Source organism: Escherichia sp. KTE159, from assembly GCF_000408805.1.
GTDB classification, from domain to species: Bacteria; Pseudomonadota; Gammaproteobacteria; order Enterobacterales; family Enterobacteriaceae; genus Escherichia; species Escherichia marmotae.
Genome location: NZ_KE137295.1, coordinates 131,870 through 189,540, shown reverse-complemented (window position 1 = coordinate 189,540; position 57,671 = coordinate 131,870). Strand labels below are relative to the sequence as shown.

Here is a 57,671-nt window from a genome sequence, read left to right as displayed (position 1 = left end):
TAAAGCGCGAAATCAGACGCTCCTGAATGACATTGTACTGATCAGCGTCACGCGGAATAATGCCGCTGCGCCGGGCATCTTCCAGCCACAACCACTGAAAATAAGCCGATTCATACAGCGAGGTCGGCGTATCGGCGTTGTACTCCAGCAACTTCACCGGCGCATTACCACACCAGGCAAAATCCATACGGCCATACAGCGAAGGATCGCGCACGCGCCAGCTTTCAGCAATTACATCCCAGTACAGCGGGGGGATCGCCAGTTGCGTCAGGATCTCTTCATTTTTAACCGCACGATCCACCACCTCAAGGCACATCTGATGCAGTTCCGCAGTCGGTTTTTCGATCTGCTCTTCAATCTGCCGCAGGGTAAAGCGATAAGCACGACTCTCATCCCAATAGATTTCATTGTCGATGATATGAAAGTCAAATCCGTTATCGGCAGCGATCTGATCCAGATCCCGCCGCACAGGAACGTTGTGTCTCAGCATGATTAGCCTCCCCAATGCCCACGGGCGCTGGAAGAACGACCATAGCCGCCGCGAGAAACGGTTGATGCTTTTCTGGTGGTAAAGCCGCCCGAAGAGTAAGACTCTTTTTTGCCAGAACCGGAGCGCCAGGAGTAATCACCGGAAGTGTTGCGCCAGACGGGGCGCGAAGCATAAGAGGAGCCGCTACTGTTATAAACAAACTGCTCATCGCGATCTTTACGAATAACCCGACTTAATAAAAATCCAGAAATGACCGGGAGCCAACTCTGTTCGACGTTGTCGTAATAGCAATTTTCGTACTTAGACTGACAATTCTGCTGAGTCATATTCTTCGGAACATCGGCATAAAATGCCGCTTTGGCGTTGTTCCAGCCATGAGCACAGATATCTGAATTATTACCGTCATCAATGCAATCCTGCACTGTCGAGTAAAACGTTCCGTCGCCGTCGTTATCGACATCGCCACTATCGCCACAACTTTTCAATACGAAAAAAGCGGCTCCCCCCATTAGCGCCAACGTTAAGTATTTATGTGCGTAGCGATTTCGCTGCGGTGCGAAGGGATTATTCGGTCGATTAATACGGCTGATGGCTCCGTGAGCTGGTTTACTGCTATTTCTTGATTTGCGTTTTCTGGCCATGATCGTCCATTACCATGTCATACAAGCTGCGTTAAAAATACCACCAGCCAGCGCGGCGGTTCCCATAAACATTCCTGCGGCGGTATTGTGATTAATAATTTTGTCGCTTAATGCGGGTATATAAAGTCTGACGCCAGAAAAAACGAGTAATTGAATCACCAGTGCGATCCCACCCCAGGCAAAATAATCAGGAATACTCACCGCATTGATTGCCGCACTGGATAATGGAATAACATAACCCAGCAATGTCCCGCTGAACGCCAATGACGCCGCGATATTATTGTTTTTGATTAACTGCCATTCATTATGCGGAGTAATTTTGGAATAGATAAACAGAAAGATAATCACCATAGCCACGCCAATAAAAAAATAGGCGCTAAAAGCAAGGAGTGAATCAAGAATATGCATTATAAACTTCCCTGTAATTAACCAATAATATGAAGTGATGTTAGTGGGATATCGACACCCAGCGCACGCGAAAATAACCACTCCGGTTCACCGAGTTCGTTAAAGGATTCCTCACCATTTAACAGCAAATATTCGTAAGTATCTTCGGTCACCTGTCGCTGGTAACCCATCATAAAGTTATGCACTTCCCATTTGGTATGGTTTTGATTTTCTATTTTTTCCAGCATGTAGACCGGCTCAATATTACCTGGTTCTTCGCTATTAAAAAATCGCTGCCAGCGTTTTTCCTGCCAGTTTAAGGTCATCATCCCCATTGCTTTGGCATTAATTGCCTCGCGCCAGTGGCTCTCTTTGCTGATACCGTAACTCTCTTCATAGACAAAGAGCTTGATATCATCAATGTCATCAATGTCTTCGCCGCCAGTGGTATTGATTTGCAGGAATTCATCACCGGAAGTGTAGTAACGGAATATCTGACTACCGCCCCCCAGATCGATGCGACTGGCTGCAGCTACAGTGTATTCTTCCCCCGGTAACGCAATCAGTAATTCATCTTCCAGTAAACGAAACGCTAACGTATCGAGCGTAAAACCATTATGGAGATGCAACCCCAGCGGACCACGAGCGACAGCAGGCTTATCATCATTGCCAAACAGGCGCTGGAAAAAACCAGACATATTTTACCCTTAAAATAGCTGCCAGCCTTTTAGTGAGGCTGGCAAAAAAATTACTCACCCTGTTGGCGTTGCAGCCTTGCCAGCACATCCTGAGCACTGCTTTTGTTAACTCCACCAATCCCCGCTTCCGCCAGTTTTTCGTCGAGATCGCGGCCGTCTGCCACTTTCTCCAGTTGTGCAGCGGCATCCAGCCGTGCCTGACGTTCGGCCTGACGCGCTTGCAGGCGTTTTAAGGATTCAGCCGCTGTAGAGACGCTGGAAGATGCTCCAACGGTAGAGGTCGTTACTGCCTGTTGCGCACGCTGCATGGCTTCAGTGGCCTTAACGACTTCCATCTGTTGCTCAAATTGAGCAATACGCTGTGCCGTTGCCGTTACCGCTTTTTCCACACCATCACGGGAGACTTCAAGATTCGACAACACTTGCTCTTCAGCGGTAATGAGATTCTCAAGGCGCGCGATTTCTTCAGCGACTTCGTTAATCAACGACGGGTTGACGTTCTTACTTAATGCTTCCAGCGCACGGGCTTCCAGAGTGGCTTTACGCTCACGTAAATCTTTCAGTTTATCGTTACTTAATTTCACTCGCGCCAGCAGATCGACGCGTGATTTTCCGGCTTTATCCAGTTCAGCTTTGGCGTCGCGAATATGTTGTTCCAGCATCCGCACACCCTGGTTTTCTTCAATGGATTCTTCCGCCTGTGAAATAAAAGACTTACCTAATGTAAATAAACTTTTTAAAATCCCCATAAATACCTGTCTTCGTGATTAATATGAATATTCTTCAGTAATTTCAGCTAAATCCAATGCATTATCTACCAGCGTGGTTATCTCCAGCAGGAGATCATCAAGGGAAGAGTTAAGCGATAATGCACCAAAAACAATGTAATACTCTTCCTGCTCCACACTGGAGATCCCTACCGATGACAGTGGCATAATCTTCTGATTTCTTAATAAGAAGGTATTAAATTCATCTGGATTACTGATACAACTTACCGGGCAAATAAATGTTTCGATAATCATCTGGCGGGAAGTAAAAAGAATATTGATTTGCAAATCGCCATAATCATTCATTTTAATAATTAATGCGTTTTCATTATTTGTTATATCAATATTTTGTTCAGGTACAGTTTGCAGCGCCGTCGCCAGCGCCAACGGATTCCATGTCATATATTATTCCATAGTGATTAAGTTAAAATATTAATAATATGAATATTTGTAGCACGTAATTATCTTACCAGCTCCAGGTAAAAAAAAACCATCCAAATATGGATGGTTTTTCATAATTCAGAGGAATTAGCTACGCTGGCGTACTGCTTCAAATAAACAAATGCCGGTCGCTACCGAAACGTTCAGGGAAGAAACGCTTCCTGCCATCGGGATGCTGATCAACTCATCGCAATGTTCACGGGTCAGGCGACGCATGCCTTCACCTTCCGCGCCCATCACCAGTGCCAGACGCCCGGTCATTTTGCTCTGATAGAGAGTATGATCCGCTTCACCCGCCGTACCGACGATCCAGATATTCTCTTCCTGCAACATACGCATGGTGCGCGCCAGGTTAGTCACCCGAATCAGAGGAACGCTTTCTGCCGCGCCACAGGCCACTTTTTTCGCCGTTGCATTGAGTTGAGCGGAACGATCTTTCGGTACAATCACCGCATGAACGCCAGCGGCGTCTGCGCTACGCAGGCACGCACCGAGGTTGTGTGGATCGGTAACGCCGTCGAGGATCAGCAGGAACGGTTGTTCGAGCGAAGCGATCAGATCCGGCAGATCGCTTTCCTGATACTGACGTCCAGGCTTCACGCGGGCGATAATGCCCTGATGCACGGCACCGTCGCTTTTCTCGTCGAGATATTGACGATTTGCCAACTGGATAACCACGCCATGAGACTCGAGGGCGTGAATCAGCGGTAACAGACGTTTATCTTCACGGCCTTTTAAAATAAAGACTTCCTGAAAACGTTCAGGGGCGCGCTCCAGCAGGGCCTGCACTGCGTGGATGCCGTAAATCATTTCGCTCATTAATGTACTCGTTGTTAACGTTTTGCCTGATACGCTACGCTTATCAGGCCTACATGATTCTGCAATATATTGAATTTGCGTGATTATGTAGGCCTGATAAGGCGTTCACGCCGCATCCGGCATGAACAAAGCGCACTTTGTCAGCAATCTGACCCTCTTCTTTTTGAAGAGGGTTTTGATCACTCAGCTACTTTTTTCTTCGCTGCACGCTTCGCTTTGGTCGCTGCAGCTATTTTCTGCGTTTTAGCCGATGGCTTTTTCGCTTTTCTCGCGTCTTTTTTCGCCGCTTTCGGCTTCGCTTTTTTCTCACCACGGAAAGCACTGTCTGGCTCAAAGTTTACCTTTTTGCCCACCTGACGACGCTTACCGGCTTTTTTACCTGCATCACCTTTTTTCGCTTTCTCGCGCGCCGTTTTACCGACGTTGCGTGGCGCGCGTTCGCTGGAGATCAGGCTAAAGTCGATCTTGCGCTCGTCCATATTAACCGCTTCGACGCGAACTTCCACGCGGTCGCCCAGGCGATAAGTCTGGCCGCTGGATTCCCCCATCAGACGTTGACCAACCTGATCAAAGCGATAGTAGTCGTTATCCAGCGAAGAAACGTGGACCAGGCCATCAATAAACAGATCATCCAGGCGAACAAAGAAACCGAATCCAGTGACGCTGGAAATTACGCCTTTAAAGACGTTGCCCACCTGGTCGAGCATAAAGTCACACTTCAGCCAGTCTGCCACATCACGCGTTGCTTCATCGGCACGACGTTCCGCCATCGAACAGTGCTGACCCAGTTGCAGCATCTCTTCCATTGAATAATGGTAGCCACCGGTTTCAGTCGTGTTCCCCTGAAGCCCCTGCTCTTTCGCCAACAGATACTTAATGGCACGATGCAGCGTCAGGTCAGGATAACGACGAATCGGTGAGGTAAAGTGGGCATAAGACTGCAATGCCAGACCAAAGTGACCGCGGTTTTCCGGATCGTAAATCGCCTGTTTCATTGAGCGCAGCAGCATGGTTTGTAGCATTTCTGCGTCAGGACGGTCGGCAACCGACTCCAGCAATTCTGCGTAGTCGCGCGGTTCTGGCTTGTTACCACCCGGCAATTCCAGCCCCAGTTCCGCCAGCACTGAACGGAAAGAGGTAATCGCTTCGGTGCTCGGCTTGTCGTGAATACGGAACAGTGCCGGTTCTTTGGCTTTCTCAACGAAACGCGCCGCCGAGATATTCGCCAGAATCATACACTCTTCAATTAATTTGTGCGCGTCGTTACGCTGAGTCTGTTCGATACGTTCAATACGACGTTCAGCGTTGAAAATAAACTTCGCTTCTTCACTCTCAAACGAGATCCCACCGCGCTCTTCGCGGGCTTTATCCAGCACTTTATAGAGGTTATGCAGCTCTTCGAGATGCTTAACCAGCGGCGCGTATTGTTCACGCAGTTCCTGATCGCCCTGCAGAATATGCCAAACTTTGGTGTAAGTCAGACGCGCATGAGAGCTCATCACCGCTTCGTAGAATTTATAGCCGGTCAGGCGACCTTTCGACGAAATGGTCATCTCGCACACCATACACAGGCGGTCTACCTGCGGATTGAGCGAGCACAGGCCGTTAGAGAGTACTTCCGGCAGCATCGGGATAACCTGCGACGGGAAGTAGACCGACGTACCGCGGTTACGTGCTTCTCTGTCCAGCGGTGTTGGTGGACGCACATAGTAACTGACGTCGGCAATTGCGACCCATAAACGCCAGCCACCGCCGCGTTTCTTCTCGCAGTAAACCGCATCGTCAAAGTCACGGGCGTCTTCGCCATCAATGGTGACCAACGGTAAATCACGCAGATCGACACGGCCTGCTTTTGCCTCTTCCGGCACTTCTTCTTTCAGCCCGGCAACCTGTTGCTCAACAGCCTGCGGCCAGATGTACGGAATTTCATGGGTGCGCAGGGCGATATCAACCGCCATGCCGGTGCCCATATTGTCGCCAAGTACTTCGACGATTTTACCCACCGCTTTGGTACGACGTGTCGGGCGTTGAGTCAGTTCGACAACAACGACAAAGCCCATGCGTGCGCCCATGATCTGATCAGGTGGGATTAAGATATCGAAGCTCAAACGGCTGTCGTCAGGAACCACAAAGCCGACGCCCGCTTCGGTAAAGTAACGACCCACAATCTGGCTCGTTTTTGGCACCAGTACGCGGACAATACGCGCTTCACGGCGGCCTTTACGGTCAGCACCAAGCGGTTGCGCCAGAACCTGATCGCCATGAATGCAGGTTTTCATCTGCTCGCTGGAAAGATACAAATCATCTTTACGCCCTTCAACCCGCAGAAAGCCGTAGCCATCACGGTGGCCAATAACAGTACCTTTCACCAGATCGAGACGTTCCGGCAGCGCATAGCACTGACGGCGAGTGAAGACCAGTTGACCGTCGCGCTCCATCGCGCGCAGGCGACGACGCAGGCCTTCAAGCTGCTCTTCGCCTTCAATGTGCAGCTCTACCGCCAGCTCATCACGGCTGGCCGGTTTTTCACGTTTGGTTAAATGTTCGAGGATAAATTCCCGACTAGGGATGGGATTCGCGTATTTTTCAGCTTCGCGTTCCTGGAAAGGATCTTGTGACATCTCGGTTCCTCCGTTGTCATCTCTGATGAAGATTTTCGTCACTCCACCAGCAATAATTTATAAAGCGGTTGATTCTCTTCAACCAAATCGGCAAGCGTGTAGTTATCCAGTTCCGTAAGAAAACTTTGCACGGCCTTTGAAAGTGCCTGTTTCAACCGACAGGCAGGTGTGATGTGGCAAAACTCACTGCTGCAATTCACCAACGATAAGGGTTCCAGCTCGCGCACCACATCACCAATACGTATAGCACTCGCCGGTTTACCCAGGCGAATGCCGCCATTTTTTCCACGAACAGCAGTCACGTAGCCGGCACGACTAAGTTGATTGATTATTTTGACCATATGATTACGGGAAACGCCGTAGACGTCAGTCACTTCAGAAATGCTGGTCATCCGCCCTTCTGGCAATGATGCCATGTAGATCAGCGCGCGTAATCCGTAATCAGTGAAACTCGTTAACTGCACATCAACCTCAAAAAAGGGAAAGCGGGAAAAAATACATTTACATTGATGATAAACCAGCCACAAGCTGTGTCGCTAATTTATTTCAGTTTGGGGAAGGAAAAAAGCGAGGATTTAACACTGTGTCGGATAGCGTAATGGCTTACCCGACACAGTAATGTATCACACTGCTAGCCCGGCAGGCAAAAGATCTGCCGGGCGTACCAGAATTACGCGTCGAACGGGTCGCGCAGAATCATGGTTTCAGTACGATCCGGACCAGTAGAGATGATATCGATCGGCACACCGGTCAGCTCTTCAATACGCTTGATGTAGTTCAGCGCTGCCTGCGGCAGACCGCTACGATCTTTCACGCCAAAGGTGGATTCAGACCAACCCGGCATGGTTTCGTAAATCGGCTCAACGCCTTTCCAGTCATCTGCTGCCAGCGGAGTGGTGGTCACTTCGCGACCATCCGGCATACGGTAGGCCACGCAGAGTTTCACCTCTTTCAGGCCGTCCAGAACGTCCAGTTTGGTCAGGCAGAAGCCAGACAGAGAGTTCAACTGTACCGCACGACGAACAGCAACGGTGTCCAACCAGCCGGTACGACGGCGACGACCCGTTGTCGCGCCAAATTCGTTACCCTGCTTGCAGAGGAACTCGCCGGTTTCATCAAACAGTTCAGTCGGGAACGGACCTGCGCCAACGCGAGTGGAGTAAGCTTTGAGGATACCCAGAACGTAATCAACATAACGCGGCCCCAGGCCGGAACCGGTCGCCACGCCACCCGCAGTGGTGTTGGAAGAAGTTACGTACGGATAAGTACCGTGGTCGATATCCAGCAGCGTACCCTGCGCACCTTCGAACATGACGAAATCGCCACGTTGACGCGCCTGGTCGAGCAGGTCAGAAACGTCAACCACCATAGAAGTCAGGATGTCAGCAACCGCCATCACATCATCCAGAACTTTCTGGTAATCAACCGCTTCAACTTTGTAGTAGTTAACCAACTGGAAGTTGTGATATTCCATCACTTCTTTCAGTTTTTCAGCGAAGGTTTCTTTGTCGAAAAGGTCGCCAACACGCAAACCGCGACGTGCTACTTTATCTTCGTAGGCCGGCCCGATACCACGACCCGTGGTGCCGATCGCTTTCGCACCACGCGCTTTCTCACGTGCGTTATCCAGCGCCACGTGATAATCAAGGATCAGCGGACATGCTTCAGACAACAGCAGACGCTCACGAACGGGGATGCCACGGTCTTCCAGTTCTTTCATCTCTTTCATCAGCGCAGCCGGAGACAGCACAACACCGTTACCGATGATGCTGGTTACATTCTCGCGAAGAATACCTGATGGAATAAGATGGAGAACGGTTTTTTCACCGTTGATTACGAGAGTATGGCCTGCGTTGTGACCGCCCTGGTAGCGTACAACATATTTAGCCCGTTCAGTCAGAAGATCGACGATCTTACCTTTACCTTCGTCACCCCATTGGGTGCCCAGTACGACGACGTTGTTACCCATTTTTCAAAATCACCGTTTGCTTAAAAATGGATTCTACCATCGCTTTTTCAGAGTTACAGCACTTTTTGCATCCAAAAATGACCTTAGTCAGTCTATTTTTTGCTCAGCCAATCGTTTTCCTCAACATGTAGTAGACCACAACGCCCGCAACCACAAGTCCACCGCCAAAACGGCGTAAAATATTATCGGGTAAATTGGTCATCGCGGAGATCATCTTCTTCCACGCCTGTGGGTAAAGCATCGGCCCTAAACCTTCCAGCACCAAAACCAGAGCAAGCGCCAGCCAGATTGTCGAATTCATTCATTGTCCTTATAGAAAAAGAAAACCACCGGCATCCCTGAGGATGCGGTGGCTTTATTTACCTGTACCGCGGTCGTTATCTTAACGCGTCGCGGAGCTCGGCGTCTTCATATAGCGGAAGAAATCGCTGTCCGGGCTCATGACCATCACGTCCTGATTACCGGAGAAGCTATTCTCGTAGGCACGCAGGCTACGGATGAACGCGTAGAAGTCTGGGTCCTTGCTGAATGCATCAGCAAACAGTTTAGCCGCTTCGGCATCACCTTCACCGCGCATGATACGACCCTGACGCTCTGCTTCTGCCAGCGTTCTGGTCACTTCATAGTCGGCAGTCGCGCGCAGTTTTTCCGCTTCTTCCTGACCTTGTGAACGGTGACGACGCGCTACCGCTTCACGCTCGGCGCGCATACGGTTGTAAATCGCTTCAGACACTTCGGTCGGCAGGTTGATCTGCTTGATACGCACATCGACAACTTCAATACCCAGCGCAGCCATACTGTTCGGGTTGATGACCGGAACCTTGCCCTTAGTCTCTGCCGTTACACGTTCAGCGGCTTCTGCGATAGCGTTATCTGCCGCAGGCGTAGACACTTCATCTTCCGTCCCCGCAGAACCAGAGTTCAGCGCGTCACGCACTTCAAGGGTCAGACGACCACGAGAATCAGTGACGATGTCTTTCACATCCAGACGACCAATTTCAGAACGCAGACGGTCAGAGAACTTACGTTTCAGCAGCACTTCTGCTTGCGAAATATCGCCGCCGCCCGTTGCCAGGTAGTAACGGCTGAAATCGCTGATGCGCCATTTGATGTAAGAGTCGACGATCAGGTCTTTCTTCTCTTTGGTCACAAAGCGGTCTGCCTGGTTGTCCATGGTCTGAATACGCGCGTCGAGCATTTTCACCGTTTCAATGAACGGTATCTTGAAATGCAGACCCGGTTCATAAACCAGAGGTTTGTTGTCATCGTCACGCAGTACCTTACCAAAACGCAGCGTAATACCGCGCTCACCTTCTTTGACGACAAAGACAGACATGTAAAGCACTACCAGCACGATGATGATAATCGCGATAACTGACTTACGCATCGTTATTCCCCCTGACGCTGGTAGTCGTTACGCTGCGCGTTGGCGCGGCGTTGGTCCATAATATCGCCCTGACTGGTGGACGACGTGTTGCTTGCTCCACTGGTTGTGGAGGAAGAGGCTGGCGGCAGACGCAGCAAGTTGCTGGCACCGTTGTCGCTCTTCGCCGCAGGCGCGTTGCCGCCTTTCAGCATCTGGTCTAACGGCAGAACCATCAGGTTGCCACCTTTATCGTTAACCAGCACTTTGCGGGTGTTACCCAACACTTTTTCCATCGTCTCGATATACAGACGCTCGCGAGTAATTTCCGGCGCGGCTTTATATTCCGGCAGAAGTTTAGCAAAGCGCGCCACTTCACCCTGGGCTTCCAGGATAGTCTGAGCCTTGTACGCACGCGCCTCTTCGAGGATACGTTGCGCCTGACCGTTCGCACGCGGCTGAACTTCGTTGGTATACGCCTCTGCTTCACGAATGTATTGCTGTTCGTTTTCACGCGCAGCAATCGCATCGTCAAACGCGGCTTTTACTTCTTCCGGCGGACGAGCGGCCTGGAAGTTGACGTCCAGCAGCGTGATACCCATGTCATACGGACGAATCGTCTCTTCCAGTTCGCGCTGGGTATCGCTACGAATCACAGTACGACCTTCCGTCAGAATGCGGTCCATGGTGTATTTACCGATAACTCCACGCAGGGCGCTGTCGGTAGCCTGACGCAGACTGTCATCCGGGCTGGTCACGCTATACAGGTATTTTTCCGGATTGGTTACGCGGTACTGCACGTTCATCTCAACGCGCACCACGTTTTCGTCCGACGTCAGCATCACACCGGAAGCAGCCAGTTCACGCACGGCTTCTACGTTCACCGGTTTGACTTCGTCGATAAACGTCGGTTTCCAGTTCAGACCCGGCTCAACCAGATGGCTGAATTTACCAAAGCGTGTTACCACGCCACGTTCGGCTTCTTTAATGGTGTAGAAACCACTGGCCGCCCAGATAATGACAATCGCTGCCGCTGCGATGGTAACGACACGACCGCCAAGCTGCGGGCGCGGACCTTGCGATGAACTACCACCGCCAGACCCAGTGCCTTTGCCGCCGCCCAGTCCACCGAGCTTTTTGCTCAGTTTGCGGAAGATATCATCTAAATCAGGTGGCCCTTGATCACGACCGCCTTTGTTTCCATTTCCCTCAGAGTTGCCGCCAGGTTTGCTGCTTCCCCACGGGTCGCGGTCTTGTCCGTTATTACCGGGCTGATTCCACGCCATGTTTGTGCTCCATATTTGTTATGCGGTGATCCCTGTTGTCTTTCGACGCCAGAGGATATGACTCCACGCTTCAGACGCTTTGCCGGTTAGATCAGGTAATCGATCAACGCCGGTTCTTGTTTACAGAGGCGACGCCAGTCAATGATCGGCATACGAACTTGCAGACTTACGCTGCCGTCCTCCTCCATCCACTCTTTTTCTATTGCCTGAAGCTGATAAAAACGGCTTCTCAGACGCCCTTCCTGCGGCGGCAAACGCAATGTATGCTGCGCCACCTCACCGGAAAGCCGCTCCGTCAAAGCCTGAAAAAGCTGTGGTATCCCCGCTCCGGTCTGCGCGGAAAGCCAGACACGAATCGGTTTGTTCTCTTCATCTCGATCAATACGCGGTTCGAAATCGTCCAGCATATCGATCTTGTTCATCACCAGCAGGGTTGGGATCTCGTGAGCATCGATCTCTTCAAGAACCGTATTCACCGCTTCGATGTTCTCCTGTACGCGCACATCTGCCGCATCAATGACGTGCAGCAGCAATGTGGCTTGCCGCGTCTCTTGCAACGTGGCTTTAAACGCCGCCACCAGATCGTGCGGCAAGTGGCGAATGAACCCTACGGTATCCGCCAGTACGGTTTCACCGACATCCGCGACGTCAATACGCCGCAACGTAGGGTCGAGGGTGGCAAACAACTGGTCTGCCGCATAAACCCGTGCTTCGGTGATGCGATTGAAAAGGGTAGATTTACCGGCGTTGGTATATCCCACCAGCGAAACTGTAGGAACGTCGGCTTTGATGCGCGATTGCCGCCCCTGCTCACGCTGCTTTTCAACTTTTTCCAGGCGCGACTGTATCTGCACAATGCGATTACGCAACAAACGACGGTCGGTTTCGAGCTGGGTTTCGCCCGGCCCACGCAAACCGATCCCGCCTTTCTGTCTTTCAAGGTGGGTCCAACCACGCACCAGGCGCGTGGCCAGATGGCGCAACTGCGCCAGCTCAACCTGCAACTTACCCTCATGAGTACGTGCACGTTGGGCGAAAATATCTAAAATAAGACCAGTGCGGTCGATAACACGACATTCGCACAAACGCTCCAGGTTACGCTCCTGCGCCGGACTCAGTGCATGGTCAAAAAGAACGACCGAAGCACCCGTCGCTTTTACGGCTTCCGCAATTTCAACGGCTTTACCTTCACCAACAAAATACTTTGGGTGCGGCGCTTTACGGCTACCGGTAATCACCTGCAATGCTTCGACACCGGCGGAAGAGACCAGAGATTCAAACTCCTGGAGGTCTTCCATATCTTTGTCTTGCGTAAAATAGATGTGTACCAGCACCGCCTGCTCACCAGCATCATAACGGTCAAACAAGCGTATAACCCTCTAAATAGATCAGCGGGGAACGCAGGATCGCTGGCTCCCCGTGTAAAAAAACAGCCCAAAACCTTATTCGGTTTCTTCGCTGTCCTGTTGCGCGGAAGTATTCTGCGCGCTGCTACCATGATGGTAGTTACTGCTGGTACTGCCACCGGCGTTGTTACTGTGATGAGAAACCGGGCGAGACGGGACAACAGTAGAAATCGCGTGCTTATAAACCATCTGGCTGACCGTGTTTTTCAACAGGATCACGAACTGATCAAAAGACTCGATTTGTCCTTGCAGCTTAATACCATTCACCAAATAAATAGAAACTGGAACACGTTCCCGACGCAGTGCGTTCAGGAACGGATCTTGTAAAGATTGCCCCTTAGCCATTCTCTCTTTTCCTTATATGCTTATTTGTACTTTGAACCTTTCGATTCTGAAAAAATTGCGCACGATACGTCTCAATTGTACACATTCAGCCTGCGATAGCACCAACAACCTGTAATACTTCGTCACGCGCCTGTTCTGGTTTTTCACTGTCAAGCCAGTGAACCCCTTCCCAACCACGTAGCCAGGTTATTTGCCGCTTCGCCAACTGTCTCGTGGCGCAAACACCTCGATAAACCATTTCATCGTATGAGATTTCGCCTTCAAGGTAAGACCACATCTGGCGATAACCCACGCAACGAATGGAAGGCAAATCCGTATGCAAATCTCCTCGGGCAAAAAGCGCCCGGACTTCTGCTTCAAAACCTGAAGCCAACATCTGATGAAAACGCTGCTCAATTCGTTGATGGAGCAGTTCACGGCTCGCCGGGGCGATGGCGAACTGATGCACCTGATACGGTAGAGCGTCTCCTGACGTTTGCGTCAGTTCCGTTAAAGTTTTACCCGAAATGAAAAAAACTTCCAGTGCCCGGGAAAGCCTTTGTGGATCATTTGGATGAATCCTTGCTGCCGCAACCGGATCGATCTCCTGAAGTTGACGGTGCCATGACTCCCAACCTTGCTCTGCCGCCTGTTGCTCAATTCTGGCCCGTACTTCCGGGTCCGCCGACGGTAGCGGCGACAACCCTTCCAGTAACGCCTTGAAATACAACATCGTACCGCCTACCAACAGCGGGATCCGCCCCGCCGCGGTGATATCGGCCATTTCCGCCAGCGCATCGCGGCGAAAATCAGCAGCCGAATAAGCCTGCGACGGATCGCGAATATCCAGCAATCGGTGCGGCGCGGCGAGTAACTCTTCAGCGTTCGGCTTCGCCGTCCCGATATCCATCCCTTTGTAAATAAGGGCAGAATCAACGCTTATCAACTCTACTGGTAAAATTTTACGCAGCTCAATAGCCAGCGCCGTTTTACCGGAGGCCGTTGGCCCCATCAAAAAAATTGCCTTAGGCAGGCTCGCCTTACTGATATCACTCATCTTTCAGGGCTTTTATCGCCGGATGTAAATCAACAGATTGTAACAGACCACCCGGCGGCGTTTTCACAAGCTGAGGACATAACCGTTCTACGTCCGCCAGTAGGGTAATGGCTTGTGCCATTGACCACTGTGCATGTTCGCTCGTCAGATTTCGTGCAATCCACTGCGCAATATTGCCATGTTCGAATACGGACTGCTTTGCCAGGTAGCCTATCAGTTCAGGAATCAAGATTTGTAAATTTTGTTGGCGTAAGGGTAAAGGCACGGCCCTGATGGTCACATGCTGCGCATCGGACTGATATTCAATGCCTAACTCTGCCAGTGCAGACTGCGCTTTTTCTAATGCCGATTTTTCTTCGCCAGAGACTTTTAGCCGCAACGGAATAAGCAACGGCTGGGCGCAAACTGGCGATTCACCCGGTGTCAGTTGCACCTGACGCAACCAGCGTTCCGCTACCGGCAGGGCTAAAAGTGAAATTTTGCCGTCGCGTTCCAGCAGCGCACAGTCAGAATGGACGATAGTCAGCACCCGACCAAAGCTTTGACCATTCGCTGCCAGCGTAAGTTCCTGCGGTTCTGACGCTTTTGGTTTGTGCATTGGCGCAGGCGTTTGCAAAAGCTGGCGATACACTTCGCCTTGCTGTTTCTGGTAGCCTGGCTGTGCGTTCGGCCACGGAGCGGCCTGGCGGCTGCCTGTTGCTGGAGCAGGAGAGTAGCGCTGGGCTGCTGGCTCACGAACTGCCGGTTCAGCGAAATGATTACGCCCTGCTGCCACGCGGTTTTCTGGTACAGGACGCGGTGCTGGCTGAGCGTTACCCTCCAACGGCAAAGGCGTTTCCAGTTGCTGTTGCAGCACGCTTAACACGCCCTGATAGATAAAATCATGCACCAGGCGCGACTGATGAAAACGCACTTCGTTTTTGGCAGGGTGCACGTTAACATCCACCTGATGCGGGTCGATCTCAAGATACAACACAAACGCCGGTTGTTGGTCGGCCCCCAGTTTATCTTCGCAGGCCTGGCGAATCGCGTGATTGATCAGGCGATCGCGCATCATGCGCCCATTCACGTAGCAATACTGAATTTCTGCCAGCGCGGGCGTGGTATGAGTCGGATCTACGACCCAGCCGTGCAGCGTGAGGTCACCGTGCTGCCATTCAATCGCCAGCGCATGTTCGAGAAAAGCGGTGCCACAAATCGCCCCTAAACGGCGCTCTTTTTGCCCGCCTTCCGGCACCGCGCGGTACTGGCGCATGATTTTGCCGTTATGTGACAGGTTGATGGTCACATCGAAACGCGCCAGTGCAATACGCCGGATAATCTCATCAATATGGTTAAATTCCGTTTTCTCGGTGCGCATGAATTTGCGCCGCGCCGGGGTGTTGTAGAACAGATCCAACACTTCCAGCGTCGTTCCCACCGGATGGGCAGCAGGTTTAACCGTCACATCCATATCACGCCCTTCGGCATAAGCCTGCCAGGCTTCCTGCTGTTCCGCGGTGCGCGAAGTGAGTGTCAGGCGGGAAACCGAACTGATACTCGCCAACGCCTCACCGCGAAAGCCCAGGCTGATAATGGCTTCGAGATCGTCCAGAGAGGCGATTTTACTGGTGGCATGACGCGCCAGCGCCAGCGCCAGTTCATCTTTTTTGATACCGCAGCCGTTATCACGAATGCGGATAAGTTTCGCCCCGCCACGTTCGATATCAATATCAATGCGCGTCGCCCCCGCATCGAGGCTGTTTTCCACCAGTTCTTTGACTACCGACGCAGGTCGCTCGACCACCTCACCTGCGGCAATCTGGTTCGCCAGTTGTGGCGGTAAGACCTGAATTGGCATCAATAATCCTTAGTTTGGCAGCGTGCGATCTGACGTCGTGGCAGTACTGGCTGTCTGCGCAGTTGCGCCCTGCGGCGCAGACTGCATCGGATGCGCAAGGAAATAATTGCGCAGGCCGTTGTAAATGGCTTCTGCCAACTGCTGTTGATAATCGTCGCTCGCCAGCAAACGCTCTTCGCTGTTATTGCTGATAAAACCGGTTTCGACCAGTACTGACGGGATATCCGGCGAACGCAGAACGCCAAGGCTGGCGTGTTCTGGTCGACGTTTATGAATTTCGCCAATGCGTTGTAACTGGCTGATCATACTGGTCGCCACATCATACCCTACCCGCTGGGAATGACCGAACTGTAAATCCAGCACTGCCTGGCTTAAGTACGGATCCGACTGGCTGTTTGCCAGCACATCACCAGCACCGCCCAGCAACTCTGACTGTTTCTCGTGCTGTTCCAGCCAGCTTGCCATTTCACTGTTTGCGCGACGGTTCGAGAGCACCCATACAGAAGCGCCGGTGGCACTGCGGTTCGGTGCGGCATCGGCGTGAATCGACACGAGGAAATTGGCGTTTTGCTTACGTGCGACGTCACTACGCCCCATCACCGAAATAAAGTAATCCCCGTCACGGGTTAAAACCCCCTTAAACATCGGATCGGCATTGAGCAAAGTACGCAATTTACGCGCGATGGCGATGGTGACATTTTTCTCCCGCGTACCGCCAGGGCCGATAGCGCCAGGGTCCTGACCGCCGTGCCCGGCATCAATGGCGATGACAATTTTATCGCCAGTGTTAGCCGTCGCGCGCGCTGCCGGACGCGTTACCGTATTGCTGCTGATGACACCTGTTGTGCGGTTGCTTTCAGTTTTAAACGGATTGCGCGCAGGTTCACTTACGCGCGGTGCGACAACCGTAGGTGTTTCAACGCGTTTAGCAACCACAGGCGGCGGAGGAGGTGGTGGCGGTGCATCGGCGTTAATCGTAAAGACGACTGTGTAATTGCTACCATTCTGCCGCTTCATCGCTTCGGTTTTACCGTTTTCGGTAAGATCGACCACCAACCGCAGCGTTTGCGCATCTTTTGGCGTGCCAGAGCGAATAGCTTTTACCAAATTATTGCCACTGAACAACAACGGTAGCCCCTGAATTACACCGGTTTGTTTAATATCCAGCGCCACAGTGCGTTTGCTTTGATGGCTAAAGGCATAATCAGGCTCGCCAATAAAACTCAACGTTATCCGCGCCTGCTCACTGCCATTAGAAACCTGAATATCAGAGAGCGTAGCGGCACCAGCCTGTGCGCACAACAGCACCAATGCCGCCACCAACCAATTTTTGATGCGATACATCATCCCGCCACCTTTTAAAGGTTAACCGGCTAAACGCGCCAGCAACAATTCACCCGCAGAGGAAACAGCACTCACGCGCGCCTCACGGCCTTGTGCCTGATAATCAATGTGTATTTCGACATCCGGGTCAGGAAGAACACCTGTACCTTGTTGTGGCCATTCCACCAGGCAGATGGCATCGTGGGCAAAATAATCGCGGATCCCCATAAACTCCAGCTCCTCGGGATCGGCAAGGCGGTACAAATCAAAGTGATAAACCATTAATTTGTCGAGCGTATAGGGTTCGACCAGCGTATAGGTGGGGCTTTTGACATTACCCTGATGGCCCAGAGCTTGTAAAAAACCCCGGCTGAAGGTGGTTTTACCTGCACCTAAATCGCCATACAGATAGATTACGGTAGCGCCATCGCAGGCTTTAGCTACCCGTTCGCCCAGGTCTAATGTTGCCTGCTCGTCAGGGAGCGGAATTACTCGATTCATCATGGTTTTTATCAGTCACTTCCGGGTTAACAATACGCTGTAGCGTGGAAAAGAGATCGGTTGCCAGCATCCCGCGCGTACCAAAACGCGCTGCCAGCACATCGGCCGCCGCACCGTGCGCAACACAACCGGCACAGGCAGCATCATACGGCGTCAGTTTCTGCCCTAACAATGCGCCAATAATACCAGAGAGCACATCGCCCATGCCGCCACTGGCCATACCTGCATTTCCGGCGTCAACAATACCTAACGCATCAGGATGTGCAGCGACCACGGTTCCGGCACCTTTCAGCACCGCTACACCACCATAACGTTGTACCAGACGTTGTGCGTAATGTAAGCGGTCACTTTCAATTTCAGCCACGGAACAGCCCAACAACCGTGCAGCCTCGCCAGGATGCGGCGTGATCACGCGATTGTGACGCTTATCGGGATTGATTGCCAGCAGGTTCAATGCATCGGCATCCCACAACATCGGTTTGCGAAAATTCTCGACTTTTTGTAGGGCTTTTTTCCCCCACTCTTGCTGACCCAGACCAGGGCCAATCACCACCACATCGGCCCATTCCAGGCTATCAGCTAAGGATTCCGCAGTCAGTTCGTATACCATCAATTCCGGGCGCGCGGTCAGCAACGGCGCAATGTTTTCACTGCGCGTCAGCACTCTGACCAAACCAGCGCCAGCACGCAGCGCCGCTTCGCCCGCCATACGGATCGCGCCCGCCGTGCCGTGATCGCCACCGATAATCACCAGTCGCCCGTGATCGCCTTTATGTGATGTCGGGCGACGCGGTTTCAGCCAGTGAGAAAGTTGCGATGCGGAAAAGCGCTGAATTTTCGCCTCCTGAGTTGCCAGCCACCTATCCAGCCCCAGCGAGTCAAAATGCAGATCCCCGGTTACATCCCGCGCTTTCCCGGTTAGCAAGCCTGGTTTCAGGGCAATAAAGGTCACGGTGTGAGAGGCGTTGATCACCGCACCTGGCGTGGCTCCGGTTTGTGCTAACAGGCCGGAAGGAATATCAACTGCCACAATCGGCGCAGGATGAGTATTGGCATGATCGATTAATTTACTGATGGGTTCACGGGGCGCTTGCTGCAATCCGGTGCCGAGCAGCGCATCAACTATCAGATCCACCGACTCAGGCCAGACAATATTCGAAACATGAATCTCGCCTCCCGCGTTTAACCATGCATCGCGCGCTTGTGCGGCCTCTTCTGGCAACGGTTTGTCGCTCTCCTGAGCCAGCAGCGTGACCTCAATGCCGATGGCTTTTGCCCGCCGCGCGACCACATACCCATCGCCACCGTTATTGCCATGACCGCACAGCACCAGCCAATGACGGGCGTCAGGATAAGCTGTACGACACACCTGAAACGCGGCTTCCCCCGCACGAAGCATCAGTTCATAGAGCGTTAGCCCCAGCACATCCGCCGCCTCGCGTTCTCCACGGCGGATATCGTCGGCGTGCCAGACGGTGTGTGGTATACTTACGGGGTTTTTCTTCATTGTATGGTCCGTCATGTCAGAGCCCCTCGATCTCAATCAGTTAGCGCAAAAAATTAAACAGTGGGGGCTGGAACTGGGCTTTCAGCAAGTAGGTATTACCGATACCGATCTCAGCGAGTCCGAGCCAAAACTGCAAGCATGGCTGGACAAACAATACCATGGCGAAATGGACTGGATGGCGCGTCACGGTATGCTGCGCGCCCGCCCCCACGAGTTATTGCCCGGTACACTGCGCGTGATCAGCGTGCGGATGAATTATCTTCCTGCCAACGCCGCATTTGCCAGCACGCTGAAAAATCCCAAACTCGGCTATGTTAGCCGTTATGCGCTGGGCCGTGACTATCACAAACTTCTGCGCAACCGACTCAAAAAGCTGGGCGAGATGATTCAGCAACATTGTGTTTCGCTGAATTTTAGACCGTTTGTCGACTCTGCGCCTATTCTTGAGCGTCCGTTAGCTGAAAAAGCAGGTCTTGGCTGGACAGGTAAGCACTCACTTATTCTTAATCGCGAAGCTGGTTCGTTCTTCTTTTTAGGCGAACTGCTGGTTGATATTCCGCTACCTGTGGATCAACCGGTTGAGGAAGGATGTGGTAAATGCGTTGCCTGCATGACGATTTGCCCGACCGGAGCCATCGTGGAACCATATACCGTCGATGCTCGCCGCTGTATCTCTTATCTCACCATTGAACTGGAAGGAGCAATCCCGGAAGAACTACGGCCATTAATGGGAAACCGTATTTACGGTTGCGATGATTGTCAGCTTATCTGCCCGTGGAATCGCTATTCACAACTGACAACTGAAGATGATTTCAGCCCGCGTAAACCGTTACATGCGCCGGAGCTCATTGAGCTTTTTGCCTGGAGCGAAGAGAAGTTTTTAAAAGTCACGGAAGGATCAGCGATTAGGCGGATTGGTCACTTACGCTGGCTGCGAAATATCGCCGTAGCACTAGGAAATGCGCCCTGGGATGAAGCGATTCTGGCGGCACTGAACAGTCGGAAAGGTGAACACCCACTTCTCGATGAACACATAGAGTGGGCGATTGCGCAGCAAATCGAGCGACGAAATGCCTGCGTGGTCGAGGTGCAACTACCGAAAAAACAGCGTCTGGTTCGCGTGATAGAAAAAGGCCTACCACGTGACGCCTGATTCATCCACAGCTTGTGAATAAAATTAAAAACACATTGCAATTCAAGCCAGAAAAAATCGTCAAGTGATCAATACGACAAATCAAAACCTTATTTTTCAACTTAAATATCAACACGTTAAAAAATTACTATTCACCGTGCGAAGTTTTCCTGAAATTAAGATTACAGCCCGACACTGTGGATAACTCTGTTTACAAGAGTTTGTCAGAGATAACAAAAACCAGCAATAACGCATCGCGTCGCTGTGGATATTTTATTGAGAGGAGAATTTGGAGCGGGAAACGAGACTCGAACTCGCGACCCCGACCTTGGCAAGGTCGTGCTCTACCAACTGAGCTATTCCCGCTTAATCTTCGTCTTTCAAATCGCTACTGCCTTGGCTGCCTTCACTCACCTTAATCACTTACTTTTGTAAGCTCCGAAGGATTCGTTCAGTTGCCGCCTTGTCGCAATTCGAAATACTGCGATTGGGTGGTCTGTGCCTTTCAGCACTTTTCAAATTTTGGAGCGGGAAACGAGACTCGAACTCGCGACCCCGACCTTGGCAAGGTCGTGCTCTACCAACTGAGCTATTCCCGCGTACTACTTAATTTTTGCTTTCGTAATTTCGCATTTCTGCGTCGTTACGGGAGGCGCATTATACGAGAAATCTTTCCCTCTGCAACCCCCCTAAAAAATTTTTTTTGAGTTTTTATCTCAAGTGCTGAAATTATCGGCAAGACGTTCAATTTAGCGTCAAAATCACGCCGCCGCAAGTGGATTTCGGCGGTTACGTGACCAGGAAAAATTTTACATCTTGATGAAGTGCTCGCGGTAGTAAGCCAGTTCCGCCACCGATTCACGGATATCATCCATCGCCTGATGCGTCCCCTGTTTGGTAAAACCATCAAGAATTTCCGGCTTCCAACGGCGCGCCAGCTCTTTCAGCGTGCTGACATCGAGATAGCGGTAGTGGAAGTACGACTCCAGTTCCGGCATGTATTTGAACAGGAAGCGACGATCCTGACCAATACTGTTACCGCAGATCGGTGATTTTCCTGCTGGCACCCACTGTTTTAAGAACTCGAGCGTCGCCAGTTCCGCTTCCCGATCGCCCATCGTGCTCGCCTTCACACGCTCCACCAGCCCACTGGCGGTATGAGTGCGCACGTTCCAGTCATCCATCAACGCTAACTGTTCATCAGACTGGTGTACTGCAATGGTCGGCCCTTCTGCCAGAATATTCAGGTTGGCATCGGTCACCAGCGTGGCAATCTCAATAATGCGATCGCGCTCGGGATCCAGACCGGTCATCTCAAGATCGATCCAAATCAGGTTGTTTTCATTGGCACTCATGCTATTTTCCACCCATTCACAGTGACTATATTGATTCGCAATTGCGTGTATCATAGATGTTTTGCCCATCAGGGGCGACCAGGAGTCAGTACGATTGAGTAAAAATAAACTCTCCAAAGGCCAGCAGCGCCGTGTGAACGCCAATCACCAGCGTCGTCTTAAAACGTCTAAGGAGAAGCCCGACTACGACGACAATCTGTTTGGCGAGCCTGATGAAGGTATCGTCATCAGCCGTTTTGGCATGCATGCTGATGTGGAATCCGCCGATGGCGAAGTTCACCGCTGCAATATTCGCCGCACCATCCGTTCGCTGGTGACTGGCGATCGCGTTGTCTGGCGTCCGGGCAAACCGGCGGCGGAAGGTATTAATGTCAAAGGGATCGTTGAAGCGGTGCATGAGCGCACCTCGGTGTTGACGCGCCCGGATTTTTACGACGGCGTGAAGCCCATTGCCGCCAACATCGACCAGATCGTCATTGTCTCCGCCATTTTGCCGGAGCTGTCGCTCAATATTATCGACCGTTACCTGGTGGCCTGCGAAACCTTGCAGATTGAGCCGATTATTGTGCTCAACAAGATCGACCTGCTGGACGATGACGGTATGGCATTTGTCAACGAGCAGATGGATATTTACCGCAACATTGGTTATCGCGTATTAATGGTTTCCAGCCATACTCAGGATGGCCTGAAACCGCTGGAAGAGGCGTTGACCGGGCGGATCAGCATCTTTGCCGGGCAGTCTGGCGTCGGTAAATCCAGTCTGCTGAACGCGTTGCTGGGGCTGCAAAAAGAGATCCTGACCAACGATGTTTCGGACAACTCTGGTCTGGGTCAGCACACCACCACCGCCGCACGGCTGTATCACTTCCCGCACGGCGGTGATGTGATTGATTCCCCTGGCGTGCGTGAATTTGGTCTCTGGCACCTGGCACCGGAACAAATCACTCAAGGCTTTGTCGAATTTCATGATTACTTAGGCCTGTGTAAGTATCGCGATTGCAAACACGATACCGATCCGGGCTGCGCTATCCGTGAAGCGGTTGAAGATGGGAAAATCGCGGAAACTCGTTTCGAAAACTATCACCGTATTCTGGAAAGCATGGCGCAGGTAAAAACGCGTAAAAACTTTTCTGATACGGATGACTGACAATTAAGCTAACCGTCGTTAGAATCGTCCCCTTTTTTTCAGGATCCGGCATGTACGCCGGATCAGGAACGACAAAACAATGGCCTGGAGGCTACCTTGTTAAATTCATTCAAACTTTCGCTACAGTATATTCTGCCGAAACTATGGCTTACTCGCCTGGCGGGTTGGGGTGCAAGCAAGCGGGCAGGATGGCTGACAAAACTGGTTATCGATCTGTTCGTTAAATACTACAAGGTCGACATGAAAGAGGCGCAGAAACCGGACACCGCCAGCTACCGTACCTTTAACGAATTTTTTGTCCGTCCGCTGCGTGACGATGTACGCCCGATCGATACCGACCCGAATGTTCTGGTCATGCCTGCCGATGGTGTTATCAGCCAGTTAGGTAAAATCGAAGAAGATAAAATCCTGCAAGCCAAAGGCCACAACTACAGTCTTGAAGCCCTGCTGGCGGGTAACTACCTGATGGCGGATCTCTTCCGCAACGGTACGTTTGTGACCACTTACCTCTCCCCGCGTGACTACCACCGCGTACATATGCCGTGCAACGGTATCCTGCGTGAGATGATCTACGTGCCGGGCGATCTCTTCTCGGTGAATCATCTCACAGCCCAGAACGTGCCAAATCTGTTTGCCCGTAACGAACGCGTAATCTGTCTCTTCGATACCGAATTCGGCCCGATGGCACAGATTCTGGTCGGTGCGACAATTGTTGGCAGCATTGAAACTGTCTGGGCAGGCACCATTACGCCACCGCGCGAAGGCATCATCAAACGCTGGACCTGGCCTGCCGGGGAAAACGACGATTCTGTGGCGCTACTGAAAGGCCAGGAAATGGGGCGCTTTAAACTCGGATCTACTGTTATCAACCTGTTTGCGCCGGGTAAAGTGAATCTGGTTGAGCAACTGGCAAGCCTTTCTGTCACTAAGATTGGTCAGCCGCTGGCTGTATCTACCGAAACCTTTGTTACGCCAGAAACTGAACCGGCCCCGCTTCCTGCTGAAGAGATCGAGGCAGAACACGACGCCAGCCCATTGGTTGACGACAAAAAAGACCAGGTCTAATCCATCAAAGGAAACGCTGACGTGCGCCTGATTATCACTTTTCTGATGGCCTGGTGCCTCAGTTGGGGGGCGTACGCCGCGACGGCCCCCGATAGTAAACAAATCACCCAGGAACTGGAGCAGGCAAAAGCGGCGAAACCCGCGCAGCCGGAAGTCGTAGAGGCGCTCCAGTCTGCCTTAAATGCGCTTGAGGAACGTAAAGGTTCCCTTGAGCGCATCAAGCAATATCAAGAAATCATTGATAACTACCCGAAACTCTCCGCTACTCTGCGCGCACAGTTAAACAATATGCGTGATGAGCCGCGCAGCGTGTCGCCGGGGATGTCTACCGACGCGCTGAATCAGGAAATACTCCAGGTCAGCAGTCAGTTGCTGGATAAAAGCCGTCAGGCCCAGCAAGAGCAGGAACGCGCCCGCGAGATTGCGGATTCGCTTAATCAATTACCACAACAGCAAACTGACGCCCGCCGCCAGTTGAATGAAATTGAGCGCCGACTGGGGACACTCACGGGAAATAGTCCGCTTAATCAGGCACAAAATTTCGCGTTGCAGGCCGACTCCGCACGTTTGAAATCATTGGTCGATGAACTCGAGCTGGCGCAACTTTCTGCCAATAACCGTCAGGAACTGGCTCGTCTGCGCTCGGCACTGGCAGAAAAAGAGAGTCAGCAACTGGATGCGTATTTGCAGGCTCTGCGCAACCAGTTGAACAGCCAACGCCAGCTTGAGGCAGAGCGGGCGCTGGAAAGCACTGAATTACTGGCAGAAAGCAGTGCCGATTTGCCGGAAGATATCGTTGCTCAATTCAAAATTAACCGTGAACTATCGGCGGCGTTGAATCAGCAAGCGCAGCGGATGGATCTCGTCGCCTCACAGCAGCGTCAGGCTGCCAGCCAGACGTTGCAAGTCCGGCAGGCGCTGAATACGCTGCGTGAACAGTCGCAATGGCTGGGTTCATCAAACTTGCTCGGTGAAGCACTGCGGGCGCAGGTGGCACGCCTGCCGGAAATGCCGAAACCGCAACAGCTTGATACCGAAATGGCTCAGTTGCGCGTGCAACGGTTGCATTATGAAGATCTCCTCAATAAACAGCCACAACTGCGACAGATCCTTCAGGCCGACGGCCAGCCGCTGACTGCCGAGCAAAACCGGATACTCGAAGCTCAATTGCGTACTCAGCGCGAGTTGCTTAACTCATTACTCCAGGGCGGCGACACGCTACTGCTTGAACTAACCAAGCTGAAAGTTTCCAACGGGCAACTGGAAGATGCGCTGAAAGAGGTCAACGAAGCGACACACCGCTATCTGTTCTGGACCTCTGATGTGCGCCCGATGACCATCGCCTGGCCGTTGGAAATCGCCCAGGATCTGCGTCGTCTGATCTCGCTGGACACCTTCAGTCAGTTAGGTAAAGCCACCATGATGATGCTGACCAGCAAAGAGACTATTTTACCGCTGTTTGGCGCGTTGATTCTGGTCGGTTGCAGCATTTACTCGCGCCGCTATTTCACCCGTTTTCTTGAACGTTCGGCGGCTAAAGTCGGCAAAGTCACTCAGGATCATTTCTGGCTGACGTTACGGACGCTTTTCTGGTCGATCCTCGTCGCTTCGCCGCTACCAGTGCTGTGGATGACGCTGGGTTACGGCTTGCGCGAGGCGTGGCCTTATCCGCTGGCGGTAGCGATTGGCGATGGTGTAACGGCCACCGTGCCACTGCTGTGGGTGGTGATGATTTGCGCCACCTTTGCTCGCCCGAACGGCTTGTTTATCGCCCATTTCGGCTGGCCGCGCGAACGTGTTTCCCGTGGTATGCGCTACTACCTGATGAGCATTGGGCTTATCGTGCCACTGATTATGGCGCTGATGATGTTTGATAATCTCGACGACCGCGAGTTTTCCGGCTCACTGGGACGTCTTTGCTTTATCCTCATTTGCGGTGCACTGGCAGTGGTCACGCTCAGCCTGAAAAAAGCCGGGATCCCACTGTATCTTAACAAAGAAGGCAGTGGTGACAACATTGCCAACCATATGCTGTGGAACATGATGATTGGCGCGCCACTGGTCGCTATTCTCGCCGCAGCCGTGGGTTATCTGGCAACAGCGCAGGCTCTGCTGGCAAGGCTGGAAACATCGGTCGCCATCTGGTTCCTGTTACTGGTGATTTATCACGTTATCCGCCGCTGGATGCTGATCCAACGCCGCAGGTTGGCGTTTGACCGGGCGAAGCATCGCCGTGCTGAAATGCTGGCACAACGCGCGCGTGGCGAAGAAGAAGCGCATCATCACAGTAGCCCGGAAGGGGCGATTGAAGTGGATGAAAGCGAAGTCGATCTCGATGCTATCAGTGCACAATCCTTGCGGCTGGTGCGTTCAATCCTGATGCTGATCGCCCTTCTTTCAGTCATCGTGCTGTGGTCAGAAATTCATTCCGCTTTTGGCTTCCTCGAAAATATTTCGCTGTGGGATGTCACCTCCACAGTGCAGGGCGTGGAAAGTCTGGAACCGATTACTCTCGGTGCAGTGCTGATTGCCATTCTGGTGTTTATCATCACCACGCAACTAGTGCGCAACCTGCCCGCGCTGCTGGAACTGGCGATTTTGCAGCACCTTGATTTAACGCCAGGTACAGGTTACGCCATCACCACCATCACCAAATATCTGCTGATGCTGATTGGCGGGCTGGTCGGCTTCTCGATGATTGGTATTGAGTGGTCGAAATTGCAGTGGCTGGTCGCTGCACTCGGTGTTGGTCTCGGTTTTGGTTTGCAGGAGATTTTCGCCAACTTTATCTCTGGTCTGATTATCCTGTTCGAAAAACCGATTCGCATTGGCGATACGGTGACAATTCGCGATCTTACTGGCAGTGTGACGAAAATTAACACCCGCGCCACCACTATCAGCGACTGGGATCGCAAAGAGATTATTGTGCCGAACAAAGCGTTCATTACTGAGCAGTTTATCAACTGGTCGCTTTCTGACTCGGTCACGCGCGTGGTGTTGACGATTCCGGCTCCTGCCGATGCCAACAGTGAAGAAGTGACGGAAATCTTGCTAACCGCAGCGCGTCGCTGCTCGTTGGTCATCGACAACCCGGCACCGGAAGTCTTCCTGGTCGATCTACAACAGGGGATTCAGATTTTCGAGTTGCGTATTTACGCCGCGGAAATGGGTCACCGTATGCCGCTGCGCCACGAGATCCACCAGTTAATTCTGGCGGGCTTCCACGCCCACGGTATCGATATGCCATTCCCGCCGTTCCAGATGCGTCTGGAAAGTCTTAACGGTAAACAAACGGGCAGAACATTAACGTCTGCGGGTAAAGGGCGTCAGGCAGGAAGCTTGTAACGTGAGAAACTGCCGGAGGCGACTCTGGCAGTTTCAATCACCAACAAAACTGATAGCGCAGGAAAAACTGCCATAGCCAGTAGCCGAAGATCGCCAGTGCGGTGGCGTACATAAACCAGCCGCGTTTTTTTCGCCACTGCGTGAACCAAAGAAAAGGGAAAAACAGCGGCAACGTCATTATCACACCGACATCGCGAGTATCGTCATTTTCCAGATGCTCCAACACATCGCAGATGTTGTTAATCCCACGTCCATCAATCATCCATTCTTTGTCCAGCGTGGACAGTATCAGAATCCAGAGAACAGATACGAAGAACCAAATGCAGCATAAAATAAACTGATGCGCACTCATGACGTTTCAACCGACAGTTTCATTTCGCTAAAACGCATTCTGAACAAATCACCGTATCCAACCAATTCGCCACGAAAAACCAGGAACCTGATAAGGTAAGCGCAATAAATATCCGACAGGTTTCGCCACCGATTCCGGTCTCGATCTTTGAGGGTATTAATGGTATTGCCGACCACCATCGCTATTTTACGGGTGTGGCAGGCATCGAAAAAAGAGAGAATAGTCTGCTCTATTTCCGCTACATCCCCAGCAGAAAATTGCAGTGCTCTGACTTGATCTTCGGTTATCAGCGGACCCCGCCCCGTGCCATCCATGACATCTTCCTTTTCAGACAACTCATCGCCGGGCTGGCGATGAGTTGTTATTGCATACAATCAATCTAAGGTTAACTCAGGCCTATTCGCCATGCGGCCGCAATAGTTCTGGTAAATCGCCATTGCTAACAGCGAGAAGAAGACAGGGCCGCCAATCATCCACAATGTGCTATCCCAGTCTCCGGCTTCGACTACTGGCTGGATGATGGTAAAGACGTTAGCAAACGTCACCACCAATACGACAACCACTGTGGCAATCATTGCTGACATGTGCGTTTTGAAAATAACAAACGGTCTGTCGAGATCCTGACGCGCTTTAAAGAACGGGAATGCCAGGGCAAGGAACAGATACGGAATGGTCATGGAGACATTCGCCATCAGCGTCAGCTTGTTAAAGAACGCCGATGCGGTGCCGCCGCCAAACGAAACCAGCAGGATGAAGACAGTAACCAACCCACACTGCATCCACATCGCAATAGACGGCATTCCCATCGCGTTCAGACGCGTCATTGGTTCCGGCCACAATGCTTTCGGCGTCCCCTGGATGATTGCTTTCAACGGCGAGTAGCAAAGCGTAAAGAACGCCCCCGTGTAAGCGAGGAACATCGAAAGTCCGGTAATACGCGCAAACCATACCCCCAGCGACAATGATGCTTCGGGCGACAAATGCAGTGCATTACCCAGCGTCATCCCAAGGCTCTTCATCAATACATAAGTAATATTGCCAAGGTTAACCGAACCATTACTTAATACCTGCTGCCAGTTAGTGCTGACGCCCCATAAGAATATTGCCAGGGAATAACCAATCGAAATAACAATAGCGGCAAAAACAATACCTTTAGCAAAATTCTTTTCAGGATTTTCCGTTTTATCAACCAGACCGCCAACAGCTTCAATTCCACCGTAAGCGAAAATAGCAAATACGACAAAAGATAACATCGCCAGACCGGACTGATATCCCGGATTTGGAGATACCACAAAATTAATATCCTGTGCGAAATGACCACCATTTAATAACAAAATAGCAACGCTCACTAACAGTAATACTAAATTAAGACACATTACTGCTATACCACCTACCGCAGTAATACGGGCTATTTTATTAATCCCTTTTGAGGCGACGACGGTAACCAGAACCATCCATGCGACAGCCAACAGACCAACAACCTGCGTAGGCCCCAGCCCGGCAATACTCCAGTGCTGAGTCATGTCGCTACCATAGAGGAATGTTGAGAACGGCACCCAAACTTTAGCGGAAGTACTCACCATCCAGATGATATAAGAGGAAAACCACATAAAGGTGCCGATGAAAGCAAAACGTGGCCCAACGCTATTATTCATCCAGGAATAGATACCGCCCTCTTCTTTGCGATAGGCCGCCCCCATTTCAGCCATCATTAAGGCGAATGGAATAAAGAATAATAATGCAGAAAATATATAAAATGGAATCGCACTATAACCCATTAAATAATAAGCCGATGGGCTATTCGCAAAACCGAATACTGAAGTAAAGATCATCAATATGAGCCCAATTAGACTCATCTTTTTTATCGTGTGAGGCATGGAATCATCCTTCATTTCAGCGCATATATTAAACGCGCCAATTAACTGCACTACCCACCGATTGGCAGGCAACAATAAAACTAATACAGAATTGATACCTGGATGATAGCAAACATCCAGTCTTAAATTGTGCGCTTTAGCGGAAAAATGAAAACATCTGCTACAGAATGGCGTCAGCTACGCCATTCTGTGTTGCGATTGAGCTGGCTTTTCAGAATTATGCCCGGTCGACACTAAAGGCAATGACTTCCGCCAGTGTCTCAGCGCCCAATGCCAGCATCACCAGGCGGTCAACACCTAACGCCACGCCGGAACAGTCAGGCATACCAACTTCCAGGGCGTCAATCAGGTTCTGGTCGATAGGATGTTGTGGTAAACCACGCGCCGCACGTTTACGGTTATCCTGCTCAAAGCGTTGTTGCTGTTCACGAGCGTCCGTCAATTCATGGAAACCATTCGCCAGCTCAATACCTTTGTAGTAGACCTCGAAGCGTTCCGCGACCCGATGATCTTCCGTACTAATTTGTGCCAGTGATGCCTGGCTGGCCGGGAAATGGTACACAAACGTTGGTTTTTCTTTACCAATGTTCGGTTCCACGCCAAAGGTAAACAGCAGTTGCAGCAACGTGTCGCGGTCTTCTTCGGTGTCTGCAACGTTACTCAAGTCCAGTTTCGCCGCGACTTCTCGCAGTTGCGTTTTGTCAGCAGAAAGCGGGTCTATTTCCAGATAACGCAAGAAAGCTTGTTGATAAGAAAGGCTTTCTGCCGCCGGGCAGTCCAGCACCTGTTGCAAGAGGTCGTCCACCTCATTCATCAACCGATACATATCATAATGCGGTCGATACCACTCCAGCATAGTGAACTCAGGGTTGTGATAACGTCCCATCTCTTCATTACGGAAGCTGCGGCACAACTGGAATACCGGACCACAACCGGCAACCAGCAGGCGTTTCATGTGGTATTCCGGGCTGGTCATTAACCAGAGATTCATCCCCTGCGAGTGCCCGGGGCCTACGAAACGTGTCTCAAACGGGACCAAATGAATATCGGTTACCGTCGCCTGGCTCATACAAGGCGTCTCCACCTCCAGCACTCCACGATCGGCAAAGAAACGACGGATCTCCGCCATAATCGCCGCGCGTTTTAATAAGTTAGGAATGGATGCGCTCGGCTGCCAGGATGCCGTTTCGCTCATAGTAAAATCTCCAGTTTTTGACAAGGGCACGAAGTCTACTCGCAACGCGACGGCGAGACAAATTTTACGCAGAAATCAATCAACGGTGGGCAGTGACTAAAAAAACCGCAATATGATGGTTTAGTAATTAAATTAATCATCTTCAGTGATAATTTAGCCTCCCGGCACGCTAAAAAAATCGATCTCGTCAAATTTCAGACTTATCCATCAGACTATACTGTTGTACCTATAAAGGAGCAGTGGAATAGCGTTCGCAGACCGTAGCTTTCAGACACTTACCCTGAAGTACGGTGCTGCGGGATAAAAACAATCTGGAGGAATGTCGTGCAAACCTTTCAAGCCGATCTTGCCATTGTAGGTGCCGGTGGCGCGGGATTACGTGCTGCAATTGCTGCCGCGCAGGCAAATCCAAATGCAAAAATCGCACTAATCTCAAAAGTATACCCGATGCGCAGCCATACCGTTGCCGCAGAAGGGGGCTCCGCCGCTGTCGCGCAGGATCATGACAGCTTCGAATATCACTTTCACGATACAGTAGCGGGTGGCGACTGGTTGTGTGAGCAGGATGTCGTGGATTATTTCGTCCACCACTGCCCAACTGAAATGACTCAACTGGAACTGTGGGGATGCCCATGGAGCCGTCGCCCGGATGGTAGCGTCAACGTACGTCGCTTCGGCGGTATGAAAATCGAGCGTACCTGGTTCGCCGCCGATAAGACAGGCTTCCATATGCTGCACACGCTGTTCCAGACCTCTCTGCAATTCCCGCAGATCCAGCGTTTTGATGAACACTTCGTGCTGGATATTCTGGTCGATGATGGTCACGTTCGCGGCCTGGTGGCAATGAACATGATGGAAGGTACGCTGGTGCAAATCCGTGCTAATGCGGTGGTTATGGCTACCGGCGGCGCGGGTCGCGTATATCGCTACAACACTAACGGCGGCATTGTTACTGGCGACGGTATGGGCATGGCACTGAGCCACGGCGTTCCGCTGCGTGACATGGAATTCGTTCAATATCACCCGACCGGTCTGCCGGGTTCCGGTATCCTGATGACCGAAGGTTGCCGCGGTGAAGGCGGTATTCTGGTCAACAAAAATGGCTACCGTTATCTGCAAGATTACGGCATGGGCCCGGAAACTCCGCTGGGCGAGCCGAAAAACAAATATATGGAACTGGGTCCGCGCGACAAAGTTTCTCAGGCCTTCTGGCACGAATGGCGTAAAGGCAACACCATCTCCACACCACGCGGCGATGTGGTATACCTCGACCTGCGTCACCTGGGTGAGAAAAAACTGCACGAACGTCTGCCGTTTATCTGCGAACTGGCAAAAGCATACGTTGGCGTCGATCCGGTTAAAGAACCGATTCCGGTACGTCCGACCGCGCACTACACCATGGGCGGTATCGAAACCGATCAGAACTGCGAAACCCGTATTAAGGGTCTGTTCGCCGTCGGTGAATGTTCCTCTGTAGGTCTGCACGGTGCAAACCGTCTGGGATCCAACTCACTGGCAGAACTGGTGGTCTTCGGTCGTCTGGCCGGTGAGCAAGCTATGGAGCGCGCATCTACCGCTGGTAATGGCAACGATGCGGCAATCAATGCACAGGCTACTGCCGTTGAACAGCGTCTGAAAGATCTGGTTAACCAGGACGGCGGCGAAAACTGGGCGAAGATCCGCGACGAAATGGGCATGGCCATGGAAGAAGGCTGCGGTATCTACCGTACGCCGGAACTGATGCAGAAAACCATCGACAAACTGGCGGAGCTGCAAGAACGCTTCAAGCGCGTGCGCATCACCGACACCTCCAGCGTGTTCAACACCGACCTGCTCTACACCATCGAGCTGGGCCACGGTCTGAACGTTGCCGAATGTATGGCGCACTCCGCAATGGCGCGTAAAGAGTCTCGCGGCGCGCACCAGCGTCTGGACGAAGGTTGCACCGAGCGTGACGACGTCAACTTCCTCAAACACACCCTCGCCTTCCGCGATGCTGATGGCACTACTCGCCTGGAGTACAGCGACGTGAAGATTACTACGCTGCCGCCAGCTAAACGCGTTTACGGTGGCGAAGCGGATGCAGCCGATAAGGCGGAAGCAGCCAATAAGAAGGAGAAGGCGAATGGCTGAGATGAAGAACCTGAAAATCGAGGTGGTGCGCTATAACCCGGAAGTCGATACCGCACCGCATAGCGCATTTTATGAAGTACCTTATGACGCAACCACCTCATTACTGGATGCGCTGGGCTATATCAAAGACAACCTGGCACCGGATCTGAGCTACCGCTGGTCCTGTCGTATGGCGATTTGTGGTTCCTGCGGCATGATGGTCAACAACGTGCCGAAGCTGGCATGTAAAACCTTCCTGCGTGACTACACCGACGGTATGAAGGTTGAAGCGCTAGCTAACTTCCCGATCGAACGCGATCTGGTCGTCGATATGACCCACTTCATCGAAAGTCTGGAAGCGATCAAACCATACATCATTGGCAACTCCCGCACCGCGGATCAGGGTACTAATATCCAGACCCCGGCGCAGATGGCGAAGTATCATCAGTTCTCCGGTTGCATCAACTGTGGTCTGTGCTACGCCGCGTGCCCGCAGTTTGGCCTGAACCCAGAGTTCATCGGTCCGGCTGCCATTACGCTGGCGCATCGTTATAACGAAGATAGCCGCGACCACGGTAAGAAGGAGCGTATGGCGCAGTTGAACAGCCAGAACGGCGTATGGAGCTGTACTTTCGTGGGCTACTGCTCCGAAGTCTGCCCGAAACACGTCGATCCGGCTGCGGCCATTCAGCAGGGCAAAGTAGAAAGTTCGAAAGACTTTCTTATCGCGACCCTGAAACCACGCTAAGGAGTGCAACATGACGACTAAACGTAAACCGTATGTACGGCCAATGACGTCCACCTGGTGGAAAAAATTGCCGTTTTATCGCTTTTACATGCTGCGCGAAGGCACGGCGGTTCCGGCTGTGTGGTTCAGCATTGAACTGATTTTCGGGCTGTTTGCCCTGAAAAATGGCCCGGAAGCCTGGGCGGGATTCGTCGACTTTTTACAAAACCCGGTTATCGTGATCATTAACCTGATCACTCTGGCGGCAGCTCTGCTGCACACCAAAACCTGGTTTGAACTGGCACCGAAAGCGGCCAATATCATTGTAAAAGACGAAAAAATGGGACCAGAGCCAATTATCAAAAGTCTCTGGGCGGTAACCGTGGTTGCCACCATCGTAATCCTGTTTGTAGCCCTGTACTGGTAAGGAGCCTGAGATGATTAATCCAAATCCAAAGCGTTCTGACGAACCGGTATTCTGGGGCCTTTTCGGGGCCGGTGGTATGTGGAGCGCAATCATTGCACCGGTAATGATCCTGCTGGTCGGCATTATGCTGCCGCTGGGACTGTTTCCGGGTGATGCTCTGAGCTACGAACGCGTTCTGGCGTTCGCGCAGAGCTTCATTGGTCGCGTATTCCTGTTCCTGATGATCGTTCTGCCGCTGTGGTGTGGTTTACACCGTATGCACCACGCGATGCACGATCTGAAAATCCACGTGCCTGCGGGCAAATGGGTTTTCTACGGTCTGGCTGCTATCCTGACAGTTGTCACGCTGATTGGTGTCGTTACAATCTAACGCATCGCCAATGTAAATCCGGCCCGCCTATGGCGGGCCGTTTTGTATGGGAACCAGACCTTATGCTCAAAATGACGCTCTGCGCCTTACTGATTACCGCCTCTTGCTCCGCACTTGCCGCCCCCCAACAGCTCAACGATATTGTGCATCGCACAATGACTCCGCTTATAGAACAACAAAAAATCCCGGGCATGGCCGTTGCAGTGATTTATCAGGGCAAACCTTATTACTTTACCTGGGGCTATGCGGACGTAGATAAAAAGCAGCCCGTCACGCAGCAAACGTTGTTTGAGTTAGGCTCGGTCAGCAAAACATTTACGGGCGTACTTGGTGGCGACACTATTGCTCGAGGGGAAATAAATCTAAGCGATCCCGTCACAAAATACTGGCCTGAACTTACCGCTAAACAGTGGAACGGGATCACGCTATTACATCTCGCAACCTACACCGCTGGCGGCCTGCCATTGCAAGTGCCGGATGACGTTAAATCCTCAAGCGACTTGCTGCGCTTCTATCAAAACTGGCAGCCTGACTGGACGCCAGGAACACAACGTCTGTATGCCAACTCCAGTATCGGTTTATTCGGCTCGCTAGCTGTGAAGCCGTCTGGTTTGAGCTTTGAACAGGCAATGGATACCCGTGTCTTCCAGCCACTCAAACTCACCCATACGTGGATTAATGTGCCGCCTGCAGAAGAAAAGAATTACGCCTGGGGATATCGCGAAGGTAAGGCGGTGCATGTTTCGCCAGGGGCGTTAGATGCTGAAGCTTACGGTGTGAAATCGACGATTGAAGACATGGCCCGCTGGCTACAAAGCAATATAGATCCTCGTAATATCAACGACAAAACACTTCAGCAAGGTATCCAACTGGCGCAATCTCGCTACTGGAAAATTGGCGATATGTATCAAGGCCTGGGCTGGGAAATGCTGGACTGGCCGGTAAATCCTGACAGCATCATTAATGGCAGCGACAATAAAATTGCACTGGCAGCACGACCAGTAAAAGCGATTACGCCCCCTGCTCCTGCTGTGCGCGCATCATGGGTACATAAAACAGGGGCGACCGGCGGATTTGGTAGCTATGTCGCATTTATCCCAGAAAAAGAGTTGGGTATTGTGATGCTGGCTAACAAAAACTATCCAAACCCGGTGAGAGTCGCCGCCGCCTGGCAGATCCTCAACGCTTTGCAATAACAACGAAGATGGCCCGAATTTACGGGCCTTTTCTCCGCTTTTCCTTGCTGTCATCTACACTTAGAAAAAAACCAGTAAGGAAACATCTATGCGCCTGCTCCCTCTTGTTGCCGCAGCGACAGCGGCATTTCTTGTCGTTGCCTGTAGTTCACCTACGCCGCCGCGTGGCGTGACCGTAGTGAATAATTTCGACGCTAAGCGCTATCTTGGCACCTGGTATGAGATTGCCCGTTTTGATCACCGCTTTGAACGCGGACTGGAGAAAGTCACCGCGACATATAGCCTGCGGGATGATGGTGGATTGAATGTCATCAACAAAGGCTATAATCCGGACAGGGAGATGTGGCAACAGAGCGAAGGGAAAGCGTACTTTACCGGAGATCCGCATCGCGCAGCGCTGAAAGTGTCATTCTTTGGCCCTTTCTATGGCGGCTATAACGTCATTGCGCTCGACCGGGAGTATCGCCACGCGCTGGTTTGCGGCCCGGATCGCGACTACCTGTGGATACTCTCCCGCACGCCAACTATTTCTAGCGAAGTTAAACAGGAGATGCTGGCGGTCGCAACCCGGGAAGGATTTGATGTCAGTAAGTTTATCTGGGTACAGCAACCCGGCAGTTAATGGGTGCTGAGTTTCAGACCAACTATCCCCAGTACGATTAACGCCAGACTCGCCAGGCGCATCGGACTAGCAGACTCACCGAGCAGCACAATACCGGTGATCGCCGCCCCGACTGCGCCAATCCCCGTCCAGACAGCATAAGCTGTACCTACCGGTAGCGATTTCATTGCCCAGGCGAGCAACGCCATACTGACAATCATCGCCGTCACGGTAATTACGCTTGGCGTCAGACGACTAAAACCGTGGGTGTATTTCAGGCCTACCGCCCAGACAACTTCCAGCAAACCAGCAATAAACAGGATAATCCAGGACATATAATACTCCGGAGAAATGGGGCCGTCCCCGGTGAAACGATGCGTTTGCGGGTCGTCCCGCAAAGCTGATAGTGAAAGAAGTATTTTGCCGATTTAAGAGGAAATTTCAACGGTTACAGCAGTGATTACCGCCAGGAAAAACAAACGGCACGACAAACCTGTCGTACCGTTATTGCTTATTGCTGCGCTTTCGTCGCTGCGCCAGAAATCGCGTTACCGCCATCAGAGATGTCTTCACCAACGCCACGCGTGGTGTTGCAGGCAGTTAATACTGTTGAAAGCACCAGAACAGAAAAGATCGCTGCAATTGTCTTCTTCACCATAATATCTTCCTTTTAGGTAATGTTATTTGTGTTTGCCTATAGCAAATTAATAATAGACAACATCACCAAAAATGACGGGAATCTGATGATTTTTCGGAAGTGAAGAGGAAATTAGCTGGCAGCGCGGGAAATGGAATTGCCGAGATGTTTGATATCTTCACCGAAACCGCGAGCGGTGTTACAGCCCGTGAGCAGCGTACTGGCAAGCAAAACAAGAAGGATAAGGCGTTTCATCATCTCTGACCTGAAAAGTGATGGTGCAGCCAGCAGGCCGCACCACAACCGTATTACTTCACGCGAGATACGTATTCACCAGAGCGGGTATCCACTTTGATAACTTCGCCAATCTGTACGAACAGCGGAACTTTAACCACAGCGCCAGTGGACAGGGTAGCTGGTTTGCCGCCAGTACCTGCGGTATCACCTTTCAGACCTGGATCGGTATCAACGATTTCCAGTTCAACGAAGTTCGGCGGAGTAACGGAAATCGGCTGGCCGTTCCACAGAGTCACGATGCACTCTGCCTGATCCAGCAGCCATTTCGCGTTGTCGCCAATTGCTTTTGCATCAGCAGACAGTTGTTCGAAGGTTTCGTTGTTCATGAAGTGCCAGAACTCACCATCGTTGTACAGGTAAGTCAGGTTCATATCGACAACATCAGCGCCTTCAGCGGAATCCGTAGATTTAAAGGTTTTTTCTACACGAGTACCGGTCAGCAGACGACGCAGTTTAACGCGAGCAAATGCCTGGCCTTTACCCGGCTTCACAAATTCACTTGCTTCAACCGCGTAAGGTTCGCCGTCCAACATGATTTTAAGACCAGCACGAAAATCGTTGCTATAGTACGTTGCCATAAGGCCCTCTGAAATTTGTTAATTGGTAGCTAAGCCACAAAATGGCGCATATTGTAACCCTAAACACCCCATCCAGAGAAGATTGGTTAGCGCAACTTGCCGATGTTGTGACCGATCCTGATGAACTTCTGCGTCTTTTGAATATAGACGCGGACGAAAAACTGTTGGCCGGACGCAGCGCCAAAAATCTGTTTGCCCTGCGCGTGCCCCGCTCATTTATCGATCGCATGGAAAAAGGCAATCCTGACGATCCACTTTTGCGTCAGGTACTTACCTCGCAAGATGAGTATATCACTGCACCCGGTTTTTCCACCGACCCGCTGGAAGAACAGCACAGCGTGGTGCCTGGTTTGTTGCATAAATACCACAACCGGGCATTACTGTTGGTGAAAGGTGGCTGTGCGGTAAATTGTCGCTATTGCTTCCGTCGCCACTTCCCGTATGCCGAAAATCAGGGCAACAAGCGTAACTGGCAGACTGCACTTGAGTATGTTGCCGCAAATCCAGAACTGGACGAGATCATTTTCTCCGGCGGCGATCCGCTGATGGCGAAAGATCGCGAACTGGACTGGTTGCTCACGCAACTGGAAGCCATCCCGCACATCAAACGTCTGCGTATTCACAGCCGTCTGCCGATTGTGATCCCGGCGCGCATCACTGAGGCGCTGGTTGAACGCTTTGCCCGTTCTACGCTGCAAATCCTGCTGGTGAATCACATCAACCATGCCAATGAAGTGGATGAAACATTCCGTCAGGCGATGGCTAAGTTAAAACGCGTGGGCGTCACCCTGCTTAACCAGAGTGTTCTGTTACGTGGCGTGAACGACAACGCGCAAACGCTGGCAAACCTGAGTAATGCGTTGTTTGACGCGGGCGTGATGCCCTATTACCTGCATGTGCTCGATAAAGTGCAGGGCGCGGCGCATTTCATGGTGAGCGATGATGAAGCACGGCAGATTATGCGTGAGTTGCTGACGCTGGTGTCGGGATATCTGGTGCCAAAACTGGCGCGTGAGATAGGCGGAGAACCCAGCAAAACACCGCTGGATTTGCAGCTACGTCAGCAATAACTGATTCAACAGGGAAGTTGAAGCTGATGATAAATGTGAAATTGCCTGATGTGCTGCGCTTATCAGGCCTACATGATGCATTGCAACTGATTGAATTTTCAATGAACTGTAGGCCTGATAAGGCGTTTACGTCGCATCCGGCAAGAGCAACGAACACGCGTACAGCGACCTGTCATTAAATAGGGAAGTTTAATCTTTTCCGTTGCATAACCATTAATTATTCATATGCTTTGCTATTTTTATTATTTATATAACTGATATCAATAATTAACCTTTCTTTTCTGTTTATATAGAGCGAGCGCCGCTATTTATGTTATTTTAACAACTATTACTACCAAGCCCATTTATCTGGCTTATAAATTAATATTATTTATTTTATTGAGAAATGGTTAGGGAGAACCTACATGGCCATAAGCATCAAGGGTGTTAACACTGGTGTTATTCGCAAGAGTAATAACTTCATTGCACTGGCACTGAAAATAAAAGAGCCTCGCAATAAAGAATCGTTGTTCTTCATGTCTGTGATGGAACTGCGCGACCTGCTGATAGCGCTGGAAAGCCGTCTGCATCAAAAGCATAAACTGGAGGCTGATCACCGTCTTCAGTATGAGCAAGCGCGCGATAAGGCCATGAAAAAGATGGCAGAAAATATTCCTCAAATTCAGATTGAAGAACTTAAAAATGCTGATATTAATCGCCGTGTAAATACACTGGAACTTACCGATAATCAGGGTGAAAATCTCACATTCCTATTAACTCTGCATGACGGCAGCAAATCTGAATTAGTTGTCAATGAACTGCAAATTGAAATGCTGGCGCGAGCAATCATTCACGCAATTAATAATGCGGAAATGCGTGAACTGGCATTACGTATTACATCGCTGTTAGATTTCCTGCCATTATATGACGTCGACTGCCAGGATAATGGTAATCTGGAATATGACACCTATTCACAGCCAGAATGGAAACAAAACTTGTTTAGCCATTATCTGGCGGTGCTTTATCGCTTTAAAGATGAAAGTGGCAAAGAACAATTTAGCGGTGCAGTGGTGAAAACACGTGAAGCGACAGCAAGTAAAGAAGTGGAGGCCATCACCCGCCGGATGCTTGATTTCAGCCCTCGACTGAAAAAGCTCGCTGGAGTGCCGTGTCAGGTCTACGTTCGCACCGTAGCGGCAAATAACGCCCAACCGCTGACCCAGGATCAATGCTTACGCGTACTGCATCACCTACGCGTTCAGTCCATCAGCAAAGCCGCGCCACAAGCGAAATAATCCCATCTTTGCTAATGCGAGGCTGGAGCCATCCAGCCTGAAATGACTGATAACGTGATCGTTGATCATGTCGGATGCGGCGTAAACGCCTTATCCGGCCTATAAATTCTCAAGCATTCAATCAGTTGCAATGCCTGATGTAGGCCTGATAAGCGAAGCGCATCAGGCAATTATACGTTTGTCACCCAGCCTCGGAATCACATCAGTTCGGGCACTTATAAACCTGGCCGATAATCTGGCTATCAGTCGGAACGAAGCTGGACAACATCCCCTGCGACGGGCTGCTAATACCATAAATCACGTTACCGCCCATTGCGGCAGCCTGATTGCGCAGATCGTTTGCCGCACCACGCATAGAACCGCCTTCTTCGCCGTGTTGTCCGGAAAGCCAGTTACTTTGCTTACCTGTCGCAGTACCAATAAGTTGGCACTCTGCGCCTGGTTGCTCGTCCACAATGCGAACACTCTGACCGGCAGCACTCAATTCGTTACTGGAGCTACAACCCGCCATCAGTAGCGCGGCACCGACAATCCCTGCTAAGTATTTTACGTGCATGTTATTCCCCATAATCAATGAGCTGGACGCCCCTCGCGTCGTCCGTGTTTGAATCTTATACTAGAAAGATGACTAAAAGAAAAACCCCCAGACATTTCTGCCTGAGGGTTTCTTTATTTCTGCGAGGTGCAGGGCAATTACATCATGCCGCCCATGCCACCCATGCCGCCCATACCGCCAGCAGCGCCTAAGTCAGCCGCATCGTTTTTCGGCAGGTCGGTAACCATGCACTCGGTGGTGATCATCAGGCCAGCCACAGAAGCTGCGTACTGCAGAGCAGAACGAGTTACTTTGGTTGGATCCAGGATACCCATGTCGATCATGTTGCCGTATTCTTCGGTTGCAGCGTTGTAGCCGTAGTTGCCGTCGCCAGCTTTAACAGTGTTAGCAACAACTGACGGCTCTTCACCGCAGTTCAGTACGATCTGACGCAGCGGAGCTTCCATTGCACGCAGTGCAACTTTGATACCCACGTTCTGCTCTTCGTTCTGACCACGCAGGTCAGCCAGTTTAGACGCTACGCGGATCAGCGCAACACCACCACCAGCAACCACGCCTTCTTCTACCGCAGCACGGGTCGCGTGCAGGGCGTCTTCAACGCGTGCTTTTTTCTCTTTCATTTCAACTTCGGTAGCAGCACCCACTTTGATAACTGCAACGCCGCCTGCCAGTTTCGCTACGCGCTCCTGCAGTTTTTCACGGTCGTAGTCAGAAGTTGCTTCTTCAATCTGCTGACGGATCTGAGCAACACGGCCCTGGATTGCAGCTTCTTCACCCACGCCATCGATGATGGTGGTGGTGTCTTTGTTGATCACAACACGTTTAGCCTGGCCCAGGTCTTCCAGGGTTGCTTTTTCCAGTTCCATACCAATCTCTTCAGAGATTACAGTACCACCGGTCAGAGTAGCGATATCCTGGAGCATTGCTTTACGACGATCGCCGAAGCCCGGTGCTTTAACCGCAGCCACTTTCACGATGCCGCGCATGGTGTTAACAACCAGAGTTGCCAGAGCTTCGCCTTCAACATCTTCAGCGATGATCAGCAGCGGTTTGCCTGCTTTTGCAACAGCTTCCAGAACTGGCAGCATTTCGCGGATGTTGGAGATTTTCTTGTCAGCCAGCAGGATGAACGGGCTTTCCAGTTCTACTGCGCCAGTTTCCGGCTTGTTGATGAAGTAAGGAGACAGGTAGCCACGGTCGAACTGCATACCTTCAACCACGTCCAGTTCGTCCTGCAGACCAGTACCGTCCTCAACGGTGATAACGCCTTCTTTACCGACTTTGTCCATCGCTTCAGCGATCAGTTTACCTACGGTTTCGTCGGAGTTAGCGGAGATAGTACCAACCTGAGCAATAGCTTTAGAGTCAGAGCACGGTACAGACAGCGCTTTCAGTTCTTCAACTGCAGCGGTAACAGCTTTGTCGATACCACGCTTCAGGTCCATCGGGTTCATGCCCGCAGCAACAGCTTTCAGACCTTCAGTGATGATGGCCTGAGCCAGTACGGTTGCGGTGGTAGTACCGTCGCCTGCAGTGTCATTCGCTTTAGAGGCAACTTCTTTCACCATCTGCGCACCCATATTTTCGAACTTGTCTTCCAGTTCGATTTCACGAGCAACGGAAACACCATCTTTGGTGATGGTCGGTGCACCGAAAGATTTATCCAGAACTACGTTACGGCCTTTCGGACCGAGGGTAACTTTCACTGCATCTGCCAGTACGTTTACGCCGCGCAGCATTTTCACACGAGCGTCGTTACCGAATTTTACGTCTTTAGCTGCCATTATCTTTATTCCTTAAATTCGTATGTTCAGTGTCGTGCGCGGATTACGCTTCAACAATTGCCAGAATGTCGCTTTCGGACATGATCAACACTTCTTCATTGTCGATCTTCTCAGATTTCACACCGTAGCCATCGTTGAAAATAACGATGTCGCCAACTTTCACGTCCAGCGGCTTCACTTCGCCATTTTCAAGGATACGGCCATTGCCTACAGCCAGCACTTCGCCACGGGTAGATTTAGCCGCTGCAGAGCCGGTCAGAACGATGCCGCCAGCAGATTTAGTTTCAACTTCTTTACGCTTGACGATCACGCGATCATGCAATGGACGAATATTCATTGATAACTCTCCTTTGAGAAAGTCCGTATCTGTTATGGGTGACGCCGGACCTTACGTGGTTTCCCGGCTGGTGACCAGAGAAATGGGGATGAGGCCTCTCCCCTTCAAGGGGGAAAATGAAAAAAAATTCTGATCAGCACAAAATCGGGTAAAAATCCTGATTCACCTCACGTTTCATCGCAATTTCGACATCGTCGTCATAAGCGAATCTGATTGTGCTACCATCAAAAACCTGCGCAGTTGCCCAAAATTTGGGCGCAATCGGACATCAACCCATGAGTGGACTCAAACAAGAACTGGGGCTGGCCCAGGGCATCGGCCTGTTATCGACTTCATTGTTAGGCACCGGCGTGTTTGCCGTTCCTGCCTTAGCCGCCCTGGTGGCAGGCAATAATAGCCTGTGGGCCTGGCCTGTTCTGATAATCTTAGTTTTCCCGATTGCGATCGTGTTTGCGATTCTGGGTCGCCACTACCCCAGCGCGGGCGGTGTGGCGCATTTTGTCGGCATGGCGTTCGGTTCGCGGCTTGAGCGAGTCACAGGCTGGTTATTTTTATCAGTTATTCCCGTTGGCTTGCCCGCTGCGCTGCAAATTGCCGCCGGATTCGGCCAGGCGATGTTTGGCTGGCATGGCTGGCAACTGTTGATGGCTGAACTCGGTACGCTGGCGCTGGTGTGGTATATCGGTACTCGCGGTGCCAGTTCCAGTGCGAATCTACAAACGGTTATTGCCGGACTTATCGTCGCGCTGATTGTCGCCGTCTGGTGGGCGGCCGATATTAAACCTGCGAATATCCCCTTCCCTGCGCCAGGTGATATCGAACTTTCCGGGCTATTTGCTGCGTTATCGGTAATGTTCTGGTGCTTTGTCGGTCTGGAGGCGTTTGCTCACCTTGCCTCAGAATTTAAAAATCCGGAGCGTGATTTCCCCCGCGCTCTGATGATTGGTCTGGTGCTGGCAGGTTTAGTCTACTGGGGGTGTACGGTTGTCGTCTTACACTTCGACGCCTACGGTGAAAAAATGGCGGCGGCAGCATCGCTTCCGGAAATTGTGGTGCAACTGTTCGGTGTAGGGGCGCTGTGGATTGCCTGCGTGATTGGCTATCTGGCCTGCTTTGCCAGCCTCAATATTTATATACAGAGTTTCGCCCGCCTGGTCTGGTCGCAGGCGCAAGATAAACCCAACCACTACCTGGCGCGCCTCTCTTCTCGCCATATCCCGAACAATGCCCTCAATGCAGTGCTCGGCTGTTGCGTGGTGAGCACGTTGGTGATTCACACTTTAGAGATCAATCTGGACGCACTCATCATTTATGCCAACGGCATCTTTATTATGATCTATCTGCTGTGCATGCTGGCTGGCTGTAAATTATTGAAGGGACGTTATCGGCTACTGGCGGTGATTGGCGGACTGCTATGCATCCTGTTGCTGGCGATGGTCGGCTGGAAAAGCGTGTATGCATTGATCATGCTGGCGGGGCTGTGGTTGTTCCTGCCGAAACGAAAAACGCCGGAAAATGGCATAACCACATAATCCGGCGTTTCAACATTAATCCTGACGATCGTCTTTATGATCAAGGCGATCGCGGTTGTCATCCTTACGCTGATATTCACCATCAAAAGTATTGCCGCCACCGGCTCCGGCACTAAATCCACCGCCCGGCATACGGGAAAAACGCAAATGCGGCATCAACTTCACGGTCAGATGTTTCTGCACTGGTGGCAATAAAAGAAGAAGACCGAGGAAATCGGTGAAAAAGCCCGGTAATAAAAGCAGCAAACCGGCAATGATCAACGAAACACTTTTAATCATTTCCGCCGCCGGATTTTCTCCCGCCGCCATTTTTTGTTGCATCAGCACAAAATTCTTAAATCCCTGGTTACGTACCAGCGACATACCAATAACTGACGTGAATATAACCAACACAAGAGTGAGTAATACCCCCAATACGTGGGCAACCTGAATAAAGATTGAAATCTCAATATAGACATAAAGGAAAATGGCAATAAAAGGTAACCAGCGCAAAGGTTTCTCCTGTAATAGCAACCGGTTAAATCCGGCCGCCTGAATGGTTTGCGAATCGCGTTCAGCTTATATTGTGGTCATTAGCAAAATTTCAAGACGTTTGCGCAACTATTTTTGGTAGTAATCCCAAAGCGGTGATCTATTTCACAAATTAATAATTAAGGGGTAAAAACCGACACTTAAAGTGATCCAGATTACGGTAGAAATCCTCAAGCAACATATGATCCCGAGTATTCGACTGATGCAGGGGATAATCGTCGGTCGAAAAACATTCGAAACCACATATATTCTGTGTGTTTAAAGCAAATCATTGGCAGCTTGAAAAAGAAGGTTCACATGTCAAACAACATTCGTATCGAAGAAGATCTGTTGGGTACCAGGGAAGTTCCAGCTGATGCCTACTATGGTGTTCACACTCTGAGAGCGATTGAAAACTTCTATATCAGCAACAACAAAATCAGCGATATTCCTGAATTTGTTCGCGGTATGGTAATGGTTAAAAAAGCCGCAGCTATGGCAAACAAAGAGCTGCAAACCATTCCTAAAAGTGTAGCGAATGCAATCATTGCTGCATGTGATGAAGTCCTGAATAACGGAAAATGCATGGATCAGTTCCCGGTAGACGTCTACCAGGGCGGCGCAGGTACTTCCGTAAACATGAACACCAACGAAGTGCTGGCCAATATCGGTCTGGAACTGATGGGACACCAGAAAGGTGAATATCAGTACCTGAATCCGAACGACCATGTTAACAAATGTCAGTCCACCAACGACGCCTACCCGACCGGTTTCCGCATCGCAGTTTACTCTTCCCTGATTAAACTGGTAGATGCTATTAACCAACTGCGCGAAGGTTTTGAGCGTAAAGCTGTCGAATTCCAGGACATCCTGAAAATGGGTCGCACCCAACTGCAGGACGCAGTACCAATGACCCTTGGTCAGGAATTCCGCGCTTTCAGCATCCTGCTGAAAGAGGAAGTGAAAAACATCCAACGTACCTCTGAACTGCTGCTGGAAGTTAACCTTGGCGCAACTGCCATCGGTACTGGCCTGAACACGCCGAAAGAGTACTCTCCGCTGGCAGTGAAAAAACTGGCTGAAGTCACTGGCTTCCCATGCGTTCCGGCTGAAGACCTCATCGAAGCGACCTCTGACTGCGGCGCTTACGTTATGGTTCACGGCGCGCTGAAACGCCTGGCTGTGAAGATGTCCAAAATCTGTAACGACCTGCGCTTGCTCTCTTCTGGCCCACGTGCCGGCCTGAATGAGATCAACCTGCCGGAACTGCAGGCAGGCTCTTCTATCATGCCAGCAAAAGTAAACCCGGTAGTTCCGGAAGTAGTTAACCAGGTATGCTTCAAAGTCATCGGTAACGACACCACTGTTACCATGGCAGCAGAAGCAGGTCAGCTTCAGTTGAACGTTATGGAGCCGGTCATTGGCCAGGCGATGTTTGAATCCGTTCACATTCTGACCAATGCTTGCTACAACCTGCTGGAAAAATGCATTAACGGCATCACTGCTAACAAAGAAGTGTGCGAAGGTTACGTTTACAACTCTATCGGTATCGTCACTTACCTGAACCCGTTCATCGGTCACCACAACGGTGACATCGTGGGTAAAATCTGTGCCGAAACAGGTAAGAGCGTGCGCGAAGTCGTTCTGGAGCGCGGTCTGTTGACTGAAGCGGAACTAGACGATATTTTCTCCGTACAGAACCTGATGCATCCGGCTTACAAAGCAAAACGCTATACTGATGAAAGCGAACAGTAATCGTACAGGGTAGTACAAATAAAAGAGGCACGTCAGATGGCGTGCCTTTTTTCTTGTGAGCAGTAACTTAAAAACAACAACCTGATATCAACTTGTTAAAAAACAAGGAAGGCTAATATGCTAGTTGTAGAACTCATCATCGTTTTGCTGGCGATCTTTTTGGGCGCCAGATTAGGGGGAATTGGTATTGGTTTTGCAGGTGGATTGGGAGTGCTGGTTCTTGCCGCTATCGGCGTCAAGCCTGGTAACATTCCGTTCGATGTAATTTCCATTATCATGGCGGTTATCGCTGCTATTTCTGCCATGCAGGTTGCTGGCGGTCTGGACTATCTGGTTCACCAGACAGAAAAGCTGCTGCGCCGTAACCCGAAATACATCACGATCCTCGCACCGATCGTGACCTATTTCCTGACCATCTTTGCGGGCACTGGCAACATCTCTCTGGCAACGCTGCCAGTTATCGCTGAAGTAGCGAAGGAACAAGGCGTTAAACCTTGCCGTCCACTGTCTACTGCGGTAGTTTCCGCGCAGATTGCGATCACCGCATCGCCAATCTCTGCGGCAGTGGTTTACATGTCTTCCGTAATGGAAGGTCATGGCATCAGCTACCTCCATTTGCTCTCCGTAGTCATCCCGTCCACCTTGCTGGCGGTTCTGGTGATGTCCTTCCTGGTCACCATGCTGTTCAACTCCAGGCTGTCTGACGATCCGATTTATCGCAAGCGTCTGGAAGAAGGTTTAGTTGAACTGCGCGGTGAGAAGCAGATTGAAATCAAACAAGGCGCGAAAGCGTCCGTCTGGCTGTTCCTGCTGGGCGTAGTCGGCGTGGTTATCTATGCGATCATCAACAGCCCGAGCATGGGTCTGGTTGAGAAACCGCTGATGAACACCACTAACGCCATCCTGATTATCATGCTGAGTGTTGCAACCCTGACCACTATTCTTTGCAAAGTGGATACCGACAACATCCTCAACTCCAGCACCTTCAAAGCAGGTATGAGCGCCTGTATTTGTATCCTGGGTGTTGCATGGCTGGGCGATACTTTCGTTTCCAACAACATCGACTGGATCAAAGATACCGCTGGTGAAGTGATTCAGGGTCATCCGTGGCTGCTGGCTGTCATCTTCTTCTTTGCTTCTGCTCTGCTGTACTCTCAGGCTGCAACCGCAAAAGCACTGATGCCGATGGCTCTGGCGCTGAACGTTTCTCCGCTGACCGCTGTTGCTTCTTTCGCAGCCGTGTCTGGCCTGTTCATTCTGCCGACCTACCCGACGCTGGTTGCTGCGGTACAGATGGATGACACGGGTACAACTCGTATCGGTAAATTCGTCTTCAACCATCCGTTCTTCATCCCGGGTACTCTGGGTGTTGCCCTGGCCGTTTGCTTCGGCTTCCTGCTGGGCAGTGTGATGCTGTAATAACAAATCGCGGGGCGTTCACGCCCCGCTTTCTTTCCCACCGACTAACATCCTTCCCTCGTCCGTTGTATAGTGACCTCTCTCTTGCGGTTCCATCTGTTCTAGCGAGGTGTTTATGCTTGATGAAAAAAGTTCGAATACCGCGTCTGTCGTGGTGCTGTGTACCGCGCCGGATGAAGCGACAGCCCAGGATCTGGCTGCCAAAGCGCTGGCAGAAAAACTGGCGGCCTGCGCAACCCTGATCCCCGGTGCAACCTCTCTCTATTACTGGGAGGGTAAGCTGGAACAGGAATATGAAGTACAGATGATCTTAAAAACCGATAAAGCTCACCAGCAGGCACTGCTGGAATGCCTGAAGGCTCATCATCCTTATCAAACACCTGAACTTCTGGTTTTACCTGTTACACATGGAGACACAGATTACCTCTCATGGCTCAACGCATCTTTACGCTGATCCTGCTATTTTGCAGCACTTCCGTTTTTGCCGGATTATTCGACGCGCCTGGACGTTCCCAATTTGTCCCCGCGGATCAAGCCTTTGCTTTTGATTTTCAGCAAAACCAGCATGACCTTAATCTGAGCTGGCAGATCAAAGACGGTTATTACCTCTACCGTAAACAGATCCGTATTACGCCTGAACAGGCTAAGATTGCCGACGTGCAACTGCCGTCAGGTGTCTGGCATGAAGATGAGTTTTACGGCAAAAGCGAGATTTACCGTGGGCGGCTGACGCTTCCCGTTACCATCAATCAGGCGGGTGCTGGTGCGACGTTGACGATTACTTACCAGGGATGCGCCGACGCCGGTTTCTGTTATCCGCCAGAAACTAAAATAGTGCCGTTAAGCGAAGTGCTCACCAACAACGCGGCGCCACAACCTGCGCCAGTTCCGCAGCAAGAGCAACCCGCCGCGCAACTGCCCTTTTCTGCACTCTGGGCGCTGTTGATCGGTATCGGCATCGCCTTCACACCATGCGTGCTGCCGATGTACCCGCTGATTTCCGGCATCGTACTGGGCGGTAAACAGCGGCTATCCACCGCCAGAGCATTGCTGCTGACCTTTATTTATGTTCAGGGGATGGCGCTGACTTACACGGCACTGGGTCTGGTGGTTGCCGCCGCGGGATTACAGTTCCAGGCGGCGCTACAGCATCCTTACGTGCTTATCGGCCTCGCTATCGTCTTTACCTTGCTGGCGATGTCGATGTTTGGCTTGTTTACCCTGCAACTTCCCTCTTCCCTACAAACACGCCTCACGCTGATGAGTAATCGCCAGCAAGGCGGCTCGCCTGGCGGTGTGTTTGTTATGGGCGCAATTGCCGGATTGATCTGTTCACCATGCACTACCGCGCCACTTAGCGCGATTCTGCTGTATATCGCCCAAAGCGGGAACATGTGGCTGGGCGGCGGTACACTTTATCTCTATGCGCTGGGCATGGGACTACCGCTGATACTCATTACTGTCTTCGGCAACCGTCTGCTGCCGAAAAGCGGTCCGTGGATGGAACAGGTCAAAACCGCGTTTGGTTTTGTAATCCTGGCGCTGCCGGTCTTCCTGCTGGAGCGGGTGATTGGCGATGCCTGGGGATTACGCTTGTGGTCGGCGCTTGGCGTCGCGTTCTTTGGCTGGGCGTTTGTCTCCAGCTTACAAGCCAAACGCGGCTGGATGCGCATGGTACAAATTATCCTGCTGGCAGCCGCGCTGGTAAGCGTGCGCCCACTCCAGGATTGGGCGTTTGGCGCGACGAGCACGGCACAATCTCAGGCCCATCTCAACTTTAAAAAAATCAAAACAGTAGATGAGTTAAATCAGGCGCTCGTTGCAGCCAAAGGCAAACCGGTAATGCTAGATCTCTATGCCGACTGGTGCGTCGCCTGTAAAGAGTTCGAAAAATACACCTTCAGTGACCCGCAGGTGCAAAAAGCGTTAGCAGACACGGTATTACTTCAGGCCAACGTCACTGCCAACGACGCACAAGATGTGGCGCTGTTAAAACATCTAAATGTCCTTGGCCTACCGACGATTCTGTTTTTTGACGGACAAGGTCAGGAGCATCCACAAGCACGAGTCACGGGCTTTATGGATGCAGAAACCTTCAGCGCACATTTGCGCGATCGCCAACCGTGAACGACACTTCAGTGGGAAAGACGGAGGAAAATAGCGTGCAACGTGAAGATGTACTGGGAGAAGCCCTGAAATTATTAGAGTTACAAGGGATTGCTAACACTACGCTGGAGATGGTTGCTGAACGAGTGGATTATCCGTTGGAAGCGCTCCAGCGTTTCTGGCCAGACAAAGAGGCCATCCTCTACGATGCGCTGCGCTATCTTAGCCAACAGATAGATGTCTGGCGTCGTCAACTGATGCTGGATGAAACGCAATCTGCTGAACAAAAGCTGCTGGCGCGTTATCAGGCATTATCAGAATGCGTTAAAAACAACCGCTATCCGGGCTGTCTGTTTATCGCTGCCTGCACGTTTTATCCCGATCCCGACCACCCTATCCATCAACTGGCCGATCAGCAAAAAAGCGCGGCGTATGATTTCACCCACGAACTGTTAACCACCCTGGAAGTTGACGACCCGGCAATGGTGGCAAAGCAGATGGAACTGGTGCTGGAAGGGTGTTTAAGTCGCATGCTGGTGAATCGCAGCCAGGCGGATGTCGACACCGCACACCGACTGGCGGAAGATATCCTGCGCTTCGCCCGCTGCCGTCAGGGCGGGGCACTGACCTGACAGAAATACAGAAAACAAGCGATTTGCCGCAAACTTAAGCAATTGAATCGTTTTTACTGAAATTAGGTTGACGAGATGTGCAGATTACGGTTTAATGCGCCCCGTTGCCCGGATAGCTCAGTCGGTAGAGCAGGGGATTGAAAATCCCCGTGTCCTTGGTTCGATTCCGAGTCCGGGCACCAAATTCATATAAACGGATCTCCACGGAGGTCCGTTTTTCGTTTCAGGACGCCACAATTTAAGCGTTCTGCCTCCAAATCAATTCTGCCGAACTCAACCCGATTCTCCCCCACATCACCAGCATTTTGCGGGTATATCCCGGTTCGAGAAAATTTGTCCCTAAGCTATAGCACTGACTGACGCGAAATGTCGCGCGGCCTCGTAATGCTGTTGAACGTCAAATGACGTCATCAGGAGCGTAATGCATCCATAAACAGAACGCCGACTGATGAGATTCTGAATGCGAACAAAGAAAAATGTATCAGTCCGTTTGCTCATGCAAAGACTAACAATCCATTAAAATAGTAAGCGCTTCGGGCCATTTTCCGGGAATTATTTTCTGAACATTTTTCTTTGGCAAAGATGATGAATTTTGATGGTAAGGCAAATTACTTCTGGTTCTCATTAAAGTTCTTTCGTAAGGCTATGTAATCAAGAAGTTTATGGCTGGTAAGAATAACGTATTCTATTCACCAATAATATGTAAAGACATTCATCAATAGATGGTAAAAATAGGTTATGGCAATTATCATTGGGCCAGTCCCTTTTCGAGTGAGTTTCTATTATGCAACAACCTGTAGTTCGCGTTGGCGAATGGCTTGTTACTCCGTCCATAAACCAAATAAGTCGCAACGGGCGTCAACTAACCCTGGAGCCACGATTAATCGATCTTCTGGTTTTCTTTGCTCAACATAGTGGTGAAGTACTTAGTAGAGATGAACTTATCGATAATGTGTGGAAGAGGAGTATCGTCACCAATCACGTTGTAACGCAGAGTATCTCAGAACTGCGTAAGTCATTAAAAGATAATGATGAAGATAGTCCTGTCTATATCGCTACTGTACCGAAGCGCGGTTATAAATTAATGGTTCCGGTTATATGGTGCAGCGAAGAGGAAGGGGAGGAAATGATGTTATCTTCGTCTCCTCCTATACCAGAGGCGACTCCTGACACAGATCCCCCCATCCACAGTCCAGATATCCAATACCCCCCAAAGCCACCTGAACATCCCCCAGTTAGATGCAAACGATTAACTGCCTTTTGGGTATGGTTTTTTTTCCTGTTGTCGTTAGGTATCTGTGTCGTACTCGTGGCATTCTCCAGCCTGGAAACGCGTCTTCCTTTGAGTAAATCGCGTATTTTGCTCAATCCACGCGATATTGACATTAATATGGTGAATAACAGTTGTAACAATTGGACTTCTCCGTATCAGCGCTCTTACGCGATAGGTGTGGGCGATTTGGTGGCTACGTCACTTAATACCTTCTCCACCTTTATGGTGCATGACAAAATTAACTACAACATTGATGAACCGAGCAGCTCTGGTAAAACGTTATCTATTGCATTTGTTAATCAACGCCAATACCGCGCTCAGCAGTGCTTTATGTCGGTGAAATTGGTAGACAATGCAGATGGTTCAACCATGCTGGATAAACGTTATGTCATCACTAACGGTAACCAGTTGGCAATTCAAAATGATTTACTTGAGAGTTTATCAAAGGCATTGAATCAACCGTGGCCACAACGAATGCAGGAGATGTTCCAACAAATATTGCCTCATCGAGGTGCTTTATTAACTAATTTTTATCAAGCGCATGATTATTTAATGCATGGTGATGAAAAATCATTGAACCGTGCCAGTGAATTATTAGGTGAGATTATTGAATCATCTCCTGAATTTATCTATGCGAGAGCAGAAAAAGCATTAGTTGATATAGTACGTCATTCTCAGCACCCTTTAGATGAAAAACAATTAGCAGCACTGAATACAGAAATTGATAACATTGCTACAATGCCGGGCATGAATAATCTAGCCATTTTCTATCAAATAAAAGCTGTCAGCGCCCTGGAAAATGGAAAAATAGAGGAGTCGTATCAGGCGATAAATACTGGAATTGATCTTGAAATGTCCTGGCTAAACTATGTGTTGCTTGGCAAAGTTTACGAAATGAAGGGGATGAACCGTGAAGCTGCTGATGCATATCTCACAGCCTTTAATTTACGTCCTGGTACAAACACCCTTTACTGGATTGAAAATGGTATATTCCAGACTTCTGTTCCTTATGTTGTTCCTTATCTCGACAAATTTCTCGCTTCAGAATAAGTGACTCCCGCGTTGATTCATGCACGGGAATACTGGATGTTGAATTTTTGTGTGTTTTTATTGGTATAATATGTTGCGGCATTTTATTTGTCGCATAATTTTTATTACATAATTTTAACCACAAACCTGAACATAACCCATTGTAAACATTAAATGTTTATCTTTTCATGATATCAACTTGCGATTCTTATCTGTTAATGGAGAGCTCAAATCCTCACTTACATAAACTTTTGTATTATTTCACCTAATCTTTAGGATTAATCTTTTTTTTTGAGTAATCTTGTCGCCAGTTTGGTCTGGTCAGTAAATAGTTACGCATCATGACCCGGACTCCAAATTCAAAAATGAAATTAGGAGAAGAGCATGAGTTCTGCCAAGAAGATCGGGCTATTTGCCTGTACCGGTGTTGTTGCCGGTAATATGATGGGGAGCGGTATTGCATTATTACCTGCGAACCTTGCAAGTATCGGTGGTATTGCTATCTGGGGTTGGATTATCTCTATTATTGGTGCAATGTCGTTGGCTTATGTATATGCCCGACTGGCAACAAAAAACCCGCAACAAGGTGGCCCAATTGCTTATGCCGGAGAAATTTCTCCTGCATTTGGTTTTCAGACAGGTGTTCTTTATTACCATGCTAACTGGATTGGTAACCTGGCGATTGGTATTACCGCTGTATCTTATCTTTCCACCTTCTTCCCGGTATTAAATGATCCTGTCCCGGCGGGTATCGCCTGTATTGCTATCGTCTGGATATTTACCTTTGTAAATATGCTCGGCGGTACTTGGGTAAGCCGTTTAACCACTATTGGTCTGGTGCTGGTTCTTATTCCTGTAGTTATGACTGCTATTGTTGGCTGGCATTGGTTTGATGCTGCAACTTATGCAGCTAACTGGAACACTGCTAATACCACTGATGGCCATGCGATCATTAAAAGTATTCTGCTCTGCCTGTGGGCCTTTGTGGGTGTGGAATCCGCAGCGGTAAGTACGGGTATGGTTAAAAACCCGAAACGTACCGTTCCACTGGCAACCATGCTGGGCACTGGTTTAGCAGGTATTGTTTATATTGCTGCAACTCAAGTGCTTTCCGGTATGTATCCGTCTTCTGTAATGGCAGCTTCCGGTGCTCCGTTTGCAATCAGTGCTTCTACTATCCTGGGTAACTGGGCTGCGCCGCTGGTTTCTGCATTCACCGCCTTTGCATGCCTGACGTCTCTGGGTTCCTGGATGATGCTGGTAGGCCAGGCAGGTGTGCGTGCCGCTAACGACGGTAACTTCCCGAAAGTTTATGGCGAAGTCGACAGCAACGGTATTCCGAAAAAAGGTCTGCTGCTGGCTGCTGTGAAAATGACTGCCCTGATGATCCTGATCACCCTGATGAACTCTGCCGGTGGTAAAGCATCTGACCTGTTTGGTGAACTGACCGGTATCGCAGTACTGCTGACTATGCTGCCGTACTTCTACTCTTGCGTTGACCTGATTCGTTTTGAAGGCGTTAACATCCGCAACTTTGTCAGCCTGATCTGCTCTGTACTGGGTTGCGTGTTCTGCTTCATTGCTCTGATGGGTGCAAGCTCCTTCGAGCTGGCAGGAACCTTCATCGTCAGCCTGATTATCCTGATGTTCTACGCTCGCAAAATGCACGAGCGCCAGAGCCACTCAATGGATAACCACACTGCATCTAACGCACATTAATTAAAAGTATTTTCCGAGGCTCCTCCTTTCATTTTGTCCCATGTGTTGGGAGGGGCCTTCTTTACCTGGAGATATGACTATGAACGTTATTGCAATATTGAATCACATGGGGGTTTATTTTAAAGAAGAACCCATCCGTGAACTTCATCGCGCGCTTGAACGTCTGAACTTCCAGATTGTTTACCCGAACGACCGTGACGACTTATTAAAATTGATCGAAAACAATGCGCGTCTGTGCGGTGTTATTTTTGACTGGGATAAATATAATCTCGAGCTGTGCGAAGAAATTAGCAAAATGAACGAGAACCTGCCGTTGTACGCGTTCGCTAATACGTATTCCACTCTCGATGTAAGCCTGAACGATCTGCGTTTACAGATTAGCTTCTTTGAATATGCGCTGGGTGCTGCTGATGATATTGCTAACAAGATCAAGCAGACCACTGACGAATATATCAACACTATTCTGCCTCCGCTGACCAAAGCACTGTTTAAATATGTTCGTGAAGGTAAATATACTTTCTGTACTCCTGGTCACATGGGCGGTACTGCATTCCAGAAAAGCCCGGTAGGTAGCCTGTTCTATGATTTCTTTGGTCCGAACACCATGAAATCTGATATTTCCATTTCAGTATCTGAACTGGGTTCTCTGCTGGATCACAGCGGTCCACACAAAGAAGCAGAACAGTATATCGCCCGCGTATTTAACGCAGACCGCAGCTACATGGTGACTAACGGTACTTCCACTGCCAACAAAATTGTCGGTATGTACTCGGCTCCGGCAGGCAGCACCATTCTGATTGACCGTAACTGCCACAAATCGCTGACCCATCTGATGATGATGAGCGATGTTACACCAATCTATTTCCGCCCGACCCGTAACGCTTACGGTATTCTTGGTGGTATCCCACAGAGTGAATTCCAGCACGCTACCATTGCTAAGCGCGTTAAAGAAACACCAAACGCAACCTGGCCGGTACATGCCGTAATTACTAACTCTACCTATGATGGTCTGCTGTACAACACCGACTTCATCAAGAAAACACTGGATGTAAAATCCATCCACTTTGACTCCGCATGGGTGCCTTACACCAACTTCTCTCCAATTTACGAAGGTAAATGTGGTATGAGCGGTGGCCGTGTAGAAGGGAAAGTGATTTATGAAACCCAGTCCACTCACAAACTGCTGGCGGCATTCTCTCAGGCTTCCATGATCCACGTTAAAGGTGATGTAAACGAAGAAACCTTTAACGAAGCCTACATGATGCACACCACCACCTCTCCGCACTACGGTATCGTGGCCTCCACTGAAACCGCTGCGGCGATGATGAAAGGTAATGCCGGTAAGCGTCTGATCAACGGTTCCATTGAACGTGCGATCAAGTTCCGTAAAGAGATCAAACGCCTGAGAACGGAATCTGATGGCTGGTTCTTTGATGTATGGCAGCCGGATCATATCGATACCACTGAATGTTGGCCGCTGCGTTCTGACAGCACCTGGCACGGCTTCAAAAACATCGATAATGAACACATGTATCTTGACCCGATCAAAGTCACCCTGCTGACTCCGGGGATGGAAAAAGACGGCACCATGAGCGAGTTCGGTATTCCGGCCAGCATCGTGGCGAAATACCTCGACGAACATGGCATCGTTGTTGAGAAGACCGGTCCGTATAACCTGCTGTTCCTGTTCAGCATCGGTATCGATAAGACCAAAGCACTGAGCCTGCTGCGTGCTCTGACTGACTTCAAACGTGCGTTCGACCTGAACCTGCGTGTGAAAAACATGCTGCCGTCTCTGTATCGTGAAGATCCTGAATTCTATGAAAACATGCGTATTCAGGAACTGGCGCAGAATATCCACAAACTGATTGTTCACCACAATCTGCCGGATCTGATGTATCGCGCATTTGAAGTTCTGCCGACGATGGTAATGACTCCGTATGCTGCGTTCCAGAAAGAGCTGCACGGTATGACCGAAGAAGTTTACCTCGACGAAATGGTAGGTCGTATTAACGCCAATATGATCCTTCCGTATCCGCCGGGAGTTCCTCTGGTAATGCCGGGTGAAATGATCACCGAAGAAAGCCGTCCGGTTCTGGAGTTCCTGCAGATGCTGTGTGAAATCGGCGCTCACTATCCGGGCTTTGAAACCGACATTCACGGTGCATACCGTCAGGCTGATGGCCGCTATACCGTTAAGGTATTGAAAGAAGAAAACAAAAAATAATTAGCTCGTACAAGGGAAGTGGCTTGCCACTTCCCTTTTTTGCTCATAAGGAGAACACATGAAAACACCCTCACAGCCGCGCGCGATATACTATATCGTGGCGATCCAGATCTGGGAGTACTTCAGTTTTTACGGCATGCGTGCCTTACTCATTCTCTATCTCACCCATCAGCTTGGTTTTGATGATAACCATGCCATCAGCCTGTTCAGCGCATATGCATCTCTGGTTTATGTTACCCCTATTCTCGGCGGCTGGCTTGCCGACCGCCTGCTCGGCAACCGCACTGCAGTAATTGCCGGCGCGCTGTTAATGACCCTTGGCCATGTGGTACTGGGCATTGATACAAATTCAACCTTTAGCCTGTATCTGGCGCTGGCAATCATTATTTGTGGTTACGGTTTATTCAAATCAAACATTAGCTGTTTACTTGGCGAGCTCTATGACGCGGACGATCATCGACGTGATGGTGGTTTTTCGCTGCTATATGCCGCGGGCAATATCGGTTCTATCGCCGCCCCCATCGCCTGTGGCCTGGCTGCACAGTGGTATGGTTGGCATGTTGGCTTTGCCCTTGCGGGCGGCGGCATGTTTATC

The 57,671-nt window shown here is 50.7% G+C and carries 55 protein-coding genes and 3 tRNA genes (2 of these 58 running past the window's edge); 23 read left to right on the top strand and 35 right to left on the bottom strand.

Translation table 11 applies throughout. The features are described 5' to 3' along the window. From A31E_RS02215 to nnr, 20 genes are all read right to left on the bottom strand, one after another. On the bottom strand, positions 1–490 hold the 5' portion of the coding sequence (locus A31E_RS02215) for a glutathionylspermidine synthase family protein (RefSeq protein WP_016249500.1). It extends 674 nt beyond the left edge of the window; the window shows 490 of its 1,164 coding nt (coding positions 1–490); the start codon lies at positions 488–490; its stop codon lies beyond the left edge, outside the window. Between the two features lie 2 nt (positions 491–492). After that, complete coding sequence (locus A31E_RS02220; protein ID WP_016249499.1) at positions 493–1,131, bottom strand: DUF1190 domain-containing protein; 639 nt, start codon at positions 1,129–1,131, stop codon at positions 493–495. A gap of 9 nt (positions 1,132–1,140) precedes the next feature. Beyond that, on the bottom strand, positions 1,141–1,539 hold the full coding sequence (locus A31E_RS02225) for a DUF350 domain-containing protein (protein ID WP_001517628.1): 399 nt from the start codon (positions 1,537–1,539) through the stop codon (positions 1,141–1,143). 17 nt (positions 1,540–1,556) lie between these two features. After that, positions 1,557–2,216 (bottom strand): YjfK family protein, encoded by a 660-nt coding sequence (locus A31E_RS02230; RefSeq protein ID WP_001517627.1) that lies wholly within the window; start codon positions 2,214–2,216, stop codon positions 1,557–1,559. A gap of 50 nt (positions 2,217–2,266) precedes the next feature. Continuing rightward, positions 2,267–2,965 carry a PspA/IM30 family protein gene (locus A31E_RS02235; RefSeq protein ID WP_000511941.1) on the bottom strand — a complete coding sequence of 233 codons (699 nt, stop codon included), beginning with the start codon at positions 2,963–2,965 and terminating at the stop codon, positions 2,267–2,269. An 18-nt stretch (positions 2,966–2,983) separates the two neighbouring features. Then, positions 2,984–3,385, bottom strand: a complete 402-nt coding sequence (locus A31E_RS02240; RefSeq protein ID WP_000220117.1) for a DUF2170 family protein — start codon at positions 3,383–3,385, stop codon at positions 2,984–2,986. Positions 3,386–3,511: 126 nt separating this feature from the next. Further along, entirely contained in the window at positions 3,512–4,243 is a 732-nt protein-coding gene (gene rlmB, locus A31E_RS02245; RefSeq protein WP_001293269.1) for a 23S rRNA (guanosine(2251)-2'-O)-methyltransferase RlmB, read from the bottom strand. 179 nt (positions 4,244–4,422) lie between these two features. Next, positions 4,423–6,864: a ribonuclease R gene (rnr, locus tag A31E_RS02250; protein WP_016249498.1), complete on the bottom strand. Its 2,442-nt coding sequence runs from the start codon at positions 6,862–6,864 to the stop codon at positions 4,423–4,425. 38 nt (positions 6,865–6,902) lie between these two features. Further along, positions 6,903–7,328, bottom strand: a complete 426-nt coding sequence (nsrR, locus tag A31E_RS02255) for a nitric oxide-sensing transcriptional repressor NsrR (RefSeq protein WP_001177639.1) — start codon at positions 7,326–7,328, stop codon at positions 6,903–6,905. A 206-nt stretch (positions 7,329–7,534) separates the two neighbouring features. After that, positions 7,535–8,833, bottom strand: a complete 1,299-nt coding sequence (gene purA, locus A31E_RS02260; RefSeq protein ID WP_000527967.1) for an adenylosuccinate synthase — start codon at positions 8,831–8,833, stop codon at positions 7,535–7,537. A gap of 103 nt (positions 8,834–8,936) precedes the next feature. Further along, the gene (locus A31E_RS02265; protein ID WP_001089300.1) at positions 8,937–9,134 is read right to left on the bottom strand and encodes a DUF2065 domain-containing protein; all 198 of its coding nucleotides are present in this window, start codon (positions 9,132–9,134) and stop codon (positions 8,937–8,939) included. Positions 9,135–9,215: 81 nt separating this feature from the next. Then, positions 9,216–10,220, bottom strand: coding sequence for a protease modulator HflC (gene hflC / locus A31E_RS02270; RefSeq protein ID WP_001232407.1), 1,005 nt, complete (start codon positions 10,218–10,220; stop codon positions 9,216–9,218). 2 nt (positions 10,221–10,222) lie between these two features. Continuing rightward, positions 10,223–11,482, bottom strand: coding sequence for an FtsH protease activity modulator HflK (hflK, locus tag A31E_RS02275; protein WP_000312488.1), 1,260 nt, complete (start codon positions 11,480–11,482; stop codon positions 10,223–10,225). Between the two features lie 86 nt (positions 11,483–11,568). Further along, entirely contained in the window at positions 11,569–12,849 is a 1,281-nt protein-coding gene (gene hflX / locus A31E_RS02280) for a ribosome rescue GTPase HflX (protein ID WP_000460354.1), read from the bottom strand. A 75-nt stretch (positions 12,850–12,924) separates the two neighbouring features. Then, positions 12,925–13,233, bottom strand: coding sequence for an RNA chaperone Hfq (gene hfq, locus A31E_RS02285; RefSeq protein ID WP_001051887.1), 309 nt, complete (start codon positions 13,231–13,233; stop codon positions 12,925–12,927). An 85-nt stretch (positions 13,234–13,318) separates the two neighbouring features. Continuing rightward, positions 13,319–14,269, bottom strand: a complete 951-nt coding sequence (gene miaA, locus A31E_RS02290) for a tRNA (adenosine(37)-N6)-dimethylallyltransferase MiaA (RefSeq protein ID WP_024193623.1) — start codon at positions 14,267–14,269, stop codon at positions 13,319–13,321. Next, positions 14,262–16,109, bottom strand: a complete 1,848-nt coding sequence (mutL, locus tag A31E_RS02295) for a DNA mismatch repair endonuclease MutL (protein WP_016249496.1) — start codon at positions 16,107–16,109, stop codon at positions 14,262–14,264. The genes miaA and mutL overlap by 8 nt, the downstream gene beginning before the upstream one ends. Before the next feature lie 9 nt (positions 16,110–16,118). Next, the gene (gene amiB / locus A31E_RS02300; protein WP_016249495.1) at positions 16,119–17,456 is read right to left on the bottom strand and encodes an N-acetylmuramoyl-L-alanine amidase AmiB; all 1,338 of its coding nucleotides are present in this window, start codon (positions 17,454–17,456) and stop codon (positions 16,119–16,121) included. An 18-nt stretch (positions 17,457–17,474) separates the two neighbouring features. Next, positions 17,475–17,936: a tRNA (adenosine(37)-N6)-threonylcarbamoyltransferase complex ATPase subunit type 1 TsaE gene (gene tsaE, locus A31E_RS02305; protein WP_000981973.1), complete on the bottom strand. Its 462-nt coding sequence runs from the start codon at positions 17,934–17,936 to the stop codon at positions 17,475–17,477. Further along, a complete protein-coding gene (gene nnr, locus A31E_RS02310; RefSeq protein WP_077688185.1) occupies positions 17,908–19,455 on the bottom strand; it encodes a bifunctional ADP-dependent NAD(P)H-hydrate dehydratase/NAD(P)H-hydrate epimerase in 1,548 nt (515 codons plus the stop codon). The genes tsaE and nnr overlap by 29 nt, the downstream gene beginning before the upstream one ends. Between nnr and queG the strand changes: the two genes are divergently transcribed. Beyond that, the gene (queG, locus tag A31E_RS02315) at positions 19,454–20,593 is read left to right on the top strand and encodes a tRNA epoxyqueuosine(34) reductase QueG (protein ID WP_001294210.1); all 1,140 of its coding nucleotides are present in this window, start codon (positions 19,454–19,456) and stop codon (positions 20,591–20,593) included. The two genes, nnr and queG, sit on opposite strands and share 2 nt — an antisense overlap. 269 nt (positions 20,594–20,862) lie before the next feature. Here queG and A31E_RS02320 read toward each other — a convergent pair. From A31E_RS02320 to orn, 3 genes are all read right to left on the bottom strand, one after another. Continuing rightward, a tRNA-Gly gene (locus A31E_RS02320) sits at positions 20,863–20,938 on the bottom strand. 157 nt (positions 20,939–21,095) lie between these two features. After that, positions 21,096–21,171 (bottom strand) — tRNA-Gly (locus tag A31E_RS02325). Positions 21,172–21,381: 210 nt separating this feature from the next. Beyond that, the gene (gene orn, locus A31E_RS02330) at positions 21,382–21,927 is read right to left on the bottom strand and encodes an oligoribonuclease (protein WP_001517620.1); all 546 of its coding nucleotides are present in this window, start codon (positions 21,925–21,927) and stop codon (positions 21,382–21,384) included. A 94-nt stretch (positions 21,928–22,021) separates the two neighbouring features. On the opposite strand from orn, the gene rsgA reads away from it, so the two are divergent. The 3 genes from rsgA to mscM all read left to right on the top strand — a co-directional run bounded on the left by rsgA (position 22,022) and on the right by mscM (position 27,484). Beyond that, entirely contained in the window at positions 22,022–23,074 is a 1,053-nt protein-coding gene (gene rsgA, locus A31E_RS02335; RefSeq protein ID WP_000041983.1) for a small ribosomal subunit biogenesis GTPase RsgA, read from the top strand. Between the two features lie 96 nt (positions 23,075–23,170). Next, positions 23,171–24,139, top strand: coding sequence for an archaetidylserine decarboxylase (gene asd / locus A31E_RS02340; RefSeq protein WP_000934902.1), 969 nt, complete (start codon positions 23,171–23,173; stop codon positions 24,137–24,139). Between the two features lie 21 nt (positions 24,140–24,160). Further along, positions 24,161–27,484: a miniconductance mechanosensitive channel MscM gene (mscM, locus tag A31E_RS02345; protein WP_001517619.1), complete on the top strand. Its 3,324-nt coding sequence runs from the start codon at positions 24,161–24,163 to the stop codon at positions 27,482–27,484. A gap of 37 nt (positions 27,485–27,521) precedes the next feature. On the opposite strand, the gene A31E_RS02350 is transcribed toward mscM, so the two are convergent. The 4 genes from A31E_RS02350 to epmA form a co-directional block, all read right to left on the bottom strand. After that, positions 27,522–27,836: a YjeO family protein gene (locus A31E_RS02350; RefSeq protein WP_001272717.1), complete on the bottom strand. Its 315-nt coding sequence runs from the start codon at positions 27,834–27,836 to the stop codon at positions 27,522–27,524. Continuing rightward, positions 27,833–28,150 (bottom strand): protein YjeN, encoded by a 318-nt coding sequence (yjeN, locus tag A31E_RS02355; protein WP_000349123.1) that lies wholly within the window; start codon positions 28,148–28,150, stop codon positions 27,833–27,835. The genes A31E_RS02350 and yjeN overlap by 4 nt, the downstream gene beginning before the upstream one ends. A 60-nt stretch (positions 28,151–28,210) precedes the next feature. After that, entirely contained in the window at positions 28,211–29,713 is a 1,503-nt protein-coding gene (gene yjeM, locus A31E_RS02360) for a glutamate/gamma-aminobutyrate family transporter YjeM (RefSeq protein ID WP_016249493.1), read from the bottom strand. Positions 29,714–29,930: 217 nt separating this feature from the next. Further along, on the bottom strand, positions 29,931–30,908 hold the full coding sequence (gene epmA, locus A31E_RS02365; RefSeq protein ID WP_000004769.1) for an elongation factor P--(R)-beta-lysine ligase: 978 nt from the start codon (positions 30,906–30,908) through the stop codon (positions 29,931–29,933). Positions 30,909–31,232: 324 nt separating this feature from the next. On the opposite strand from epmA, the gene frdA reads away from it, so the two are divergent. The 6 genes from frdA (at position 31,233) to blc (ending at position 36,362) form a co-directional block, all read left to right on the top strand. Further along, positions 31,233–33,041, top strand: a complete 1,809-nt coding sequence (gene frdA, locus A31E_RS02370; RefSeq protein ID WP_001517616.1) for a fumarate reductase (quinol) flavoprotein subunit — start codon at positions 31,233–31,235, stop codon at positions 33,039–33,041. Then, entirely contained in the window at positions 33,034–33,768 is a 735-nt protein-coding gene (gene frdB / locus A31E_RS02375) for a fumarate reductase iron-sulfur protein (protein ID WP_000829498.1), read from the top strand. Before frdA ends, frdB begins: the two co-directional genes overlap by 8 nt. Positions 33,769–33,778: 10 nt before the next feature. Next, positions 33,779–34,174: a fumarate reductase subunit FrdC gene (frdC, locus tag A31E_RS02380; RefSeq protein WP_000208757.1), complete on the top strand. Its 396-nt coding sequence runs from the start codon at positions 33,779–33,781 to the stop codon at positions 34,172–34,174. Positions 34,175–34,184: 10 nt separating this feature from the next. After that, entirely contained in the window at positions 34,185–34,544 is a 360-nt protein-coding gene (frdD, locus tag A31E_RS02385) for a fumarate reductase subunit FrdD (protein ID WP_000609664.1), read from the top strand. Positions 34,545–34,606: 62 nt separating this feature from the next. Beyond that, entirely contained in the window at positions 34,607–35,740 is a 1,134-nt protein-coding gene (locus A31E_RS02390; protein ID WP_016249492.1) for a BlaEC family class C beta-lactamase, read from the top strand. An 88-nt stretch (positions 35,741–35,828) separates the two neighbouring features. After that, positions 35,829–36,362 carry a lipocalin Blc gene (gene blc / locus A31E_RS02395; RefSeq protein WP_001238372.1) on the top strand — a complete coding sequence of 178 codons (534 nt, stop codon included), beginning with the start codon at positions 35,829–35,831 and terminating at the stop codon, positions 36,360–36,362. Here the strand turns inward: blc and sugE are convergent. The 4 genes from sugE to efp all read right to left on the bottom strand — a co-directional run bounded on the left by sugE (position 36,359) and on the right by efp (position 37,853). Next, positions 36,359–36,676 (bottom strand): quaternary ammonium compound efflux SMR transporter SugE, encoded by a 318-nt coding sequence (gene sugE / locus A31E_RS02400; protein ID WP_000118465.1) that lies wholly within the window; start codon positions 36,674–36,676, stop codon positions 36,359–36,361. The two genes, blc and sugE, sit on opposite strands and share 4 nt — an antisense overlap. Before the next feature lie 176 nt (positions 36,677–36,852). Further along, the gene (ecnB, locus tag A31E_RS02405; protein ID WP_000239596.1) at positions 36,853–36,999 is read right to left on the bottom strand and encodes a lipoprotein toxin entericidin B; all 147 of its coding nucleotides are present in this window, start codon (positions 36,997–36,999) and stop codon (positions 36,853–36,855) included. Positions 37,000–37,110: 111 nt separating this feature from the next. Further along, a complete protein-coding gene (ecnA, locus tag A31E_RS0123280) occupies positions 37,111–37,236 on the bottom strand; it encodes a lipoprotein antitoxin entericidin A (RefSeq protein ID WP_000977753.1) in 126 nt (41 codons plus the stop codon). A 50-nt stretch (positions 37,237–37,286) separates the two neighbouring features. Beyond that, on the bottom strand, positions 37,287–37,853 hold the full coding sequence (gene efp / locus A31E_RS02410; protein ID WP_000257278.1) for an elongation factor P: 567 nt from the start codon (positions 37,851–37,853) through the stop codon (positions 37,287–37,289). Between the two features lie 41 nt (positions 37,854–37,894). Here efp and epmB point away from each other — a divergent pair, with 41 nt between their 5' ends. Next, on the top strand, positions 37,895–38,923 hold the full coding sequence (gene epmB, locus A31E_RS02415; RefSeq protein ID WP_016249491.1) for an EF-P beta-lysylation protein EpmB: 1,029 nt from the start codon (positions 37,895–37,897) through the stop codon (positions 38,921–38,923). A 404-nt stretch (positions 38,924–39,327) separates the two neighbouring features. Then, positions 39,328–40,197: a YjeJ family protein gene (locus A31E_RS02420; RefSeq protein WP_001008066.1), complete on the top strand. Its 870-nt coding sequence runs from the start codon at positions 39,328–39,330 to the stop codon at positions 40,195–40,197. A 202-nt stretch (positions 40,198–40,399) separates the two neighbouring features. Here A31E_RS02420 and A31E_RS02425 read toward each other — a convergent pair whose 3' ends face one another. From A31E_RS02425 to A31E_RS02435, 3 genes are all read right to left on the bottom strand, one after another. Further along, entirely contained in the window at positions 40,400–40,753 is a 354-nt protein-coding gene (locus A31E_RS02425) for a DUF4156 domain-containing protein (RefSeq protein WP_000558209.1), read from the bottom strand. 137 nt (positions 40,754–40,890) lie between these two features. Then, on the bottom strand, positions 40,891–42,537 hold the full coding sequence (gene groL, locus A31E_RS02430; RefSeq protein WP_000729132.1) for a chaperonin GroEL: 1,647 nt from the start codon (positions 42,535–42,537) through the stop codon (positions 40,891–40,893). A 43-nt stretch (positions 42,538–42,580) separates the two neighbouring features. Then, entirely contained in the window at positions 42,581–42,874 is a 294-nt protein-coding gene (locus tag A31E_RS02435; RefSeq protein ID WP_001026276.1) for a co-chaperone GroES, read from the bottom strand. A 275-nt stretch (positions 42,875–43,149) separates the two neighbouring features. Between A31E_RS02435 and yjeH the strand changes: the two genes are divergently transcribed. Then, the gene (yjeH, locus tag A31E_RS02440; protein WP_000015807.1) at positions 43,150–44,406 is read left to right on the top strand and encodes an L-methionine/branched-chain amino acid transporter; all 1,257 of its coding nucleotides are present in this window, start codon (positions 43,150–43,152) and stop codon (positions 44,404–44,406) included. Positions 44,407–44,421: 15 nt separating this feature from the next. Here the strand turns inward: yjeH and A31E_RS02445 are convergent, their stop codons facing one another. Then, positions 44,422–44,898 carry an FxsA family protein gene (locus tag A31E_RS02445; protein WP_001267441.1) on the bottom strand — a complete coding sequence of 159 codons (477 nt, stop codon included), beginning with the start codon at positions 44,896–44,898 and terminating at the stop codon, positions 44,422–44,424. Positions 44,899–45,234: 336 nt separating this feature from the next. On the opposite strand from A31E_RS02445, the gene aspA reads away from it, so the two are divergent. The 10 genes from aspA to dtpC form a co-directional block, all read left to right on the top strand. Beyond that, entirely contained in the window at positions 45,235–46,671 is a 1,437-nt protein-coding gene (gene aspA / locus A31E_RS02450) for an aspartate ammonia-lyase (RefSeq protein WP_001517611.1), read from the top strand. Positions 46,672–46,788: 117 nt separating this feature from the next. Further along, entirely contained in the window at positions 46,789–48,090 is a 1,302-nt protein-coding gene (gene dcuA, locus A31E_RS02455; protein ID WP_000961962.1) for an anaerobic C4-dicarboxylate transporter DcuA, read from the top strand. A gap of 115 nt (positions 48,091–48,205) precedes the next feature. Beyond that, the gene (gene cutA / locus A31E_RS02460) at positions 48,206–48,544 is read left to right on the top strand and encodes a divalent cation tolerance protein CutA (RefSeq protein WP_001517610.1); all 339 of its coding nucleotides are present in this window, start codon (positions 48,206–48,208) and stop codon (positions 48,542–48,544) included. Next, positions 48,520–50,217 (top strand): protein-disulfide reductase DsbD, encoded by a 1,698-nt coding sequence (dsbD, locus tag A31E_RS02465; protein WP_016249490.1) that lies wholly within the window; start codon positions 48,520–48,522, stop codon positions 50,215–50,217. Before cutA ends, dsbD begins: the two co-directional genes overlap by 25 nt. Before the next feature lie 35 nt (positions 50,218–50,252). Next, positions 50,253–50,828, top strand: coding sequence for a transcriptional regulator (locus A31E_RS02470; RefSeq protein ID WP_001188522.1), 576 nt, complete (start codon positions 50,253–50,255; stop codon positions 50,826–50,828). A gap of 106 nt (positions 50,829–50,934) precedes the next feature. Then, positions 50,935–51,010: transfer RNA gene (locus tag A31E_RS02475), tRNA-Phe, on the top strand. A gap of 602 nt (positions 51,011–51,612) precedes the next feature. Next, the gene (cadC, locus tag A31E_RS02480; protein WP_001187163.1) at positions 51,613–53,151 is read left to right on the top strand and encodes a lysine decarboxylation/transport transcriptional activator CadC; all 1,539 of its coding nucleotides are present in this window, start codon (positions 51,613–51,615) and stop codon (positions 53,149–53,151) included. Positions 53,152–53,514: 363 nt separating this feature from the next. Further along, positions 53,515–54,849: a cadaverine/lysine antiporter gene (cadB, locus tag A31E_RS02485; protein ID WP_001517608.1), complete on the top strand. Its 1,335-nt coding sequence runs from the start codon at positions 53,515–53,517 to the stop codon at positions 54,847–54,849. A gap of 79 nt (positions 54,850–54,928) precedes the next feature. Continuing rightward, complete coding sequence (cadA, locus tag A31E_RS02490) at positions 54,929–57,076, top strand: lysine decarboxylase CadA (protein ID WP_001517607.1); 2,148 nt, start codon at positions 54,929–54,931, stop codon at positions 57,074–57,076. Positions 57,077–57,134: 58 nt separating this feature from the next. Further along, a protein-coding gene (gene dtpC, locus A31E_RS02495) for a dipeptide/tripeptide permease DtpC (RefSeq protein WP_001517606.1) crosses the window boundary here: on the top strand, positions 57,135–57,671 show its beginning. 921 nt of this gene lie beyond the right edge of the window; 537 of the gene's 1,458 nt are visible here — the first part of the coding sequence; it begins with the start codon at positions 57,135–57,137; its stop codon lies beyond the right edge, outside the window.

What these genes read in the sequence shown, in the direction of transcription:
- A31E_RS02220 (WP_016249499.1), bottom strand. Translation starts at nt 1,131, where the DNA reads ATGGCCAGAAAACGCAAATCAAGAAATAGCAGTAAACCAGCTCACGGA.
- A31E_RS02225 (WP_001517628.1), bottom strand. Translation starts at nt 1,539, where the DNA reads ATGCATATTCTTGATTCACTCCTTGCTTTTAGCGCCTATTTTTTTATT.
- A31E_RS02230 (WP_001517627.1), bottom strand. Translation starts at nt 2,216, where the DNA reads ATGTCTGGTTTTTTCCAGCGCCTGTTTGGCAATGATGATAAGCCTGCT.
- A31E_RS02235 (WP_000511941.1), bottom strand. Translation starts at nt 2,965, where the DNA reads ATGGGGATTTTAAAAAGTTTATTTACATTAGGTAAGTCTTTTATTTCA.
- A31E_RS02240 (WP_000220117.1), bottom strand. Translation starts at nt 3,385, where the DNA reads ATGACATGGAATCCGTTGGCGCTGGCGACGGCGCTGCAAACTGTACCT.
- rlmB (WP_001293269.1), bottom strand. Translation starts at nt 4,243, where the DNA reads ATGAGCGAAATGATTTACGGCATCCACGCAGTGCAGGCCCTGCTGGAG.
- rnr (WP_016249498.1), bottom strand. Translation starts at nt 6,864, where the DNA reads ATGTCACAAGATCCTTTCCAGGAACGCGAAGCTGAAAAATACGCGAAT.
- purA (WP_000527967.1), bottom strand. Translation starts at nt 8,833, where the DNA reads ATGGGTAACAACGTCGTCGTACTGGGCACCCAATGGGGTGACGAAGGT.
- A31E_RS02265 (WP_001089300.1), bottom strand. Translation starts at nt 9,134, where the DNA reads ATGAATTCGACAATCTGGCTGGCGCTTGCTCTGGTTTTGGTGCTGGAA.
- hflC (WP_001232407.1), bottom strand. Translation starts at nt 10,220, where the DNA reads ATGCGTAAGTCAGTTATCGCGATTATCATCATCGTGCTGGTAGTGCTT.
- hflK (WP_000312488.1), bottom strand. Translation starts at nt 11,482, where the DNA reads ATGGCGTGGAATCAGCCCGGTAATAACGGACAAGACCGCGACCCGTGG.
- hfq (WP_001051887.1), bottom strand. Translation starts at nt 13,233, where the DNA reads ATGGCTAAGGGGCAATCTTTACAAGATCCGTTCCTGAACGCACTGCGT.
- miaA (WP_024193623.1), bottom strand. Translation starts at nt 14,269, where the DNA reads ATGAGTGATATCAGTAAGGCGAGCCTGCCTAAGGCAATTTTTTTGATG.
- mutL (WP_016249496.1), bottom strand. Translation starts at nt 16,109, where the DNA reads ATGCCAATTCAGGTCTTACCGCCACAACTGGCGAACCAGATTGCCGCA.
- amiB (WP_016249495.1), bottom strand. Translation starts at nt 17,456, where the DNA reads ATGATGTATCGCATCAAAAATTGGTTGGTGGCGGCATTGGTGCTGTTG.
- tsaE (WP_000981973.1), bottom strand. Translation starts at nt 17,936, where the DNA reads ATGATGAATCGAGTAATTCCGCTCCCTGACGAGCAGGCAACATTAGAC.
- queG (WP_001294210.1), top strand. Translation starts at nt 19,454, where the DNA reads ATGTCAGAGCCCCTCGATCTCAATCAGTTAGCGCAAAAAATTAAACAG.
- nnr (WP_077688185.1), bottom strand. Translation starts at nt 19,455, where the DNA reads ATGACGGACCATACAATGAAGAAAAACCCCGTAAGTATACCACACACC.
- orn (WP_001517620.1), bottom strand. Translation starts at nt 21,927, where the DNA reads ATGAGTGCCAATGAAAACAACCTGATTTGGATCGATCTTGAGATGACC.
- A31E_RS02350 (WP_001272717.1), bottom strand. Translation starts at nt 27,836, where the DNA reads ATGAGTGCGCATCAGTTTATTTTATGCTGCATTTGGTTCTTCGTATCT.
- yjeN (WP_000349123.1), bottom strand. Translation starts at nt 28,150, where the DNA reads ATGGATGGCACGGGGCGGGGTCCGCTGATAACCGAAGATCAAGTCAGA.
- yjeM (WP_016249493.1), bottom strand. Translation starts at nt 29,713, where the DNA reads ATGCCTCACACGATAAAAAAGATGAGTCTAATTGGGCTCATATTGATG.
- epmA (WP_000004769.1), bottom strand. Translation starts at nt 30,908, where the DNA reads ATGAGCGAAACGGCATCCTGGCAGCCGAGCGCATCCATTCCTAACTTA.
- frdB (WP_000829498.1), top strand. Translation starts at nt 33,034, where the DNA reads ATGGCTGAGATGAAGAACCTGAAAATCGAGGTGGTGCGCTATAACCCG.
- frdC (WP_000208757.1), top strand. Translation starts at nt 33,779, where the DNA reads ATGACGACTAAACGTAAACCGTATGTACGGCCAATGACGTCCACCTGG.
- frdD (WP_000609664.1), top strand. Translation starts at nt 34,185, where the DNA reads ATGATTAATCCAAATCCAAAGCGTTCTGACGAACCGGTATTCTGGGGC.
- A31E_RS02390 (WP_016249492.1), top strand. Translation starts at nt 34,607, where the DNA reads ATGCTCAAAATGACGCTCTGCGCCTTACTGATTACCGCCTCTTGCTCC.
- blc (WP_001238372.1), top strand. Translation starts at nt 35,829, where the DNA reads ATGCGCCTGCTCCCTCTTGTTGCCGCAGCGACAGCGGCATTTCTTGTC.
- sugE (WP_000118465.1), bottom strand. Translation starts at nt 36,676, where the DNA reads ATGTCCTGGATTATCCTGTTTATTGCTGGTTTGCTGGAAGTTGTCTGG.
- ecnB (WP_000239596.1), bottom strand. Translation starts at nt 36,999, where the DNA reads ATGGTGAAGAAGACAATTGCAGCGATCTTTTCTGTTCTGGTGCTTTCA.
- ecnA (WP_000977753.1), bottom strand. Translation starts at nt 37,236, where the DNA reads ATGATGAAACGCCTTATCCTTCTTGTTTTGCTTGCCAGTACGCTGCTC.
- efp (WP_000257278.1), bottom strand. Translation starts at nt 37,853, where the DNA reads ATGGCAACGTACTATAGCAACGATTTTCGTGCTGGTCTTAAAATCATG.
- epmB (WP_016249491.1), top strand. Translation starts at nt 37,895, where the DNA reads ATGGCGCATATTGTAACCCTAAACACCCCATCCAGAGAAGATTGGTTA.
- A31E_RS02420 (WP_001008066.1), top strand. Translation starts at nt 39,328, where the DNA reads ATGGCCATAAGCATCAAGGGTGTTAACACTGGTGTTATTCGCAAGAGT.
- A31E_RS02425 (WP_000558209.1), bottom strand. Translation starts at nt 40,753, where the DNA reads ATGCACGTAAAATACTTAGCAGGGATTGTCGGTGCCGCGCTACTGATG.
- groL (WP_000729132.1), bottom strand. Translation starts at nt 42,537, where the DNA reads ATGGCAGCTAAAGACGTAAAATTCGGTAACGACGCTCGTGTGAAAATG.
- A31E_RS02435 (WP_001026276.1), bottom strand. Translation starts at nt 42,874, where the DNA reads ATGAATATTCGTCCATTGCATGATCGCGTGATCGTCAAGCGTAAAGAA.
- yjeH (WP_000015807.1), top strand. Translation starts at nt 43,150, where the DNA reads ATGAGTGGACTCAAACAAGAACTGGGGCTGGCCCAGGGCATCGGCCTG.
- aspA (WP_001517611.1), top strand. Translation starts at nt 45,235, where the DNA reads ATGTCAAACAACATTCGTATCGAAGAAGATCTGTTGGGTACCAGGGAA.
- dcuA (WP_000961962.1), top strand. Translation starts at nt 46,789, where the DNA reads ATGCTAGTTGTAGAACTCATCATCGTTTTGCTGGCGATCTTTTTGGGC.
- cutA (WP_001517610.1), top strand. Translation starts at nt 48,206, where the DNA reads ATGCTTGATGAAAAAAGTTCGAATACCGCGTCTGTCGTGGTGCTGTGT.
- dsbD (WP_016249490.1), top strand. Translation starts at nt 48,520, where the DNA reads ATGGCTCAACGCATCTTTACGCTGATCCTGCTATTTTGCAGCACTTCC.
- cadC (WP_001187163.1), top strand. Translation starts at nt 51,613, where the DNA reads ATGCAACAACCTGTAGTTCGCGTTGGCGAATGGCTTGTTACTCCGTCC.
- cadB (WP_001517608.1), top strand. Translation starts at nt 53,515, where the DNA reads ATGAGTTCTGCCAAGAAGATCGGGCTATTTGCCTGTACCGGTGTTGTT.
- cadA (WP_001517607.1), top strand. Translation starts at nt 54,929, where the DNA reads ATGAACGTTATTGCAATATTGAATCACATGGGGGTTTATTTTAAAGAA.